The organism is Streptomyces boluensis (genome assembly GCF_009908195.1).
In the GTDB taxonomy this organism is placed as follows: domain Bacteria; phylum Actinomycetota; class Actinomycetes; order Streptomycetales; family Streptomycetaceae; genus Streptomyces; species Streptomyces boluensis.
In genome coordinates, this window is record NZ_JAAAHS010000013.1 from 1 (window position 1) to 47,323 (window position 47,323).

At 69.0% G+C, this 47,323-nt stretch carries 38 protein-coding genes and 6 pseudogenes; 19 read left to right on the forward strand and 25 right to left on the reverse strand.

Annotation, left to right across the window (positions count from 1 at the left end; all coding sequences use genetic code 11):
- The first annotated feature begins 575 nt into the window (after positions 1-575).
- The gene (locus GUY60_RS03350; protein WP_161693556.1) at positions 576-989 is read left to right on the forward strand and encodes a hypothetical protein; all 414 of its coding nucleotides are present in this window, start codon (positions 576-578) and stop codon (positions 987-989) included.
- 204 nt (positions 990-1,193) lie between these two features.
- On the opposite strand, the gene GUY60_RS03355 is transcribed toward GUY60_RS03350, so the two are convergent.
- Entirely contained in the window at positions 1,194-1,973 is a 780-nt protein-coding gene (locus GUY60_RS03355) for an SDR family oxidoreductase (RefSeq protein WP_161693558.1), read from the reverse strand.
- A 99-nt stretch (positions 1,974-2,072) separates the two neighbouring features.
- Here GUY60_RS03355 and GUY60_RS03360 point away from each other — a divergent pair, with 99 nt between their 5' ends.
- From GUY60_RS03360 to GUY60_RS38470, 3 genes and pseudogenes are all read left to right on the forward strand, one after another.
- On the forward strand, positions 2,073-2,969 hold the full coding sequence (locus GUY60_RS03360) for a sigma-70 family RNA polymerase sigma factor (RefSeq protein WP_161693560.1): 897 nt from the start codon (positions 2,073-2,075) through the stop codon (positions 2,967-2,969).
- A gap of 220 nt (positions 2,970-3,189) precedes the next feature.
- A pseudogene (locus GUY60_RS38750) lies at positions 3,190-3,486 on the forward strand (helix-turn-helix domain-containing protein); the annotation flags it as partial.
- A gap of 257 nt (positions 3,487-3,743) precedes the next feature.
- On the forward strand, positions 3,744-4,217 hold the full coding sequence (locus GUY60_RS38470; RefSeq protein ID WP_246234233.1) for a transposase: 474 nt from the start codon (positions 3,744-3,746) through the stop codon (positions 4,215-4,217).
- 498 nt (positions 4,218-4,715) lie between these two features.
- Here the strand turns inward: GUY60_RS38470 and GUY60_RS03370 are convergent, their stop codons facing one another.
- The 3 genes from GUY60_RS03370 to GUY60_RS03380 all read right to left on the reverse strand — a co-directional run bounded on the left by GUY60_RS03370 (position 4,716) and on the right by GUY60_RS03380 (position 5,855).
- On the reverse strand, positions 4,716-4,988 hold the full coding sequence (locus GUY60_RS03370) for a hypothetical protein (RefSeq protein WP_161693562.1): 273 nt from the start codon (positions 4,986-4,988) through the stop codon (positions 4,716-4,718).
- 98 nt (positions 4,989-5,086) lie between these two features.
- On the reverse strand, positions 5,087-5,296 hold the full coding sequence (locus tag GUY60_RS03375) for a hypothetical protein (RefSeq protein ID WP_161693564.1): 210 nt from the start codon (positions 5,294-5,296) through the stop codon (positions 5,087-5,089).
- A 4-nt stretch (positions 5,297-5,300) separates the two neighbouring features.
- Positions 5,301-5,855, reverse strand: coding sequence for a DUF5994 family protein (locus tag GUY60_RS03380; protein ID WP_161693566.1), 555 nt, complete (start codon positions 5,853-5,855; stop codon positions 5,301-5,303).
- Between the two features lie 268 nt (positions 5,856-6,123).
- Here GUY60_RS03380 and GUY60_RS03385 point away from each other — a divergent pair, with 268 nt between their 5' ends.
- Positions 6,124-6,618 carry a DUF5994 family protein gene (locus GUY60_RS03385; RefSeq protein WP_161693568.1) on the forward strand — a complete coding sequence of 165 codons (495 nt, stop codon included), beginning with the start codon at positions 6,124-6,126 and terminating at the stop codon, positions 6,616-6,618.
- A pseudogene (locus tag GUY60_RS03390) lies at positions 6,615-6,982 on the forward strand (PRC-barrel domain containing protein). The gene GUY60_RS03385 and the pseudogene GUY60_RS03390 overlap by 4 nt, the downstream one beginning before the upstream one ends.
- A gap of 855 nt (positions 6,983-7,837) precedes the next feature.
- Here GUY60_RS03390 and GUY60_RS03400 read toward each other — a convergent pair.
- The 3 genes from GUY60_RS03400 to GUY60_RS03410 form a co-directional block, all read right to left on the reverse strand.
- On the reverse strand, positions 7,838-8,413 hold the full coding sequence (locus tag GUY60_RS03400; RefSeq protein WP_161693572.1) for a hypothetical protein: 576 nt from the start codon (positions 8,411-8,413) through the stop codon (positions 7,838-7,840).
- Positions 8,414-8,743: 330 nt separating this feature from the next.
- Entirely contained in the window at positions 8,744-9,958 is a 1,215-nt protein-coding gene (locus GUY60_RS03405; protein WP_161693574.1) for an amino acid deaminase/aldolase, read from the reverse strand.
- A gap of 107 nt (positions 9,959-10,065) precedes the next feature.
- Positions 10,066-11,391: a D-arabinono-1,4-lactone oxidase gene (locus GUY60_RS03410; RefSeq protein WP_161693576.1), complete on the reverse strand. Its 1,326-nt coding sequence runs from the start codon at positions 11,389-11,391 to the stop codon at positions 10,066-10,068.
- Between the two features lie 97 nt (positions 11,392-11,488).
- Here GUY60_RS03410 and GUY60_RS03415 point away from each other — a divergent pair, with 97 nt between their 5' ends.
- The 5 genes and pseudogenes from GUY60_RS03415 to sph all read left to right on the forward strand — a co-directional run bounded on the left by GUY60_RS03415 (position 11,489) and on the right by sph (position 17,826).
- Positions 11,489-12,436 carry a LysR family transcriptional regulator gene (locus tag GUY60_RS03415; RefSeq protein WP_312866168.1) on the forward strand — a complete coding sequence of 316 codons (948 nt, stop codon included), beginning with the start codon at positions 11,489-11,491 and terminating at the stop codon, positions 12,434-12,436.
- A 92-nt stretch (positions 12,437-12,528) separates the two neighbouring features.
- Entirely contained in the window at positions 12,529-13,728 is a 1,200-nt protein-coding gene (locus GUY60_RS03420) for an MFS transporter (protein ID WP_161693580.1), read from the forward strand.
- A 39-nt stretch (positions 13,729-13,767) separates the two neighbouring features.
- Positions 13,768-15,810, forward strand: coding sequence for a neutral/alkaline ceramidase (locus GUY60_RS03425; protein WP_246234225.1), 2,043 nt, complete (start codon positions 13,768-13,770; stop codon positions 15,808-15,810).
- Positions 15,811-16,164: 354 nt separating this feature from the next.
- Positions 16,165-16,881: pseudogene (locus GUY60_RS38755) on the forward strand (SGNH/GDSL hydrolase family protein); the annotation flags it as partial.
- 3 nt (positions 16,882-16,884) lie between these two features.
- Positions 16,885-17,826, forward strand: a complete 942-nt coding sequence (sph, locus tag GUY60_RS38760) for a sphingomyelin phosphodiesterase (protein ID WP_187369920.1) — start codon at positions 16,885-16,887, stop codon at positions 17,824-17,826.
- A 222-nt stretch (positions 17,827-18,048) separates the two neighbouring features.
- On the opposite strand, the gene GUY60_RS03435 is transcribed toward sph, so the two are convergent.
- The 7 genes from GUY60_RS03435 to GUY60_RS03465 form a co-directional block, all read right to left on the reverse strand.
- The gene (locus GUY60_RS03435) at positions 18,049-18,297 is read right to left on the reverse strand and encodes a hypothetical protein (protein ID WP_161693582.1); all 249 of its coding nucleotides are present in this window, start codon (positions 18,295-18,297) and stop codon (positions 18,049-18,051) included.
- Between the two features lie 877 nt (positions 18,298-19,174).
- Complete coding sequence (tgmB, locus tag GUY60_RS03440; RefSeq protein ID WP_161693583.1) at positions 19,175-20,152, reverse strand: ATP-grasp ribosomal peptide maturase; 978 nt, start codon at positions 20,150-20,152, stop codon at positions 19,175-19,177.
- Positions 20,152-20,364 (reverse strand): putative ATP-grasp-modified RiPP, encoded by a 213-nt coding sequence (gene tgmA / locus GUY60_RS03445; protein ID WP_246234227.1) that lies wholly within the window; start codon positions 20,362-20,364, stop codon positions 20,152-20,154. The genes tgmB and tgmA overlap by 1 nt, the downstream gene beginning before the upstream one ends.
- Before the next feature lie 637 nt (positions 20,365-21,001).
- Complete coding sequence (locus tag GUY60_RS03450) at positions 21,002-22,030, reverse strand: LacI family DNA-binding transcriptional regulator (protein WP_161693587.1); 1,029 nt, start codon at positions 22,028-22,030, stop codon at positions 21,002-21,004.
- A 67-nt stretch (positions 22,031-22,097) separates the two neighbouring features.
- Positions 22,098-22,922 carry an ATP-binding cassette domain-containing protein gene (locus GUY60_RS03455; RefSeq protein ID WP_161693589.1) on the reverse strand — a complete coding sequence of 275 codons (825 nt, stop codon included), beginning with the start codon at positions 22,920-22,922 and terminating at the stop codon, positions 22,098-22,100.
- A complete protein-coding gene (locus tag GUY60_RS03460; RefSeq protein WP_161693591.1) occupies positions 22,919-23,935 on the reverse strand; it encodes an ABC transporter permease in 1,017 nt (338 codons plus the stop codon). Before GUY60_RS03460 ends, GUY60_RS03455 begins: the two co-directional genes overlap by 4 nt.
- Positions 23,936-23,988: 53 nt before the next feature.
- Positions 23,989-25,011, reverse strand: coding sequence for a sugar ABC transporter substrate-binding protein (locus GUY60_RS03465; RefSeq protein WP_161693593.1), 1,023 nt, complete (start codon positions 25,009-25,011; stop codon positions 23,989-23,991).
- 536 nt (positions 25,012-25,547) lie between these two features.
- On the opposite strand from GUY60_RS03465, the gene GUY60_RS03470 reads away from it, so the two are divergent.
- Positions 25,548-28,109, forward strand: coding sequence for a glycoside hydrolase family 32 protein (locus GUY60_RS03470; protein WP_161693595.1), 2,562 nt, complete (start codon positions 25,548-25,550; stop codon positions 28,107-28,109).
- Between the two features lie 46 nt (positions 28,110-28,155).
- On the forward strand, positions 28,156-28,458 hold the full coding sequence (locus GUY60_RS03475) for a putative quinol monooxygenase (protein ID WP_161693597.1): 303 nt from the start codon (positions 28,156-28,158) through the stop codon (positions 28,456-28,458).
- A 242-nt stretch (positions 28,459-28,700) separates the two neighbouring features.
- Here GUY60_RS03475 and GUY60_RS03480 read toward each other — a convergent pair whose 3' ends face one another.
- The 6 genes from GUY60_RS03480 to GUY60_RS03505 form a co-directional block, all read right to left on the reverse strand.
- Complete coding sequence (locus GUY60_RS03480) at positions 28,701-29,069, reverse strand: VOC family protein (RefSeq protein ID WP_161693599.1); 369 nt, start codon at positions 29,067-29,069, stop codon at positions 28,701-28,703.
- Positions 29,070-29,248: 179 nt separating this feature from the next.
- Complete coding sequence (locus GUY60_RS03485) at positions 29,249-30,703, reverse strand: glycoside hydrolase family 32 protein (RefSeq protein ID WP_161693601.1); 1,455 nt, start codon at positions 30,701-30,703, stop codon at positions 29,249-29,251.
- Positions 30,704-30,780: 77 nt separating this feature from the next.
- On the reverse strand, positions 30,781-31,665 hold the full coding sequence (locus GUY60_RS03490) for a carbohydrate ABC transporter permease (protein ID WP_161693603.1): 885 nt from the start codon (positions 31,663-31,665) through the stop codon (positions 30,781-30,783).
- Positions 31,662-32,627 (reverse strand): carbohydrate ABC transporter permease, encoded by a 966-nt coding sequence (locus GUY60_RS03495; RefSeq protein ID WP_161693605.1) that lies wholly within the window; start codon positions 32,625-32,627, stop codon positions 31,662-31,664. The genes GUY60_RS03490 and GUY60_RS03495 overlap by 4 nt, the downstream gene beginning before the upstream one ends.
- Positions 32,628-32,724: 97 nt before the next feature.
- Entirely contained in the window at positions 32,725-34,047 is a 1,323-nt protein-coding gene (locus GUY60_RS03500; RefSeq protein ID WP_161693607.1) for an ABC transporter substrate-binding protein, read from the reverse strand.
- 82 nt (positions 34,048-34,129) lie between these two features.
- On the reverse strand, positions 34,130-35,167 hold the full coding sequence (locus GUY60_RS03505; protein WP_187369919.1) for a LacI family DNA-binding transcriptional regulator: 1,038 nt from the start codon (positions 35,165-35,167) through the stop codon (positions 34,130-34,132).
- A 266-nt stretch (positions 35,168-35,433) separates the two neighbouring features.
- On the opposite strand from GUY60_RS03505, the gene GUY60_RS03510 reads away from it, so the two are divergent.
- A complete protein-coding gene (locus GUY60_RS03510) occupies positions 35,434-37,836 on the forward strand; it encodes a GH32 C-terminal domain-containing protein (RefSeq protein ID WP_161693609.1) in 2,403 nt (800 codons plus the stop codon).
- A 209-nt stretch (positions 37,837-38,045) separates the two neighbouring features.
- Here the strand turns inward: GUY60_RS03510 and GUY60_RS03515 are convergent.
- Positions 38,046-38,327: pseudogene (locus GUY60_RS03515) on the reverse strand (potassium-transporting ATPase subunit B); the annotation flags it as partial.
- A 343-nt stretch (positions 38,328-38,670) separates the two neighbouring features.
- On the opposite strand from GUY60_RS03515, the gene GUY60_RS03520 reads away from it, so the two are divergent.
- The 3 genes and pseudogenes from GUY60_RS03520 to GUY60_RS03530 all read left to right on the forward strand — a co-directional run.
- A complete protein-coding gene (locus GUY60_RS03520) occupies positions 38,671-39,042 on the forward strand; it encodes an SAV_915 family protein (protein WP_161693611.1) in 372 nt (123 codons plus the stop codon).
- Positions 39,039-40,373, forward strand: a complete 1,335-nt coding sequence (gene lysA, locus GUY60_RS03525; RefSeq protein ID WP_161693613.1) for a diaminopimelate decarboxylase — start codon at positions 39,039-39,041, stop codon at positions 40,371-40,373. Before GUY60_RS03520 ends, lysA begins: the two co-directional genes overlap by 4 nt.
- Before the next feature lie 84 nt (positions 40,374-40,457).
- Positions 40,458-40,955, forward strand: a pseudogene (locus tag GUY60_RS03530) (amino acid permease); the annotation flags it as partial.
- Between the two features lie 51 nt (positions 40,956-41,006).
- Here the strand turns inward: GUY60_RS03530 and GUY60_RS03535 are convergent.
- The 4 genes from GUY60_RS03535 to GUY60_RS03550 form a co-directional block, all read right to left on the reverse strand.
- Positions 41,007-43,412, reverse strand: a complete 2,406-nt coding sequence (locus GUY60_RS03535; protein WP_312866169.1) for a tetratricopeptide repeat protein — start codon at positions 43,410-43,412, stop codon at positions 41,007-41,009.
- A gap of 119 nt (positions 43,413-43,531) precedes the next feature.
- The gene (locus GUY60_RS03540; RefSeq protein WP_161693617.1) at positions 43,532-43,687 is read right to left on the reverse strand and encodes a hypothetical protein; all 156 of its coding nucleotides are present in this window, start codon (positions 43,685-43,687) and stop codon (positions 43,532-43,534) included.
- Positions 43,688-44,051: 364 nt separating this feature from the next.
- The gene (locus tag GUY60_RS03545) at positions 44,052-44,399 is read right to left on the reverse strand and encodes a hypothetical protein (RefSeq protein WP_161693619.1); all 348 of its coding nucleotides are present in this window, start codon (positions 44,397-44,399) and stop codon (positions 44,052-44,054) included.
- A 205-nt stretch (positions 44,400-44,604) separates the two neighbouring features.
- A complete protein-coding gene (locus GUY60_RS03550) occupies positions 44,605-44,979 on the reverse strand; it encodes a peroxidase family protein (RefSeq protein WP_161693621.1) in 375 nt (124 codons plus the stop codon).
- Between the two features lie 574 nt (positions 44,980-45,553).
- On the opposite strand from GUY60_RS03550, the pseudogene GUY60_RS39890 reads away from it, so the two are divergent.
- Together GUY60_RS39890 and GUY60_RS03560 are read left to right on the forward strand one after the other, a co-directional pair.
- Positions 45,554-45,745 (forward strand): annotated as a pseudogene (locus tag GUY60_RS39890) (cold-shock protein); the annotation flags it as partial.
- Positions 45,742-46,497: an alpha/beta fold hydrolase gene (locus GUY60_RS03560; RefSeq protein WP_161693623.1), complete on the forward strand. Its 756-nt coding sequence runs from the start codon at positions 45,742-45,744 to the stop codon at positions 46,495-46,497. The pseudogene GUY60_RS39890 and the gene GUY60_RS03560, both read left to right, overlap by 4 nt.
- Positions 46,498-47,323 lie beyond the last annotated feature (826 nt).

Below are 47,323 nucleotides of genomic sequence, written 5' to 3' on the forward strand. Positions count from 1 at the left end.
GTCTTCGACCCCCCACTCCGCCCGGACATCGGCCTGAGCTACAACCGGACGCCGCAGGCCAGAGGTGCCACTTGCCGCTTGTATGACATGTTCATGCCTTGACACTCTGCGGCCCGCCCGCCGCGTGTGACCGCGCACCGGTCCTCCGAGCCGGAGAACCTCACCGAGCTGCTCCAGGCCGCTACCGAGGCTGACCGGCCGACCGAGAATCCCCACTGCTGACCGCCCGGTGTCCCGCTGCGGCGGGACACCGGTGCCCTTCCTTCCGTCGGCGATCTGGGCTCCCTGGGCGAGCAACGGCGCGTATCAGCGATCTCCGGCAGTTCCAAATCCCAGAATCTGCGGACTCTGTCCCTGAGTGCCCACTCACCGGGTCCTCGCAGTGCCGCTCGCCTTCGAGCTAGGGGCACCAGCCCGCCCCTCCAGACCCGGGCCCTTGTGCCCAGGAGATCCACGTGCCTGCTCCTTCAGTGCCCGGTCCTCGATCGGGCGTTGATCACGCTGCGACGCTTGCTGGTCTCTGCCGGGACATATCTCAGTCGCCCGCACGGATTCGGCATGAGAGCCTCACGCCCGTGGCTACGGAAACCGAGGTAGGAGAGCTGTTGCACCAGCGCGGCTGGCGGACGGCATTCACCGTCACTGAGATGGTGAACGCGTGGGCCGCGCTGGTGAGTTCCATCGAGCGCGGCTACGGCGACGACATCGACGAGTACACCAACGACCTCTACTGCCGAAACTGGCTGCACGAGGCATGGCTCCTGCTGGACGAACACATCGTCCAGCTCTGGACCCCGCAGATCAAAGGCCTGGACGGCCGATACAAGGCCGCGACCATCGACGACGACGGCCAAGCACTCGACAAGTTCCACAGGTTGCCCGGTCCCGACCTGTGGTGGTGGCGGCGCCACCCCCGCATCCTCACCGGAGACCTCGGACGTTCGCTTCACTCGGCCGGTGCCATCGGCACCGACCCGGACACCGCATGACCCTCACCTCGCGGGATTGCGGGACAACGCTTAGCGGGACAACTCTTAGTGGTCGGCTCCGGAAGTCCTTCGGGTGTTGACCTGAGCGACGAAGACGTTCCGCCGGGTCTCATCCAGGGCGATTTCAGAGTCGGCCGTTGAGGTGGAGGTCAGCGGACGAGGAGCCCCGGCGATCACCGTCGTCGGGGCCCCGCGTCGGTCCGGCTAAGCAACCCGCTCGGCAACCCGCTCGGCCAGAAAGTCCTCCCAGCTCCGCGCGCCCACGGTGGCCCCTTCAAGTACGAGGTTGTCCCCGCCCCGGTAGGCCTTGCCGACCTTCCCGGGCAACCGCACCGGCAGCAGGGGACGCCGCTTGCCGCGGGCCCCGAGGTAGCCGCGGGCCAGCTCGCCCAGCGAGTACACGCCGGGCCCGGCCAGGTCGGGTACTCGGCCGGCCGGTACGGCCAGCGTCAACTCGACCAGGCGGGCGGCCACTTCGCGCGAGTCGACCGGCTGCCAGCGCAGCCCTCCAGGCGACGGCACCACCGGCATCTTGGCCATCTTCTCCACCACCTTCAGCGCCAGGTCGTGGAACTGGGCGGCCCGCAGCGTCGTGAACGGAATGCCCGAGTCCGCGATCGCCTGCTCCGAGTCGAGCTTGGCCTTGAAGTAGCCGAGCGGCACGGTGTCCGAGCCGATCACCGAGATATAGACCAAGTGCCTGACGGTCCCGACCCGTTGGGCGGCCGCCACCAGATTCCGGGTCGCCACGTCGTCGCCCTTGGGCCCGCCCGCCAGGTGCAGCACTGTCTCCACACCCTCAAGCGCGGCGTCGATGCCGTCCCCCTCGAGGAGATCGCAGGCGACGTACTCGACGCCGTTCTTGTTCTCCCGCGGGTTCCGGCTGAGCACCCGCACCGTGCGGCCGGCCTCGACAAGGAGTGGGAGAACGTGGTTGCCGAGTGTTCCGGTACCACCGGTGACCAGGATCGTCGATGTCGTCATGATTGCTCCAGAGTTCGAGCCGGGGGTGCAACTCCCAGCAGGGCCGCTAAATTTTCGTCGTCTGCTCTTACGACCCACCGCGACCGAGGAATGTGACAGATGAACGAGAACGCATCGCTGATCTCGTTTTTTGAGGAGGAACGCCCCCGGCTGCGCGCGGTCGCCTACCGGATGCTCGGCTCGTTGAGCGAGGCCGAAGACGCGGTCCAAGAGGCCTGGATACGCCTCAACCGCTCCGACACGAGCGACGTCGAGAACCTCGGCGCCTGGCTCACCACGGTGCTCTCCCGGCTCTGCCTGAACATGCTGCGCTCGCGCGACAACCGCCGCGAGGATCCCCTCGACTCCTACGTTCCCGACCCGGCCCGCGCCCAGAAGGACGTGGCCGACCCGGAAGAGGAGGCGCTGCTCGCCGACGCGGTGGGCGTGGCCATGCTGGTGGTCCTGGACACGCTGGCCCCACCGGAGCGGCTGGCCTTCGTACTGCACGACATGTTCCAGGTGCCCTTCGACGAGGTCGGCCCGATGCTGGAGCGCACTCCCGCCGCGGTACGCCAACTCGCCAGCCGCGCCCGGCGCCGCGTCAAAGGCAACGCCGCCGCAGTGCCCGCGCCGGACCTGGGTCGCCAGCACAAGGTGGCCGAGGCCTTCCTGGCGGCGACCCGGAGCGGCGACTTCGAGGCCCTGGTCGCGCTGCTCCACCCCGGTGTGGTGCTGCACGCCGACAAGATGGTCGTCCCCACCCCCGAGCCCATCTTCGTCAGCGGGGCCAGCACGGTGGCGCAGGGCGCGATGGCGGCGACGGGACGTGCCCGGTTCACGGGCCTCGCGCTGCTCGACGGGGCGGTGGGGCTTGCGATGGCGCCGCAGGGGCGGCTGCGGCTGGTCCTCGCCTTCACCGTCACCGACGACGACCGGATCGCGAAGATCGAGGTCATCGCGGAGCCGGCGCGGTTGGGCGGACTGGAGGTCGCGGTGCTGGACGGCGCCGCCTGAGCTGTGCGGGCTCGGGTCCCGGGGCCAGGAGCCCCGTTGCGGGCCACGAAGACGGTAAAGACGGTAACGGGGTGCCCCTACATCTTGACGACACAGATAGTGAAGTCGGCCCCGTTACTGCCGTCCACGCCGCCGAGAGATGGGCCGCCCTCCTTCCATGCCCACGTGCTCTGCCGTTCCCGTGGAGCTGACCGCTTCCGAGCGCCACCGGCTCAAGAAGATGGCCTACGGCCACAAGACCCCGCACCAGGCACGCCGGCGGGCGACGATCGTGCTCCTGGCGGCACGGGGCCGCGGCAACGCCCGGATCGCCGCCGAAACCCGCCTACACGTGGACACCGTGCGTAGCTGGCGCTGCCGGTTCGCGGCCGACCGGGTGTCTGCCCTGGCCGACCGCAAGCGGTCGGGGCGGCCGCCGACGTTCCCTTGGCTGCAGATCGCCGAAGTCAAGGCGCTGGCCTGTCAGTTGCCCACCGAGACTGGAACTCCGCTCTCACGCTGGTCATGCCCGGAGCTCGCGCGCGAGGCCCCCCGGCCATCACCGAGACGATCTCCGCCTCCACGGTGCGCCGCTGACTCAAGGACGACGCGCTCAAGCCCTGGCAACACCGCTCCTGGATCTTCATCCGCGACCCGAACTTCCGCGCCACCGCTCAACGGGTCCTGGACCTGTACGCCCGCATCCTCGACGGCGTCCCGCTCGGCGAAGACGAGTACGTCATCTCCGCAGATCAGAAGACCTCCATCCAAGCCCGCTGTCGCTGCCATCCCACCCTGGCCCCGGGCCAGGCCCGCGCGATGCGCGTCAACCACACCTACGGGCGCGGCGGCGCCCTGGCCTACCTGGCCGCCTACGACATCCACCGGGCCGAAGTCTTCGGCCACTGTGAACGGAGCACCGGCATCGTGCCGTTCATGAAACTGGTCGAGCAAGTGACGGCCAGCGAGCCCTACACGAGTGCGAAACGCGTGTTCTGGATCGTTGGCAATGGCTGCTCGCACCGCGGCAAGTCAGCGATACACCGCCTGGCCGCCAGGTTCCCGAACGCCGTCATGGTCCACACTCCTGTCCACGCCTCCTGGCTGAACCAGGTAGAGATCTTCTTCTCCATCGTGCAGCGCAAGGTCGTGACGCCCAACGACTTCACAAACCTCGACGAGGTCCGGGACCGGCTCCGAGCATTCGAACATCGCTACAACGCCACGGCACAGCCGTTCCGGTGGAAGTTCACCGCGGGCCGGTCATAGACCGCGTCCCTGCGGTGTCCGTGGCCCAGGGCGAAGCGGGTCCCGCACACCGGCGGTCATGCGCTATTTCCTCGGGTCGAACGGGACACTGCCCCCGTCGATCCACCGGGGGGAGTCCCCAAGCTGCCCCTCAAGTAGAAGGCGTTCCGCACCAGTCCCGAGGCCCGGTACCCCATACGCTGCTGCGACACCGCCGCCTGAGCCATCGCGACCTGCACGGGCGTCGGCTGCTCGTGGTTGCAGGTGCAGGCCGTCCGTACCGGGGCGTGACCGGGGTATGTGGTCCAGAGGCGCAGGGCTTCCCACCAGCACCGGGCGGCGACATGACATCGAGTGCGCGGGCCTCATGGCGACGGTCGTCACAACGGCCCCAGCGCATTCACTCCGCTGAGGCCGCCCTTCCGGATCTCCGCACGTGAGCGTGCTCGATCCACGTTCCATTCTACGACTGCGGGCCGGACGGGCCGAGAGGGAGAGCGGGCCCGTGGGCAGTCCGGCTCAGCCGCGTTCTTCCTCCTCGGCCTCCATGCGCCGGATTCCCTGGTGGCTGAGGGAGACCATCGCGGGTGTGTTGCCCGGTTCCCAGTCGACGGTGATCAGGTCCTCGCCGGCGAGGTAGGTGCAGGCGGCGGCCAGGTCCTCGTCCGGGATGCGCAGGTCGTTCCGCAGCTTCCGCCCCGGGACTCCGAGGAGACGGTTGCCTTCGGTGGCTTCGTAGAGGGCGGTCAGGACCCGTTCGCGGTAGACCTGTCGCTCGCGGAGTGTCGCCATGACCGAGTCCTTTCATGCGCGAGAGGCCGGAGGGTGGATTGTCCCGGGTGTCGGGTGCCCCACCCGCGGCCTTCTGGAGGAGGAGTGGTCCGGGGGGCTCACGGCCAGGTGCCCGTGAGCCTGCGGCGAGAGGGTTGCGCTGCCGGCGTGTGCCGGCTGTAGCCGGGCGGCCGGGAGGTGGCCGGGAAGGGTTCGCCGTAGTGGTGGGCCGCGATGCGTGCGTCGTGCTGGGCATTGAGCCGGTGGATCAGGCGCGTGCCGAGCGCGATCAGCAGGGCGACTGCCGCAAGCACGATCAGGGTCTCCATGACGTCACCTCCACGGCTTGCTCTGCATCATGATCATCCGTGCTCCGTCGACCGGGTGCCGGAGTGGCGGCAGGGCGGACCCGCCGTCGGCTTCCCAGGCGTCCTCGCTGCTGCGGGCGTCCCGCATACGGCGGCCGGTCGCGGCCTCCTCGGACATCAGGGCACCGGCAGCCAGGACGCTGCCGGGGATGGCGGCGGCGGCCATGAGCCGGGCGGCCGCAGCGGGTTCGGTCTCGGGTGGGATCACCAGCAGGTCGCAGCGGCTGACGGTGTAGGAGAGCAGGATCACCTTGTCGGGATCCTGTTCGGTGAACCAGCCGACGTGCACGGTGTGCCCGGTGACGGGAACCTTGTGCGGGATGACGGGCCAGCGGCTGGGGTTCACCGTGACGCGTGTGATGCGTCCGTACCGCTTCTCCAGCGCGTCGGCCAAGGGCGGAAGTTCGGCGGTGAGGTCACGCGAACGAGGCCACCAGGCGCCATCCAAGAGGCCGGCGAGTGCGGTCTTCGGTGTCAGCGACAGGCGCGCCGAAAGCAGGGGTGCGGCGTTGGTGGTCATGATCGCGGACCCGTCTCTGGGCCGTCCTGCAGGGCGGCCCAGTGCCATGATCGCCGGAAACGACGTCCGCGTGGGAGCGGGTGTTCGAGTTACTCCCGGTACCTTCAGCGTACTCCGGCCGGTGGGCGGACGAGCCGTTCTGACCAGGCGATTTCACCGCCCGGCCGATGGCCGCGGGCATGACCGCAGGCCCGGAGTACCGTGTGACCACGGCGGTATCTCGTCGGCCATGAGGTGTCGGCGGCCCCGCGCAGGCAGGCGGACCACCATGGCCGAATCCGACACTCCCACCCCTCGGAAGCTCCTTCCGGACGAGATCCACCGAGCGGTGAAACCCGGCACGGCCCTGCTCCGGCTGCAGACGACCCACTCCCGCGAAGGCGTCCTCGACGGCGCCTGGTGGCCCCGCTCCCGCGACATCGCGACCGAGCTGCCCGACCTGATCCGGGCGCTCACCGCACACCTCGGCCCCGTCACGCGCGTCGGCCTGGACACGGACGCCTGGGAGGAGGTCCCGACGCGTGTGATCGTCGACGACCGTGTCGTGCGGCTCGATTCCTTCCCGGTCGGCGACGACACCGCCCTCATCACCCGTGGCGACAACGACCACTTCGTCCTCCTGGTGGTGCCGCCGGACACGACACCCGACGCGGCACGTGACGCCATGGCCCGTGCGGTCCGAGCCGACAACGTCACCCAGGCCGCCGAGATCCTTGTCGCCACGCTTCCCGAACCAGCGGCACACCGTCAGGAGTCGACGTGATCCAGATGGCAGACAGCCGTGAGTGGAGAACCCACGACGTGGCGGACGCGCGGGGCCACGGGATCGGTGAGCACTGGAGGCGGTTCACGTCGACACCAGCACCGAGCCGGCCATGGCCACGATCCGCTTCGGCCTGCCCACCCGACACCGTCTGGTGTTCGTCCCCCTAACAGTGCGACCTGACGGTGCGACGGTGGGGCCGGGCTACGTGGAGGTCGCCCATGACAAGGCTCTGGTGAAGCAGTGCCCTTCGATCGGCAGCGACGACGTACTTCCCGCCGAGGACGAGGAGGCGGTCTTCCGGCGCTACGACCTCCCCTACCAGCCAGGGGCGAACGGCGAACGCCAGCCGGCCCGCTGCTGAGCTTCCCAACCGACCGAGGGGGCAGCCCTCATGACGCTCTGCCTGGCCCTGATCATCATCGCGATCGTGCACCGAGGATCGGGGTGGCCGGTGGCGCGGTGGACCTGGCGTACGGCCGTGCGCCCGTAGGGGACGTTCATGCACTCGTCGAGGCTCAGGCCGCGTTCCTCACGGCCGTCGGGACAGGCGATCCCGATCCGGATACGTATCGCCTCGTAGTCGCGTAGGCAGGCGGCCTCGCTACCGGTGGTGCATAGGCAGGCGGCCTCGCTGCCGGTGGTGCATGCGAGTTCGCGGCAGCCGGGCCGGGTGGAGGCGACGGGCCCCCAGGCTCGGCGGGTGGCCCTCACCCCGTCCGCTTCCGGCAACCGCGGGGTGCTGGCCGCTCGCCTCCTGCGCCACCGGCGTCGCCGCCAGCCCCTGGTCGTTCCCGCTGACGCTCCTGGCACCGAGTCGCGGCAGCACCAACCGGCCGATCGCCGGATGCTCATGGGCCACCACTCCCCTTCCAGCCTCCACGCGCCTGCGGCTCACGCCGTCGCCCCGGGGTCGTCCGGCAACGGCAAAAGCCCATGCACATCGATAACGCCCTCATCACCTTCGAGCAGGAGGGACCACGCATCCTCGCGTGGATCAGCGCGACGTCCTTCCCGCCTGCGGACGGTGGTTCCGAACGGGAGCACCGGTACGGCTACCTCACCGCTCCCCTCCGGCAGCGCCGCGCCTGGAGTGCACCGTTCCGATCGGGCAGCCGACCGTCCTGCGGGCTTCGCCGAGTGGCTCGCCAAGCAGGAGTGCACCGACTGCTGGCGTGCCTCCAAAGTGGGCGACGAGCAAGACAAGGACGGCGCCGCGCTATCGGGTCAAGTGATAGCGCAGCAGCCGGGACTGGGCGTCCGCTGCTGACAGGCCAAGAGCCGTCGCGACGGTCTCGTCCGACAGCCCGTCCGCCTCCGTGTAGGCGGCGGCCTGGCGTCCGAAGCGCTTGGTCGCCCGCTCCAGTGCGGCCACAGCCTTGAGGACGGCAAGTGGAGAGTCCTGTACGAGGAGTTCCAAGCGTTCCTCGACCTGCTCCAGCAGCGTGGTCAGCTCGTCGGGCAGCGGGATGGTGCGCGCCTCCACCTCGTCCAGGTGCTGCTCCCAGTCAGTCAACGGTTCGGGTGAGGGGAAGTCCTGCACGAAGGAGCCGATCTGATCCCAGTCGATCGGATACTGCGTCTCGCCCCGCCACCCGCACGAGCACGCGCCACGGACCCTCGCGGCCATGGGCCTGTTCAAGATGCCCCGGTAGGCCCACCACTCGCGCGTCTCATGGAAGTTGGCCCCGCTCCCCGGGTCCAGGTACACCTGCTTCGGTTCGGTTCCGTCCGGGAGAAGGGCGCCCACCCAGCCGTCGTGGGACTTCCCGAACTCCTCCGTGGTCCACGCCATGGCCCCTCCAGTGTCCCGATGGCGATACGGATCCCACGATGCCGGACCCACGGCCGCCGCGTCTCGCCGCGCAGTCGAACCGGTCGCTACAAGGGGGTTGCTGCGGCCGAGTTGACGCTCCGCCGCGATGCCAGGGCCCGTTGGCCGCAACCAGGCCCAGGCGATCGAGTGAGGTCTGCTGGTGAAGTCGGCCGGGGCGCGGTGCCGGTCTTTCGGCCAGTCCGTTTCCCCGGAGCCGCTTCCCGAACCGCTGGTGTCCCAGGCAGGGAGGTGTGGGCCCTGGTCCGGCGGACGAGACAGGCCCCAGTGACTCGCAGGGGCAATTGGGAGTCAGAGGAAGGCCTGGCCCTCACCCCGGTAGGTCGGAACGGATTCGACGATCCGGTCGTCCTCGACCAGATGCAGAAGATTGACGCGCTCGCAGAGTTCGCCGGCCTTGGTGTGGCGGAGCCAGACCCGGTCCCCCACTCCGATGCGGGCGGCGCCGGGGCCGGTCAGCGGGGTCTGCACCTCGCCGGCGCCCTCCATGCGGGTCAGGCGCAGGCCGGTCGGCCACACCGGTGTGGGCAGACGGTCGGACCCCGCCGCTCCCGATGCGACCCAGCCGCCGCCGAGGAGCGTGGCCAGGCCGGGCGTCGGGCGGCGGACGACGGGTTGCACGAAGAACGCGGCCGGGCGGGGGCGGAAGCCGGCATAGATGTCGAACAGGACGGGCCCGTAGAGTCCGGAGCCCGCGCCGAGCTCGGTGACGGCCGGTTCGGCGGAGGTGCTCTCCAGGCTGCCCGTTCCGCCGCCGTTGACGAACTCCAGTGGTGCCACGGAGCGCACGGCCTCGATCGCGGCGGCGCGGCGGCGGGCAAGTTCGTCGCGGGACACACGCTGCAGTGAGCGGATGGCGGCGCGTTGCAGTGCCGGACCTGGAGCGTTGTCGCCGACCCCGGCGATCTGCGCTTCGTACGACATCACGCCGACCAGCCGCAGCCCGGTGCGGGCCTGGACCGCGCGGGCGAGGGCGCGGGCCTGTGCGGGGGCGTGCAGCGGGGAGCGTCGTGTTCCGAAGTGGAAGCGGCCGCCGAACATGCGCAGGGAGGCGTCGAGGTCGAGGCAGACGCGCAGCGGGTGCGCGCCCGCCTCGGCAGCCGTGGCGAGCAGATCCAGGTGCTCTTCGCAGTCCGCCATCAGCGTGATCCGGGAGGCGAGCCGCTCGTCCGCCGCGAGACGGCGCAGGGCCTGGGTGTCCGCAGTCGGGTAGCCGATGAGCACGTCGTCGAACTCGTCGAACTCGTCGGCGAGCCAGAGTGCTTCGGGCAGCGTGAAGGCCAGGATGCCCTGGTAGCCGGGCAGTTCGAGCACCGAGCGGAGCAGGGCGCGGCAGCGTACCGACTTGCTGGCCAGGCGGATGGGCTTGCCGGCGGCGCGGCGCCGCATGCTGGCCGCGTTGTGGCGCAGGGCGCCGAGGTCGACCACGGCAAACGGCGGCTGAAGGTCCTTGGTCGCCCGCTCCAGTGCGGCGAATCCGGCGGGGGTGGTGTGTGCTTCCGGCATCGGCTCAGCCCCTGCCGTGCGGTATGTGGGCGAGGACCTCGCCGGTGGCGGGTCGGTGTGACGCGAGTGCGGGTCGGTGTGACGCGAGTACGGACATGGTCTCTCTCCTAGCCGGCAGAGGGGGCGCCCAGGACGGTGTCCAGGTAGTCGTTGCGGAATACGCCGGTGGGGTCGAGTGCGTCGCGCAGCGCGACGAATGCGTCGAAGCGCGGGTAGCGGGTCCGCAGGCGCGCCGCGTCCAGGCGGTGCATCTTGCCCCAGTGCGGGCGGCCGTCCACGGAGTCGAAGATGTCCTGGACGGCGTCGAAGTACCCCTGGTAGGGCATCCGGTGGTACTGGTGGAACGCGATGTAGGCGCTGGTGCGCCGGTACGTCGGGGCGAGCGGGATGTCGTCGGCGGCGACGAACCGCACTTCGAGGGGGAAGGCGACCTTCTCGTCGTGGGTGTCCACCCAGCGGGCGATCCTGCGGATGACATCGGCGGCGTGCTCCCGGGCGAAGGCGTATTCACCCTCGTGGAAGCGCACATCACGCCGGGAGGCGAAGACGCGGTGCGAGGCGTCGGTGAACTCGCGGCCGGAGAGCGCGCCCGTGACAAGGCGGGTGATGCCGGGGACCGTGCGGGGGTACGCGGTGCCCAGGCGGAGCAGCCCTTCGAAGGCGGTGTTGGTGACGAACTCGTCGTCGAACCAGGCCCGGAGGCGCCCGACGGGCTGGAGCGGAGTGTCCGCGGGGAGGCGGGTCAGACGCCGGGTCAGCGCCGTTCTGGTGTGCGGGAACCAGAAGAACTCGAAGTGGTCGTTGCCGTCCACCAAGTCATCGAGTTCGTCGAGGACTTGGTCCAGTGGCATCGGCTCCTCGACGGCCCGCAGCGCGAAGGCCGGGACGCACTGGAGGGTCACGCTGGTGATCACGCCGAGCGCTCCGAGCCCGACACGGGCGGCGGCGAACAGCTCCGGGCGCTCGTCGGCGGAGCAGTGGACGGTCGAGCCGTCGGCGAGGACCAGGGTCATGGCCCGCAGTTGGGTGGAGATGCTGCCGAAGCCGACGCCGGTGCCGTGCGTTCCCGTGGAGATGGCTCCGGTGATCGTCTGCCGGTCGATGTCGCCCATGTTCTCCAGGGCGAGGCCGTGCTCGGCGAGGAGCGGGTTGAGCCGGTACAGGGGCATTCCGCCCTGCACCGTGACCAGACCGCTCGCACGGTCGACGGAGAGGAGGCCGTCGAGCCGGTCCATGCGCAGCATCACACCTTCGGTCGCGGCGACCGGTGAGAAGGAGTGGCCGGAACCCAGGGGTTTGACGCGCAGGCCGTCGCGGCCGGCGTCCTTGAGCGCGGCGGCCACCTCTTCGGTGCTCGCGGGGGCGACCACACGCGCGGGGCTGCTCCGCACGCTGCCGCTCCAGTTCCGCCATTCCGTGCTGGTCGCGCTCATGCCACTCCTGTCGCCTCGGGTGGTGTTTCCAGCAACGTAGGGGCGCCGTTGCACGGTGAGAAACAGCAAGATGAGCGTGCACTTACACTCCCTGGTTGTGGATGTCTCCAGCCGAAAACTGCGGTACTTCGTCGCCGTGGCGGAGGAGCTGCACTTCAGTCGTGCCGCCAACCGCCTCTACGTCACCCAGCAGGCGCTGAGCAAGCAGATCCGGGAGCTCGAGGGCGACATCGGCGTCCGGCTGCTGCGCCGCACCACGCGCAGCGTGGAGCTCACCCCGGCCGGTGAGGCCCTGCTGACCGCGGCCCGTCAGTCCCTCGCAGCACTCGACGTGGGGGTGGAAGCGGCCCGTGCGGCGGACCGCGGCGAGAGCGGGACGGTGAAGCTCGGCTTTGTGATCGGCGCCGCGCTGGAGCTGACTTCGCTGATCGTGGCCGAGTTCGGGCGTCGTCATCCCGGCATCCGCCTGGACATGCGGGAGTACGGCTTCGCCGACCCTTCCGCCGGTCTTGCCGACGGCTCGTCCGACGTCGCTCTCGTGCGCCTGCCGATCTCCGCGCCGGACATCGAGTCCGAGCCGCTGTTCGTGGAGCCCTTGGTCGCCGCGCTGCCGAGTGGCCACCGGTGGGCCGGACGTACGAGCATCCCCGTCGCCGAGATGGCGGGTGAGCCCCTCGTCGTCGGCCGGACGGAGGATGCCGCCTGGCGGGGTCAGTGGACGCTGGACGCCCATCGCGGCGGGGATGCGGCGCGCGTGGTCACGCTGACCAGTTCCCACACCGAGGAGATGGAGGTGGTCGCGGCCGGCCGGGCCTGTGCCGTCACCGTCGCCGGCGCGGCGCGCTACACGCCGCACGCGGGCGTTCGATATGTCCCGCTCGACGGTGCTTGCGGCTCCACGCTCGCGGTGGCCTGGCGGCGAGGGCACCTCGCTGCGGCGGTGGAGTGGTTCCTGCAGGTGACGCGAGAGGTCGGGGCCGCCGAGACGGCCGTGGTCAGCTCCATCGAGCGGCCGTTCCCGTCCACTCACAACCAGCCCTTGTAGGTCGCTTCCCAAACAGTTGTTTCACCCGCTGCCTTCAGGCTCCCTACGGTTTGCGACCACGGACCTGCAGGAGCCCGGTGGAGGGCAGTGCTTTGGCTGATTCACAGAGTCGCTGGTCGGTCATCGTCTCCTACGCATGTGTCGGGGCCGCGACCCAGATCCTCTGGCTCACCTACGCGGGCGTCACCACGGTGGCCGCGTCGCACTACGGCGTCTCCGAGGCCGCCATCGGCTGGCTCGCCCAGGTCTTCCCGCTCCTGTACGTCGTCCTGGCCATCCCGGCGGGTCTTGTCCTGGACCGCTGGTTCCGCGGCGGTCTGGCCGCCGGAGCCGTTCTCACCGCCGTCGGCGCGGTTCTGCGTCTTGTCGGTGACACCTACCTGTGGCTCCTCGCAGGCCAGATCGTCGTCGCTGTGGCGCAGCCTCTCGTCCTCAACGCCCTTACCGGCCTCACCGGCCGTTACCTCGCCCAACGGCACCGCCCCACCGGCATCGCGGCCGGTACTGCCGCCACCTTCGCCGGAATGGTCATCGCCTTCGTCCTGGCCGCGCTCTTTCCCGGAGCCGACGGGCTCGCCACTCTCACCGCCGGGGGCGCCGCGTTCTCGGCCGTCGCCGCACTCGCCCTCCTGCTCACCCTTGGCCGGCCGGTCGCACATCGGCATGTGGCGCCGTCGGCCGGGCTGAGCGCCCTCCGAGTCGCCTGGTCCGACGGCTTCATCCGCCGTCTGTGCGCCTTCGCCTTCATTCCGTTCGGCGTCTTCATCGCGCTCACCACGTTCGCGCAGGCGCTCCTGGCCCCGGCGGGTGTCAGTGCGGCGACGGCCAGCCTGATCCTGCTGGTCAACGTCGTCGCGGGCGTCGCGGGCTGCGCGGTCGTACCCGTCCTTGCCGCCAGGTTCCGCAAGGAACTCGGCGTACTCGCCGGGGGGTTGCTCGTGACGAGCGCCGCTGTCGCCACGCTCGCGGCCGCACCAGGCGTCGCGGTCGGCTTCCTCTCCCTCACCCTGATCGGTTTCGTCCTGCTTCCGGGCCTCCCGATCGCCCTGGAACTGACCGAACGCCGCACGGGGGAGGCAGCGGGCACCGCCACCGGCCTCATCTGGATGGCAGGCAACGTGGGCGGCCTCGTCATCGCCACCGTCGTCGGCCACCTCGTCCACCGCCCTGCTCCGGCCTTCCTTCTGCTCGCGGTACTCGCTCTGCTCGGCCTGCCGGCCGTCTCGGCGCTCCGTGAGGGCGTCACCGCGGACCGGCAACCGGCCGGCCGCCCCCTGAACCCGATCAGCTGACCGCAACCAGCTCACCTCAACACCGTGGAGACGATCGTCATGGGAACACCCGAGTTCACCCGCAGGCGAGGCCTGCAGATGATGGTCGCGGCCGGGGGTGTGCTGGCACTCGGCAGCGGACAGACCGCTGCGGCCGCAGCGTCCGCGTCCGCCCCGTACCTCGTCGGTCGAGGCATTTCCGACATCACCGGGGCCGCGGCCGAGAGCGGCATGATGGGCTATTCGATGCCCCAGCAGCAGACCACCGGCATCCACCAGCGGCTGCGTGCACGCGCGTTCGTGATCGTCGACCGCACCGGCGGCAACCGCGTCGCCTGGTGCAGCGCCGACCAGGGCATCCTGCCGGTCGCGGTGTTCCAGGCTGTACTGGCGAAGCTCGCCGAGTCGTTCGGCACCACCTACACCGAGCAGAACGTGTCGCTCAGCGCGACCCACACGCACGCCGGCCCCGGCGGGTGCAGTCACGACCTCGCGTACAACCTGTCGATGCTCGGGTTTCAGCGGGAGAACTTCGACGCCGTGGTGTCCGGCATCGTCGAGGCGATCACGGCCGCCCACGCCGACCTCGGACCGGGCACGATCTCCCTCGGCCACGGTGAGTTGACCAACGCGAGCGTCAACCGTTCACGTGCCGCCTTCGACCGGAACCCTCAGTCGGACAAGGACTCCTTCCCGCAGGGCATCGACCCCGCGATGACCGTGCTGCGCTTCCGGCAGGGCGGCGCCGATGTGGGCGCGATCAGCTGGTTTCCCACCCACCCCACGTCCATGACCAACACCAACACGCTGATCAGCGGCGACAACAAGGGTTATGCCGCGTACGCGTGGGAGCACGACGCCGAAGGCGTGCGCTACCTCGACCACTCCCCCGGATTCGTGGCAGCCTTCCCGCAGACGAACTCCGGGGACATGTCGCCGAACCTCAACCTGAAGCCAGGATCAGGACCGACCGAGGACGAGTTCGAGAACACGCGGATCATCGGGACCCGGCAGTTCGCCGCCGCCAAGAAGATCTACGACGGTGCCGACACCGCGATCAGCGGCAGCATCGACTCCCGGATGCGTTACGTCGACATGTCACAGGTCCAGGTCGACGGCCGGTACACCCCGGACAGCAGGAAGCATCACACCAGCTCCGGCGTCATCGGCCTGTCCATGCTGGCGGGCAGCACGGAGGACGGGCCGGGCATCCCGGGCCTGTTCGAGGGCACGCCGTCCCCGCTGGCTCCGCTGATCGACCGGATCAATGACGCGGTTCCGCAGTGGCTCGCCGACGAACAGTCGCCCAAGACGTCCGTCATCCCCGGCGGGTTGCTCGGGGCGACGCCGAACGTGCTCCCTCTGCAGCTCCTCAAGATCGGCCAGCTGTACCTCGTAGGCGGTCCGGCGGAGTACACCATCGTGGCCGGGCTGCGCATTCGCCGCGCCGTCGCGAAGGAGCTCGGCGTGCCGCTGCGGAACGTGCTGATGCAGGGCTACACGAACGGCTACAGCCAGTACGTCGCCACGCCCGAGGAGTACGAGGCCCAGCACTACGAGGGCGCGTCCACGCTTTTCGGCCGGTACACCACGCCCGCCTACCAACAGGAATTCGCCAAGCTGGCCTCGGCGTTGAGCACGGGTGCCTCTCTTCCTCCTGGCCCTCGGCCACCGAAGCCGGCCCTCGGCGAACTGAACCTGCAGCCAGGTGTGGTGCTCGACACCCCCGGCCTTACGCGCAGATTCGGTCAGGTGCTCACGGACGCCGAGGCGGGCTATCGCACGGGGCAGACCGCGACGGTGGTTTTCGTCACCGGACACCCGAAGAACAATCTGCGGGTGGGCAAGACGTTCCTCGAGGTGCAGAGGCTGCAAGACGGCGCCTGGACGCGCTACTTGGACGACGGCGACTGGCAGACCAAGTACCGCTGGAAGCGCACCAACGCGGTGACGGGGGAATCCACGGCAACGATCACCTGGGACATCGCGGCAGGCACACCGTCGGGCACCTACCGGATCGTGCACTCCGGTGACGCCAAGAACGGCCTGACCGGGGCGATTTCCTCGTTCACCGGGACATCGCACCAGTTCACGGTGGACTGAGCCCGGACCAGAGAGCCCCAGTTGGCGCCGGACCTCGACGGGACCTCCTGTCCTTCCGGCATCGATCCATGCCACGGCACCGGCGCAGCAGGCGGCGGTGCCGTGCCGCTGATTGCCGCTGATCCGCCCTTGCTGATCCGCCCTTGCACAGGGCGCGGCAGATCACGCTCAAGTGGGAAGGCAGACATGCCCCAGTATGCACCCGGGCACCGGAACAGACGGCGGCTCGCGGCCGCGGTTTCCGCACTCGCCGCGGCGGTGGCCCTGACCGGCTTCGCCGGGAGCGCCGAGGCCGTGACAGGGAACGAGGACACGGACAAGGCCGTCGAGCCGCAGTCGCAGGAGTACGTCGCCATGGGCGACTCGTTCTCCGCGGGCCCGTTGGTCCTCCCGCAGAGCGAGCTGCTGACATGCGCCCGCTCGTCCGTCAACTACCCGGCGCTGCTTGCCGAACGGCTCAACGTGGACACGGCCCGGTTCCGGGACGTCACCTGCAGCAGCGCCCGGACCGAGGACTTCGCCAACTCCCAGCCCGGCAATGTCTCGGGCACAGCGGCTCCCCAGTACGACGCGCTCAGCAAGGACACCACACTCGTCACCGTGGGTATCGGCGGCAACGACATCGGCCTCGTCGGTCTCGTGCAGGCCTGTACCAACTTCCTGTCCAGTGGCGCGTCTTGCAAGGACAGGTTCACCGAGGGCGGCGTCGACCAGTACGCGAAGAAGATCGACAGCTTCGCCTCCACCTACGGCACGGTCATCGAAAAGATCCGCGAACGCGCTCCCCGAGCACGCATCCTGATGGTCGGTTACCCCACCGGATTCAAGCCGGGCGGCTGCCACCCCTTCGTCCCGATCCTGGGAGAAGACGCCGACTACGTCCAGGCGAACATGGACCGGCTGAATCGCCGGATGGCCGAGCAGGCGGACTCGCACGGCGCCACCTACGTGGACCTGCGCACGCCGAGCATCGGCCATGACGCCTGCCGGCCCGCCTCCACCAAGTGGATCGAGGGCTTGTTCCCCTCCGTCGTCAACAACGGCTTCGCCCCCTTCCACCCCAACGCCGAGGGCATGAGCCAAGCCGTTCCCACCGTCGCCGAGGCCGCGGTCACGACCGCACCCACCGCTCCGGGCGCCGATCCGCCGAACCCGAAGGTGCTCACGTACAACTCGTTCCTCCTCAGCAAGGCGCTCTACCCCAACTGGGGCCAGGACCACCGGGCGAAGGAGATCCCGGCGGCATCCTTCTACCAGGGCAACGACGTCGTGGTTGTCCAGGAGGCCTTCGACAACTCGGCCTCCGAGGCCCTCAAGTCGAACTCCGCGGCGCAGTACCCCTACCAGACGCCCGTGATGGGCCGCAGCACCAGCGGATGGGACGCGACGAGCGGGGCGTACTCGTCCCTCACCCCGGAGGACGGCGGCGTCACCATGCTCAGCAAGTGGCCTGTCCTTCGCCAGGAGCAGTACGTGTACAAGGAGGCCTGCGGCGCCGACTCACAGGCCAACAAGGGCTTCGTGTATGCCGTATTGAGCGTGAACGGCGCCAAGGTGCATGTCGTCGGCACCCATGCGCAGGCCACGGACCCCAGCTGCGCCACCGGCGAGCCCGCCCGGATCCGCAGCACCCAGTTCAAGGAGATGGACGCCTTCTTGGACGGCAAGGACATCCCGGCCGACGAGCAGGTGATCGTCGCGGGTGACTTCAACGTCGACTCGCACAGCGATGAGTACGCCAAGGTCCTGGCGGACGGCGGCTTGGCGGACGCCACCCGCACGGGGCACCCGTACTCCTTCGACACCCAGGACAACTCCATCGCCTCCGAGCGCTACCCCACCGACCCGCGCGAGAACCTCGACCACGTCCTGCACCGGGCGGACCACGCCCGGCCGTCGGCCTGGACCAATGAGGTCGTCAGGCAGCGGAGCGCTCCCTGGTCCGTGACCAGCGGGGGCAAGGTGTACACGTACACCGACCTCTCGGACCACTACCCGGTGGTGGCCGGCCGCTGATCCGACAGCGGGTATGCCGGCCGGACCGCTGTTCACCAGCGCCGATCCTCCGTTTCGGCCCGTGATGCAGAGCCTGCGGTGACGCGTACGAGGAGACATACACGCCTGCGTCCGGACACGCAGGCGCGGGACGGGAGGCCGGGCCACGTGAACAGGCGAGCACAAGCAGCGGCCGAGCTCCGGCCGGCCGGCTGAACGATCAGGGGGTACTCAGGACACTAGCTACGGACGGACCGTGATCCGGTCGACGCCGATCTGCTGTGGATACACCTTGCTGAACTCAGTGAAGGGGTCGGTCTCCGCGTACGTGTTCACAACTACCTCACCGAGGCGCTCTTGGTTGCTGATCGCAGTTACCAGCCCGGCCGCGAAGAGTACGACCTTGAGGGGAAGATTACGTCCGGTCAGCCGGTCGAAGAGTTCCGCGGGGCTGCTCTGGCGCCACCGTCGTTCCCGGTCATCCGATGCCATGACCGGAGATTAGGAGCCCGAATAATCGGTCGGGCGACGACGCTCCGATCTAGCATCCTGAGTCAAAGATCTCCTGGTGGTTCAGCCGGCCGGCCGGAGCTCGCATGTCAGTCGACGCTGCCAAGGTCTCACCACTTGCTCGGCCGGCACCACCTGAGAATCTCTGACTCAGGTCGCTAGAGATCGTCCCGGGCCAGAAGGTCGCGCTCCCGGTACCAGCTACGCAGGTGATCTTCACGTACCTCGGCGAGGTACTCGCGGTCGGGCTTCGAGGCGTAAACGCGCGGGCCGAGCCCTCGCTGGTGGAAGCCGCCGTGGCGACGTCCACCAGCGGGCGCCGGAAGCCGATCGTCCGTCCAACGGCTGGCCGACGCCACAAGGCCGGAAGACTGGACCATCCCAACTCGGCCTGGCACGAGGGGGGTTGCTGTCAGGCATGCTGATCGCGGCGGTGTTCGAGGCGGTGACGGTGCCGTTCTTCGGGCACTGCCGGACCGGGTGGGGCGACGGCCGGTGTTCCTGGCCGCTGCGGGTTTCACGGCGCTGCTCGCGTTCCCGTTCTTCTCGCTGCTCGCCACCGGGCGGACCACCCTCGTCCGGCTGGTCCTGCTGCTCGCCCTGGCGGTCGCGCACGCCGGGACGTACGGGCCGACGGCGGCGCCCTCTACGCGGAGATGTTCAGCGTGGACGTGCGGTACACGGGCACGTCGATCGGCTACCAGCTGGGCGGTGTGGTCGCCGGTTGCGTGCGCCTCTGGCGGCCGGCGCGCTGTTGGGTGCGGCGGGCGGTGCCTCGTGGCCGATCGCGGGCGCGGCCCTGGTCGGCCTGGTGTGCGCCCTGCTCACCCGGGAGACGCGTGGCCGCGATCGGCGGGCGCTACCGGTCGGTGAGGTCGGGCCCGTGCTCGAGCCGGTCGGCGATGGCCTCGGCGATCGCACCGGTGACGGCGTCCGGTTGCCAGGCCCACTGACCGTTGGGGTTGCACTCCAGGAAGTACCAGTCGCCGGTACGCGTGACCGCGAAGTCGAAGGCCCCGAAGGCGAGTTGACACTGGTCGAGGTATGCGGCGACGGCGTGCGCCACCCGGTCGGGGACGGTGATCGGGGTGCACTCCATGAGGGACTGCCGCTGCCGCCAGTCGAGATCGGGGCTGTCGATCCGGACCGCGAACAGCCGCCCGCCGACGGCCGTCACGCGTACGTCGTAGGCCTTGTCCACCCTGGCCTGGAACAGGTGCGGGCAGACGGCCACAGCCGCGTTGATCTCGTACGGGCGCACCTCCCGCACCCACACCTGTTGGGCTTCGCCGTCGGCCTGGTACCGCGTGTTCCACAGGGGTTTGTAGACGGCGCCGCCGGCCTGTGCGGCGGTGAACTCCCGTGCCTGCTCTGGGTCGTTGGTGATGAGCGTGCTCGGCAGCAGGAATCCGCTGCGCCCGGCGGCGGCCAGCTGGGCGGGCTTGTACTCGGCCGCGCGGTTGCGCCAGGGGTGGTTGACGTAGTGGGCGCCGGGGAGCGAGGCGAGGATGCCGCCGACGCCCCAGAAGGACTGCGACGCGGCGAACTCCCTTTCCTGGCCGGAAAGTTCGGGTGGGCCCTCGAAGGGTGAGGGTCTGCGCGTCCAGACGGACCGGACCTGGTCGAGGTCGAGCGCGCGGCTGGGGGTGCGCAGGGTGCCGCTCCGGTCACCTGTGCGGTACCTGGCGGTGAGCGCAGCGCCCTCGTGCGGGTCCCTGCCGGGGTCGAGCCGGACGACGGGGACCCGGCGGTTCGCGAGGATGCGCAGGACCAGGTCGGCGGTCACATCGTCGGGGCCGGTCAGGACCAGCACCGATCCGCCTGGAGCTGCGGCCATCAGTCGTGGTCGTCGTCGTGGGAGTCGTCGGAGTCGTGGCTGTCGCCGCTGCTCGTGCCCGTGTGGCTCGAAGTGCTGCTGCTGGTCTGGTTGTTGTAGTCGTTGAGCTCGACCGAACGGCCGTGTTCGTCGACGACGACGGCGATCTGCGTCTCGGGGTCGATCACCGGCGTACGCCGTGTCACTGTGCCGGTCTCGGCATATGGCGCCATGCGGGTGACGCCCCAAGGGGCACCTGGGGCTCGCGTTTCCATCGTGCTGCCTCCCTGGCTTCGACGGGCTCCCGGCGGGCTTTGCGAAGGGCCGCGAGGGGCCTCCGCAGGCCCGTCCGAGCATCCTGCCCCTGCCGTGTACTGGCCGGAAGTCCACTTCCGGCCCGGTTGGCCGGTCGGGGCGGTTCGCAACGCACCATCCCCGGCCAGCAGTCGGCGTTCGGGCCGATCCGCCGCAGGGTGGCGCCAAGCAGCAACGCCGTCCGCTGCGGGCGCTCGAGGCGTTCACAGACCCGGTCCCCATCCCGATCGAGGTGAGACCGCGGTGCGGTCGAGGTCGACGGCGAAGGTCTTGTCTGGCAATCCCACTCCGTCGCCTGTAACGGGGCCTCACTGGCGCGGTTGGCTCCCCGTACGTCCTGGCTTCCGCCGACGCGTACTCAAATGCTGGGCGGACACGGGACACCGCGGCACCGTCCAACACGCCCCCGTTTCCGATGCCGTCGGCTCAATGAGCTCCCTCCATGAACGCTGAGGCCCCCTGCCCACACTGGACGCCGAAGGCCAAGTACTGGACCCCGGCTGAACCGTTGACGTACGCCAACGACCTCGGTGGTGACCGGGCGTTGGTCAAGCCTCATGCGTTCGTTCCGGGTGCCGGTTGTTCCCCCGAGCCCCGGGCGATCAGCCGGGTGGGGATGGTGATGGTCCGGGCGCGGGTGCGGGTGCCGTCGAGGCGGGTCAGGGCGATGGTCGCCGCTGCTTCGCCGAGTTCTTGCGCGTTCTGGGCTACGACGGTCAGCGCCGGTTCGAGGGCCTCGGCGAGTGCGATGTCGTCGAAGGCGACGACGGCGACGTCCTTGCGCTTGGTGCGGGCGAGTTCGGCGACTATGCCGAGCGCCATGATGTTGTTGCCGGCGAACAGCGCGGTGGGGGGATCGGCCAGGTCGAGGAGTTGGGCGGTAGCGGCCTCGGCGCTTTGCTGGTCGTGGGCGTTGGCGACGAGCGAGCGGTCGTAGGGGATGGTGGCCTCGTCCAGGGCCGAGCGGTAGCCGGCCAGGCGTTCGCGGCGGGTGTACAGCTTCAGGGGCAGGTCGCCGAGGAAGCCGATGCGGCGGTGGCCGTGGGCGATGAGGTGGGCTACGCCGTCGTGGGCGCCCACGCGGTTGGAGCTGACGACGCGGTCGGTGGACAGGCCGACTCCGGGGCGGTCGAGGAAGATCACGGGGAGCCCCGCCTCACGATGGGACTTGAGGTGGGTGTGGTCGGCGCCGACGGACGGCACGACCATCAGGATGCTGACGCGGCGGGCGAGGAACTGGTCCGTCAGGGCGCGTTCGCGGGCGGGATCGTCGGCTGAGGAGCCCATGAGCAGAGTCAGGCCGCGTTCGCGGACGGTGTCCTCGATCGCGCGGGCCACGGCTCCGAAGAAGGGGTTGGCGACGTCGGGGATGACCAGGCCGATGGTTGCGTCCGGGCCGCCGACGCGGATGTTGCGGGCCATGAGGTTCGGCTGGAAGCCGAGCTTGGCGACGGCGGCCAGTACCTGTTCCCTGGTCCGGGCCGAGGCGGGTCCGTCCTCGTTGAGGACACGAGAGACCGTTTTGGCGCTGACGCCGACTTCTCGGGCGACGTCGGCCAGGGTGGGGCGGCGGCTCGCTGCCATGGAGACCATTTCTTGAGGGCCTGTCAGTTCCGGCCGCGGGCAACGGCCGGAACCTCGCAGGCTTACGTCAGTGGGCTTGGACTCCGGCGGCCTTGGCGGCCTGGGAGTCGGCTATGACAGTATCCCCGGTCTCGTCGACGGTGAGTGCGCCGGTCATGATGGCGACGACTTCCGCCATGGTGTGGTCCTGCGGGCGGATCTGGGCCACCCGGCGGCCGAGGCGCTGGACGTGGATGCGGTCGGCGAGTTCGAAGACATGCGGCATGTTGTGGCTGATCAGGACCACCGGCAGGCCACGGTCGCGCACCCGCTTGATCATGTCGAGGACCTGGCCCGACTCCTTGACTCCGAGGGCGGCGGTCGGTTCGTCCATGACGACGACATGCCGGGCCCATGCGACGGCCCGCGCCACCGCCACCCCCTGGCGCTGGCCGCCGGACAGGGTCTCCACGGCCTGGGTGAGTGAGCGGAGGCCGATCTTGAGGTCGGCCATATTGGCGGCCGATTCCTCACGCATGCGCTTCTTGTCGAGCATGCGGAACACGCTGCCGAGCACTCCCGGGCGGCGCACCTCGCGGCCCAGGAACATGTTGGAGGCGATGTCCAGGGAGGCGGCCACCGCCAGATCCTGGTAGACGGTCTCGATGCCGAGACGGCGGGCGTCCAGGGGGCCGCGGAAGCGCACCGGCTGTCCGTCGAGTTCGATGGTGCCCTCGTCCGGCTGGAGTGCGCCGGTGAGTGCCTTGATCAGGCTGGACTTGCCGGCGCCGTTGTCGCCGATCACGGCGAGCACTTCGCCGGGCATGAGGTCGAAGTCGGCTCCGTCCAGGGCGGTGACGTGGCCGTAGCGCTTGACGAGCCCGCGGGCCTTCAGTACGGGTGTCGGTGTCATCGGCTCGCCTTCCTGCGGGAGAACTGGTCGACGGTGACGGCGAGGATCACCAGGCCGCCGGTGATCAGGGTCTGGTAGATGGAGCCGACGCCCATGAGCTGGAGGCCGTTGCGGAACACGCCGACCAGCAGGGCGCCGACGAGCGTGCCGATCACCACGCCGCGCCCGCCGAACAGGGAGGTGCCGCCGATCACGACTGCGGTGATCGCGTCGAGGTTGTCGGTCTGGCCCGCTTTGGGGTCACCAACTCCGGTACGGGAGACCAGAAGCAGGGCCGCGATGCCGTAGATGAGTCCGGCGAGCGTGTAGATGCCCAGGCGCAGTCGGGTCGTTCGGATACCGGTCAGCCGGGCGACGTCGGGGCTGTTGCCGAGGGCGTAGGTGTGCTTGCCCCATGCGGTCTGGCTCAGGGCGTAGGCCAGAACGAGGAAGAGCACGATCGTGAGGACCGAGCCGTACGTGATGTCGGTGCGGCCGAGCGGGAAGGTCTGGCCGAGGGCAGTGAGCGGGCCGGGCAGGTCTGTGATCGTCTGTTCGGCGGAGTAGATATGGGTGAGCGCGAAGGCGATGTTCAGCATGCCGAGGGTCACGATGAACGGCGGCAGTTTGATGTAGGTCACCAGTGCGCCGTTGGCGAGCCCGAACAGGGCGCAGACGCCGATTCCCGCGGCGATCGCGGCATAAGGGGGCAGCGTGCCGTCGGCGGCGAGCTTGGCCATCACGATGGTGCCGAAGGCCATCACCGCACCGCAGGACAGGTCGATGCCGGCTGTGAGGATGATCAGTGTCTGGCCGAGGGCGAGGGTGCCGACGACCATGACCTGCTGGACGACGAGCGAGAGATTCCCACCGGACAGGAACTGGTCGTTCTGCAAGGTGAAGAACAGGCAGGCGACGACGAGTGCGGCGAGCGGGCCGGCTGTGGGATGAGTGGTCAATGCGCGCCAGTCGGGCCGCAGTCCGGCCGGCGGCGGCGCGGCCGCTTCGCGTTCGGGCGCGGTGGTCGTGCTCATGAGGCTTTCGGCTCCTTGGTCGATCAGTGCAATGCGTTTGGCACCGTGGTGGTTCAGCCCCAGCAGTGCTTGAGGCCGTACGCCGAGTCCTTGGCGGTGATGCCGTCGACGCCGCGGTCCGTGACGAGGTTGACCCCGGTGTCCACGTATCCCTTGGGCTTCTTGTCGTCCTTGGCGTACGTCACCACCGCCTCGACGCCCTTGGCGGCCATGACCAGCGGGTACTGCTGCGAAGTGGCGGAGATCCGGCCGGACTTGACGGCCTCGGTGCCGGTGCAGCCACCGTCGACGGAGACGATGAGGACGTCGTCGGCGCGGCCCTTGGCCTTGAGAGCGGTGTACGCGCCGAGGGCCGCCGGTTCGTTGATGGTGTAGACGACGTTGATGCCGGGGGCCTTCTGCAGACAGTTCTCCATCGCCGTCTGGCCCTTGGCCTGGTCGCCGCCGGTGTCCTGGGAGCAGACAACCTCCGGGGCGCCCTTCTTGAGGCCGTAGCCCTTGAGGAAGCCGTCGTGGCGCAGCTGTCCGACGGCGACTCCGGGGGCCAGGTCCAGGGTGGCGATCTTGGCCTCGCGGCCCTTCATGGCGGCCTTGGCGTACCGGCCGATCAGTTCACCGGCCCTGAGGTTGTCGGTGGCGAAGAGGGCGTCCACGGCGTCCTCGGGTTCGGTGGGGGAATCGAGTGCGATGACCAGGACACCCTTGGCGCGGGCCTGCTCGATGGCGGGCACGATGGCTTTGGAGTCGTTCGGGGTGATCAGGATGCCCTTCACACCGGCGGCGACCATGTTCTCGATAGCCGTCACCTGGCCCTCGTTGTCGCCGTCGAACTTCCCTGCGGCGGTGGAGAGTTCGGCGCCGCTCTCCTTGGCGGCCTTCTCCGCGCCCTCCTTCATCTTCACGAAGAACGGGTTGGTGTCGGTCTTGGTGATCAGACCGACCTTGACGCTGCCCGATCCGGAGCTCGCGGTGCCCGATCCGGATCCGCAGGCGGTGAGGGCGAGGGCCGCCACACCCGTGACCGCGGTGGCTTTGAGGAGGGAGAGGGAGGAGGACAGACGAATGCTGCGAGACATGATCGGCTCCTGTGGGATGGGGAGCGGCACAGGGCTGGGATTCAGAGTGTGCCGCCCGGGTGTCATCGTTGACTTATGTCATCGTTGACACTGCCTGGCGAGGATGATGGACTCCGCGCCCCGGCAACGTCAATGCCTTTCACCCGTCACAAATCGGCAACGTCCGTGGCCCTGGCGGGCCCGAATCCGTTCAGCGTCTGCCCGCTACGCGCCCGGGCTGCCCGCGTTCCCAGAAGAGAGCCATGTGTGCGACCGCCGGCCCCAAACCGCCAGGCAGAGGCAGTTGGCGCAGCTCACGTTCCTCGGCGGCGCCTGACGGATCGGTGAGTCGCGCCAAGCGGTTTCTGACCGAAGCGTTGACGCGTCGGCCGGATTGCGCTCATCATCGGGCAACCCGATGTCATCGATGACACATGTCAGCGATGACACCCCTCCAAAGGTGTGGACGACGCCGATGACGAGGGGATCGCTTCCCGGTCCGTCCGCGCCGGGCCCGCCGGCACCGCTGCGCGGACGGCCGCAGCACAGGAGACCCCATGAGATCTGGACGTGTATCCCGGCATGCCCGCATCCGGTTGCTGGCGGCGGTGGCGACCGTGTGCGCCCTGTCCGCCACACCGCTGGCCCCGCCGGCCGTAGCCGCTGACACCCCGCCGTACTCCGAGACTTACCGCCCGCAGTTCCACTTCACTCCCAAGAAGAACTGGATGAACGACCCCAACGGGCTCGTGTACTACAAGGGCGAGTACCACCTCTTCTTCCAGTACAACCCCAACGGCAACTCCTGGGGCGACATGTCGTGGGGCCACGCGGTGAGCAAGGACCTTGTGCACTGGGAGGAGTTGCCGCTCGCCCTGTCGCACGACGACGAGGAGATGGTGTTCTCCGGCAGCGCGGTCGTCGACTGGAACAACACGACAGGCTTCGGTACGAAGGACAACCCGCCCATGGTGGCGGTGTACACGAGTGCGGACAAGGACACGGGCGTACAGGCCCAGTCGCTCGCCTACAGCACGGACCGGGGCCGCACCTGGACGAAGTACCAGGACAACCCCGTCATCGACATTGGCTCCAAGGAATTCCGCGACCCCAAGGTCCAGTGGCACGAGCCCACCAAGAGCTGGCTGATGACGGTGTCGCTGTCCACCGAGCACAAGGTGCGGTTCTACTCGTCCAAGAACCTCAAGGACTGGGACGTGCTCAGCGACTTCGGGCCCGCCGGTGCGACGGGCGGCGTGTGGGAGTGCCCCGACCTGTTCCCCCTCGCGGTCGACGGGGACAAGAACAACATCAAGTGGGTCCTGGTGGTCAACATCAACCCCGGTGGCATCGCCGGAGGTTCGGCCGCCCAGTACTTCGTCGGCGACTTCGACGGCAAGAAGTTCACCGCCGACGACAAGGGCTCCTACACCCCGCCGACCGGCACGGTGGTGCAGGACTTCGAGGGCGCCGACTTCGGTTCGTGGACGACCACGGGCACCGCGTTCGGCGAGGGACCGTCGGCCGGTGCGCTGGACGGGCAGGGGGCCGTCACCGGCTTCGACGGCAAGGGCCTCGCCAACAGTTTCCACACGGGTGACGACGGCACCGGCACCCTGACCTCGCCCTCCTTCACCGTCGACAGCAAATACCTGAACTTCAAGGTCGGCGGCGGCCGGCACCCGCACGTGCCCGGATCTGTCATCGACCAGGGCCCGCCGCCCGAGGGCACGGTCCTCGCCGACTTCGAAGGCGGCAGCTACGGCGACTGGACGAGGACCGGGGACGCCTTCGGCTCGGCACCGGCCACCGGAACCCTCCCCAACCAGCAGGAGGTCTCAGGATTTCTGGGTGACGGCCTGGTCAACAGCTACCTGAACGGCGACTCCCCCACCGGCACCCTCACCTCGCCCGAGTTCACGATCGACAAGGACTACGTCAACTTCCTCGTTGGCGGCGGCAATCACCCCGCCGGCTCCGACAACCCGACCGCCGTCGAACTCCTCGTCGACGGCGAGGTGGTCCGCAGCACCTCAGGCCAGGACGCCGAAGCGCTCAACTGGGCCTCGTGGGACGTCCGCGAGCTGGCGGGCAAGAAGGCGCAGATCAAGATCGTCGACGACAACAGCGGCGGCTGGGGCCACCTCAACGTCGACCACCTCATGCTCTCCGACACCCAGGCCCGGCCGGTTTCCCGGGAGACGGCCGTCAACCTGATCGTCGACGGCAAGGTCGTCCGCAGCGCCACCGGCTCCAACAGCCAGACCTTGGACTGGGCCTCCTTCGACATGCGCCCCTACGCCGGTAGGCAGGCGCAGATCCAGATCGTCGACATGAACACCGCCGGCTGGGGCCAGATCCTCGCCGACGAGTTCACCGCCGCAGACACCGCTGCCAAGTCTGTTGTGCAGCGCGCCGATTGGGCCGACTACGGCAAGGACTACTACGCGGCCGTGTCCTGGGAGAACGCGCCGGACGGCAAGCGGTACATGATCGGCTGGATGAACAACTGGGACTACGCCGGTGCCGTCCCCACCTCGCCCTGGCGTGGTGCAGGGAGTACTCCCCGGGAAATGGCACTGCGAACTGTCGACGGCCGGGCCCAGCTGACCAGCAAGCCGGTCAAGGGCCTGGAGTCGCTCCGGCAGAACCGCCCGGCAACGGCGTCCGGCGTAACGGTCAAGAGCGCCTCGAAGCCTCTGATCGGCCCTGAGGCCCGGGGCAAGGCACTCGACATCGAGGCGACCTTCTCCCTCAAGGACGCCGAACGCTTCGGCCTGAAGGTCCGTACCGGCGCCGAGGGTGAGGAGACGGTCATCGGATACGACGCCACGACCCAGGAGTTGTACGTCGACCGCACCCGCTCCGGCGCCGTCGACTTCAACAGCACCTTCCCCGGCGTTCAGACAGCCCCGCTCAAGGCCAAGAACGGCGAAGTGAAGCTCCGGATCCTTGTCGACTGGTCCTCCGTCGAGGTCTTCGGCGGCAGCGGCGAGGCCGTGATCACCGACCAGATCTTCCCCGATCCCGAAAGCCAGGGGGTGGAGGTCTTCGCCGAGAACGGCTCGGTGATGCTGGACAAGGCCGAGGTCTGGCACCTCGACTCCGCACACGAGTGACGCCGGTGACCAACGCTCCGCACACGACCGACGAGGACACGAGAACGTGAAGAAGACCCTGCTCGCCGAGTTCACCGCCCGAGAGGGAACGGAGGCCGAGGTTGCCCGCCTGATCGGGGATTACGCCATGAAGGTGCGCGAGGAAGAAGGCAATCTCGTCTTCGACGTCTACACCAAGCAAGCCAGCCCGCGCGCGTTCTGGATCTTCGAGGTGTACCGGGACGAGGACGCTTTCCAGGCGCACCTGAACGCCCCGTACGGCGGCCCGTTCAACGCCGCCCTCACCCCGCTGATCGAGGAGGACGCCTCCGTGCTGACGTTCCTTGACCCGCTGGAGGCGCATCCGTAACGAGTCGACGACAGGGCCCTCACCCGGGCGCGGCTTCGTCCCGCACTCCCTTGTCAAAGTGATGGGGCACTGCATGGGCATGCGGTCGATCTCCTCCAGGGGGCGGCCGTGAACGACGTCGTGCCTGGGTGGGGTCACCGCCTGGCGAAACGGTGATGACTGACGCCACAGGGCGGAAAGCTGCTGATCAAGCCAACGGGTGGGCAGGCCGACGCCAGCACATGCCCCCCCCCGGAACAGCGTCACCGGGCCGGGATCGGCTGAGTGAGGTTCAACGGGTTGCCGTCGGGGTCCTGGATGTGGGCGACGCGCTGTCCCCACGGCATGTCGTTGGGGCCGCTGCGGACCGCACCGCCCAGCGCCTCCACCCGGCCGAGCGTCTCGTCGACGTCGTCGACACCGATGCTGAGCAGGATCCGCGGCGCCGCCCCGGTCCCCGGGTTCTCCTTGGCCACCAGCCCGAGGTCGGTGTCGCCGATGCGCAAGCCGAGGTAGAAGGCCGGGCCTTCCGCCGGAACCCGGAAGATCTCCTCAGCGCCGAACAATTTCGTATAGAAGCCGAGCAGAACGTCCTGGTCGGCAGTCACGATCACTGGCTGGATGGTGGACATGGCACTCCTGTCGAGAACGGTCGTGTCGCTCGGCAGACCGTTCGAGGACGGTGAACTCATCGGCAGAACCACCCCGCCGGACGATCTGCAACAGAGTGCGAGGCCGTCGGACCGTACGCACGCGGGCGGCGCGATACGTACGGTCCGACGGCCCCGGACCTGCATGCTGCCGGCGCGCCCTACCCGGCAGTGGCGGCGTCCGGTGTCCGCAGCTCGTGCGCCGTCACGGTCACGTCGACCGCGTCGCTCGCGAGCCCGCGGGACACCAAGGTCCACGACTCGCACTGCGCCGGATAGAAACGAAGGGTCAGCGCTTCACCGGAACCGCTGAAGATCTCAGCGATGGAGTGGTCCAGGATGATCCGCAGCTCGACCTCCCCATCCGGGACGAGCTCCGGTAGCGGCATTCGGTAGGCGCCCACGTGGGCGCGGGCATCGGCTGAGGCGTGCCCGCGGTCGACCGTCAACGCGCCGTCACGGATCTCCAGGTCCAGGTAACCGGCGTCGTCGTGATCGGCGCTTCCCGTTCCGCACATGATCCGCAGCCCCCAGGCTGTGTCCCCGGCGAAGCCGACGCGGACAGTGATGTCGGCTGCGGGACCGACGCTGCCGAGCACGGATGTGGTCCCGCACTGTGCCCGCGTGGCTTTCAGCCATGTGCTCGTCCGCAGACCGTCCAGTTCACGCGCCGGCGCCTGGTGAGGGCTTCCGTCGGCGCGCAGGGTGAGTTCCCGGGGGACGGTCAGGACCCCCGCCCAGCCCGCCTCCTTGGCGCAGGATTCGTCCCGCGCCTCCCAGGACCAGCCCCAGAGCAGCCATCTCCCTCCAGGGGCGCGCATCAGGGCGGGGGCGTAGAAGTCGGGTCCGTGGTCGAAACGGGTCGCGGTCCCGAACCGGAAGTCGCCGCTGTCCCGGTGGCCGTTCCAGGCCACGACGTGTGACGGGCCCGTGCGCTGGTACCAGGCGCTCGTGAGCAGCAGGGCTCGTCCGTCCTCGTAGACAGCGAGTTGGGGACACTCCCATGCCTCTCCTGTGCGGATCCCGGAGTCGCTCGGCGCTGCGTCCGCCCGGCGGTGCAGGGGGCCGTCGTACGTCCATTCGGCGAGGTCCTGTGAGGTGTACGAGAGTGCGGCGCCGTCACCGTCGGCGCAGCCGGCGCCGACGAGCATGCGCCAGCGGTCGCCGTCCCGCCATACGTACGGATCGCGGAACGTCGTCACGCCCGACGGCGGGTCCGCCACGAGGAGTTGGGGCCGTTTGACGAACGTGCTCCCGTCCGGGCCGGAGTCGGCCGCGGCGACGGGCTGCCAGGGATGGCCGACTCGGTGTGCCGAATAGAAGGCGGTGATCCTGCCCTCGTGCGAGACGGCGTTGCCGGAGAAGCAGCCGTCTTCGTCGGGGCGCCCGAGCTCCGGTGTGAGCGCGAGTGGTTGAGGTTCCCAGCGCAGCAGGTCCCGGCTGCGGTAGTGGCCCCAGTGAACGCGGTCGTGCGTGGGCGCCTGCGGGTTGTGCTGGAAGAAGACGTGGTACCAACCGTCGTGGTGGACCAGGCCGTTGGGGTCGTTGATCCAGTTCGCCGGCGGCCGGAGGTGCACCTCCGGGAGGTGCGGGTCTCGTATGTGGTCGTCGGCCATGGGCCGCCTTTCGATGTGAGAAGGAGCGTGCGACGGCACGCCGTTCGGTACTGCGGACGTCGGCTGTGCGTGTGCGGTCACTCCTTGACCGCCTGCGCCGCCACGCCCTGAACGAAGGCGCGCTGGAAGATCAGGAAGACCACGAGGGTGGGGACGGTCATCATCGCGGCGAACGCCATGATGTCTCCCCACTGCAGGGGCGGCAGCGTCTGGAAGACGGACATGCCAACCGGCAGCGGCCGTACGTCCTCGCTCCGCGTGGCCATGACCGGCCACAGGAGCTGCCCCCACGTCATCAGGAAGCTCAGAATCGCCACCGACGCGTACGCGGGCTTCGACAGCGGCACGATGATGCTGCGGAAGGTCCGCCAGGGACCGGCTCCGTCCACCCGGGCGGCCTCCTCCAGCTCCCGGGGAAGCGCGAGGAAGAACGAGTAGAAGAGGTAGATGAAGAACGGGTTGGCGATGAAGGGCACGATCTGCGCCTGGTACGTGTCCAGCCAGCCCAGCTCCGTCATCATCAGCAGCAGGGGGATGGCGAGCGCCTCGAACGGGATGATGATGAGCGCGACCACGGCTGCGAGGACGACGTTGCGTCCGGTCCAGCGGAGACGGGCGAGCGCGTAGCCGAACATGCTGTTGACGACGAGGCCGAGCCCGACCGTGGCGCCGCACACCACAAGGGAGTTGAGCAGCAGTCGGCCGAAGTTCGAGCGTTCCCACGCACTGATGAAGTTGTCGAGCGTCGGGTGCAGCGGGATCAGCGCGCGCCAACTGCCGCCGTCAGCGAGGACGTCCGCGTTGGGTTTGAGGGCGCCGGCGAACATGAAAACGATCGGGAGCAGCATCACCACTGCGATGAGTCCGCAGATGAGGTAATGCAGCAGAAGGTTGTGAGTGTGGCGGGGGCGTCCCGCGGCCGACCTTGCGGAGCGGCGTCCGGAGGCGGTGAAGAGACTCATCGGACGGTGCGCTCCTCACGGCCGAGCCGACGCTGGACCAGCGTGACGGCGAGAACGAACAGGAAGAAGACGACGGCGATGGCGGACGCCTGGCCGATCATGCGCCGGGTGTACCCGGTCTGCAGCAGCTGCAGCATCATCGTGCGGGTGGCATCCGTGGGCCCGCCGGGGAACTGCGGCATCAGGTAGACCTGGTCGAACAGGCGGAACGCGAAGATCGCCGTCACATTGATCACGAACACCAGGGTGTTGCGCAGACCCGGGAGCGTGACGTGGCGGAACTGCTGCCACGCGTTGGCGCCGTCGACCCGCGCCGCTTCGTAGAGCGAGGCGGGGATGGCCTGGAGGCCGGCGAGGAAGATCACCATCTGGAACCCGACGCCCTGCCAGACCGAGGTCAGCACGATCGCCGGCATCGCCCAGCTCGTGCTGGACAGCCAGCCGGGCTGAAGATTTCCGAAGGACAGTGTGCCCAACACCCCGTTGACGAGGCCGGAGTCGGGGAGCAGCAGCACCTTCCACACCACCGAGGCGACGGCCATCACCGTCACGGTGGGCAGGAAGTAGACCGTGCGGAAGAAGAGGCGCATCCGCAGCTGTCGGTTGACCAGGACGGCCAGGGCCAGAGCGGCGGCTGTCTGCACGGGTACGACGATCGCCGCGAACAGCGTGTTGTTGCCGAACGAGCGCCAGAACTGCCCGTCGGTGAAGATGCGTTGATAGTTCTCAAGCCCCGTGAACTCCACCGGGAGAGGCGAGGCGAGCCGCTGGTTGGTGAACGACAGGACGATGGCGGAGACGAACGGGAAGATCAGGAAGACGGCCAGCAGGGCCAGGGCCGGGGCGGAGAACAGGATCGCGACGACGCGGCCTCGGCTGCTCGCCCCGGACACTGCGCGGCGCCGGGCCACGGGGGCCGACGGCGGCGCCGGGGCGGGTTTGTCGAGGGTGGTGTGGGACATGGTGGGTCACCTCAAGGCACAGGACGTGGTGCGGTGGTGGAGCGTGAAGTGCCCGGTGCGGCGCGGGTCGGGGAGGTCTCCGCCGCACCGGGCGGTCTCACTGGACGGGGTAGCCGTCGTTGTCCTTGATGTCCTGGTCGATCGTGTCGACCGCCTTCTTCAGGGCGCCGGGAACGTCCTTGCCGAGACTGATGTCATCGACGGCCTGCGAGAACGCCTGCGTGATCGTGGGGTAGGCGGGGGTCTGAGGACGAGGCACCGCCACATCGGGCGCCTGATTGAGGCTGTCGGTCACCAGGCTCATCGGGCCGTCGGGGGCATAGATGTCGGTTTCCTTGAGCGCCCTCTCGGTCGAAGGCGGCGCACCCACCGCGTCGTACATGGAGAGCTGACTCTTCTTCGTGAGCAGGTACTCAAGGAACGCCGCCGCGGCGTCGGGGTCCTCGGCCTTGCGTGTGATGCCGAACTGCCAGGACCCCATGCCGGTCTTCGAGCCGGTGCCGAAATCAGGGAGGGGGATGACCGCAAGGTCGTCGCCGGCCGCCTTCTTGTAGCCGTTCTTGTAGGCCCACATGCCGTTCCACGCGATCGGGCTCTGCTTCTTGAGGAACGGGGTGTCGTCCTGGGCCTCGGTGTTGACGTATTTCTTCGTGTACCAGGACTGGAAGGTCTTCATCGCCTTGACGACCTCGGGCTTGTCCAGCGCTCCCGCCGCCGACCTGTACCCGTCCCGGTCTATCAGGTCGCCGCCCGCGGACTGAACAATGGGGCTGAAGGCGTAGGAGAACCACTCCCCCTGACGCCCGTACCACATATGCATGTCGAGGGGCCGCTCGTAGCCCGCCTTCTTCAACTTGCCGAGGGTGTCGGTGAATTCGGCGGCGGTCCAGGCGTCGTCGACGCCGGTGGGGACGCGGGCGCCGACCTTCTTGAGGGCGGACTTGTACGCGTACAGGACGACGCCTGAGTCGAACGCGCCGACGCCGTACAACTTCTCGTCGTAGGTGCCCTGTTGGGTGATCGAGGGGAGCAACTCCGCTTGCGTGCGCACGTTGATGCAGTCGTCGAGCGGGATCAGGTCGCCGTTCCAGGCGTAGTTGTAGAGGTTGGGTCCGTCGAAGTCGAGGACGTCCGGCAACTTGTCGGATGCGGAGGCGGCCTGTACGGAGTCGTTGTACGTGCCCTCGGGGACGCTCTGCACCTTCACGGTGACCTGGTCCTGGCTCTTGTTGAAGCTGTCGACCACGTTGAGGAACGTCTTCTTCTCTTCACCTCCACCGTGGTAGAAGGTGCTGATCGTTCGCTTTCCGTCGATCTTTCCGTCACAGGATGAGCCTCCCGAGGCATCTCCCGTTCCGGAGCAACCGCCGGCTGTCAGCCCCAGGGCGGCGCAGGCTGCGATTACGATGGTTCTGCGCATTGAGGTTCGTCCGTTCTTGATTGAAGGGCACGGATGGACTGCGGTGGGGTCGGGTGGCACCCCGGCCCCACCGGATGTGATGTCAGCCCGTGGGCCGGGCGGGCCCGATGGAGTCGCGTTCCCGCAGGGGCATGGGAACGCGGTGGGTCTCTGCACGCAGGGGACCGTCTCCGAGAATCAACTCGACGGCCTTGCGGCCGAGTTCGTGGTGGGGCAGGGCGACCGTGGTGAGCGCCGGCTTGAGCCAGCCGGCGATGTCCTGGTCGTCGAAGGAGACGACCGAGACGTCCTGCGGGACGGACAGGCCGGCCTCGGCCAGAGCCTGGTAGGCGCCGAAGGACACCCTGTCGGTGGAGCACACCAGTGCGCGGGGGCGGTGACCTTCGGCGAGCAGGCGGCTCACTTCGCGGTAGCCGTCCTCCGCATTCCAGTCGCTCTCGACCACGCCGTCGAGTCGGGCTCCGGCCTCTCGCAGGACCTCCTGCAGGCCACGCATGCGCTCGAGCCCGGCGAAGACGCCGTCCGGCGTCGCGGGGATCGCTTGATGGCCGCCGATGGCCCAGATCCCCGCGGTGTGTCCCGCGGCCAACAGTGCGCGTCCCGCCGTCCGGCCGGCCTCGATCTCGTCGGGGATCACCGACGGCGCGTCGAAGCCGGGGGCCAGACAGTTGAGCAGAAGCACGCGACGGCCGTGCAACTCCGGGGGCGGACTGACGTAGTGGGTGTACATCGCGGCATAGATGACTGCGTCGACCTGCCGGTCGAGGAGGCCATTGACGAGGCCGGATTCCACCGCCCGGTCGCCGCCCGTCTCCGTGATGAAGAGCAGGTGATCCTTGGCTCTCGCCGCGCCCAGGGCCCCGCGAATCACCTCGCCCGCGAAGGGCGTGGTGGTGATGGTGTCGGAGACGAAGCCGAGGGTCTGACTCGACTTCGTCCGCAGGCTGCGCGCCGTGGCGTTGGGGCGGTACCCCAGTTCGGCCGCCGCTGCCAGAACCTTGCTGCGGGCCGCCTCCGAGATCCGCATGTCGGTACGGCCGGACAGCGCGAAGGACGCTGTCGTCGGGGACACCCCCGCCCGCCGGGCGACGTCGGCCATGGTCACGCGGTTCCCGGACATTGACTCCTCGATCTCCGCTAAATCGGATTAGCAAGTGCCTGACGCAGGATGCTGCTCACGCCACACCGTGTCAACGCCTCGGACATGCGCAGTCAACAGAAGTGACCCTTGTGTACTGCTACTTCCGATTCTGAGGCGCCCTGATGCCACCAGATCTGCGTCAGCTCGTGCGTTAGCTCTTGCGTTAGCAGCTTCAGCCGCCCAACCATGCCTGCTGTCCGGAGAGTTAAATCGATTTTGCACGACCGTCCACTCAGGAGCCGCTCGTGAAGAGAAGGAACGTCCTCCGCGTCCTGTCCGCCGCCGCCGTCGGGGGCGCGCTCGTCCCGCTCACCTCCCCCACCAGGAGCTCGGCAGCCACCAACGGGCCGCGCGCCGCGGACCTCACCGCCCACTGGGACTTCCCTGAAGGGGCCGGTGTGACCACGCGGGAAAAGGTCACGCAGTCCACGAATCCGATCAACTACGTCTTCAACGACGCCGTCTACAAGCCGGACAGTGCCCCGCTGTGGTCCCCGAAGCAGGAAGCGGACGGAGTCCTCTCCGGCGCCCTGCTGTTCGACGGCTACTCCACCTGGATCGCGCGCGGGGCCGCGGAGACCACGCTTCCCACGGACGGGCTGACCGTCGAGGGATGGGTCGCGCCGCGAGCCTTCGAGTGGGGGGACGAGGGCAATCCGTCCGTCATCATCAACCAGCAGGACAAGGGCGCCCGGCGCGGGTTCAGCCTGGGCGTCGGCAGGCATGGCGTCTGGAAGTTCGAGATCGGCACGGGAGACGCCTGGTACGAGGTGGCCGCACCGCAGTCCGCCGCTCTGACCGCGGGCAAGTGGGCGCATGTAGCCGCCGTGTTCTCCCCTGCCGACGGTCAGATCAGGCTGTATCTCAACGGGGAATCGGTCGCCCAGGCGACGGTCCCGACGTCCGCCCGGCTGAGCAAGGCGGACGTTCCACTGCTCATCGGCCGGCACAACCAACCCGTCGTCATCAACGGCACGTTCGCGGTGAACATGTTCAACGGCCTGATCGACGAACTGAAACTGCACGGCGGCGCCCTGAGCGGCGCCGAAGTCGCCGCCGGCCACCAGGCGGACCTGAACACCTTCACCGGCGGCACGATCCCCGACGCCGCCATGGAGATGGACCGCTCACGGTACGAAGGCGACCGCTACCGTCCCGCCTTCCACTTCACCGCGCCCAACCACTGGATGAACGAACCCCACGCACCCATCCAGGTCGGCGGCAAGTACCACCTCTTCTACCAGCACAACGAGCACGGCCCGTACTGGCACAACATCTGCTGGGGACACGCGGTCAGCGAGGACCTGGTGCACTGGCGCGACCTGCCCGTCGCACTCGTACCGACGGCCGACAGCGTGGCTCCCGACGGCGTCTGGTCCGGGGCCTCGACGCTCGACGCGAACGGTGTCCCGGCCCTGCTGTTCACCGCCGGCAACGACTCCATACGCCCCAACCAGGCAGTCGGCCTCGCCCGACCCGCCGACCCGGACGACTCCGACTTCGCGGAGTGGAAGATGCACCCCACACTCGTGATCAGCCAGAAGGCCGATCTCGACGTCGGTGCGGACCGCAAGATCCGCTTCGGGGACTTCCGGGACCCGTTCGTCTGGCAGGAGGGCGGCACCTGGTTCCAGCTTGTGGGCTCGGGCGTCCAGACCTCGTCGGGCACCGACATCGGCGGCACGGCGCTTCTCTACACCTCCACGAACCTCACCGACTGGACTTACGCGGGGCCGTTGATGGTCGGCGACGTGGCAGCCCACCCGAAGACGGGTCAGGTGTGGGAGCTGCCGACCTTCCTGCCGATCGGGAAGGACGCGCAGGGCCGCGAGCGCCGCGCACTGCTCATCAACCCGGCCTTCCCCGCCGGTCCCGGCGAGTACAGCAGCAAGTACGTCTTCTACTGGGTCGGTGTCTGGGACGGCAGCTCCCGCAAGTGGACACCCGACAGCACCGAGCCGCGACTGCTCGACTACGGCGACCATTTCACCGGCCCGAGCGGCTTGGTCGACGACAAGGGGCGCTCCCTGGTCTTCACCATCGCCCAGGACCGCCGCTCCGAACAGGGCCACCACGACTCCGGCTGGGCACACAACGCCGGCCTGCCGATCGTGCTGTCCCAGCGGGAGGACGGCGACCTCGCCTTCGAGCCCGTGGCCGAGGTCGCGGGCCTCCACGACGGCGCGGCCCTTGTGAACATCGACAGTCCGACCTCCGTCTCCGACGCGAACGCCGCCCTCGGCTCAGTCAAGGGAGACCTGCTCCACATCAAGCTGACGATGGAAGCGGGCAGCGCCGCCCAGTTCGGCCTCGACGTACTGCGCAGCCCGGGTGACGAGGAACGCACCCGCCTCTTCTACGACACGTCGGCCACGGAGCTCGGAGTGGACCGGACCCGGTCCGGAAACGTCTCCAGCGCCGTGCCGGACCTCGGCATCCAGAAGGGTCCACTCGCCCTCGTCGGCGGCAAGCTGACCCTGGAGGTGCTCGTCGACCGCTCGATCATCGAGGCGTACGCGAACGCACACCGCTCCATCACCACCCGCGCGTACCCCTCCCGCACGGACTCCCTCGGCGTACACCTCTTCGGCGAGGGCAGCACCGTCACGTCCTTGACGGTCTGGAAGATGGGAGGCATGGCGGTCTGACGCCGCGGTCCGGCCCAGAGCGCTCCGAAGCAGCGCCCTGGGCCGTAGGCATGGAGGGCGGGCATAGGTCTTCCTGGCGAAGTCGGGCCCAGGATCCCGATGATCAAGACGTCGGATGGGCTCTCGTCCGGTCCGCGAAGTAGTTGAGCGGGGTGCCGAGCGCGCGGGCAACCTCAGGGCGCCGCGGCGACGACGTACGGACGTGCCCGTACCGAGCGGCCCTCGGGTGTCTCGTCCGCGAGCGAGGAGAGCTGGGCGGCGTCCGCGAGCCGGAACTCGTCGATGCCGGGGAGGGGCACGAACGCGGCGGCCTCGCGGTTGCCGAGGGTGATGGTGCCGGTCTTGTCGAGGAGCAGGGTGTCGACGTCGCCCGCGGCTTCAACTGCCCTTCCGGACATGGCGAGCACATTGCGCTGGACGAGGCGGTCCATGCCGGCGATGCCGATCGCGGAGAGCAGCGCGCCGATCGTCGTCGGGATGAGGGCGACGACACGGCAGCGCGCGGACGCGGCGGATGACGACGGGAGGCCGCCGCGTGACGGCTCACCGGAGGAGCACTCCGCTGAGTGCGTGGCCTCCGGCGGCCGAAGGGAATCTATGCCGCCGGACGGACTCAAACACCAGCCACTACACGGAATTTGCGCCTCTCTTACGGCGAACTCCCGGGCGTGCGTCAGGGCCCCGTAAGCGTCCGGCGCGGCGGCGTCAGCATCGCGTCATGGGACGTCGGAACACGGCCGGCCATGGGCATAGCGTCCTCAGCGGCGCCCCGGACCGCCTCCCCGCGCCGGGGTCCTCTGTTCACCTCTCTCAGTGTCTCCGAGGAGGAGCACCATGGCAGATGCCCTGCCGTCCGACAGTCCCGAACCTCTCGAACGAGGCCCGGCCGGACCGTTGTTCGTTCCCGTCCGGCCGGGCCCCTCGGGATGTGCGGCCCGTCTCTTCCGTACGCCGCCCGGCGCCCGTACCGCCGTCGGCTTCACCACCGAGCGCCGCCTGGTCGGAACGTTGGGGCCGCGCCAACAGTGGGTCCGGCTGTCCGAAGCGGCGCTGCGCCGGCTCGTCGAGCCCGTCGGTGTCACGACTCTCACCGTGGACCCGCAGTTCGCGGCTCCCTCCGTCCGCAGCACCCCAATGAGCCCCGAATACGGGGCAGTTGCGCGTACGCCGGTTCGCGCTCTCACCCAGAAGGGGCTGGCCTCATGACCACGACGCATGTTCCCGTCCCTGCGCCCACGGACGTCGACGACCTGTCCGTCTGGCCCGCCTCGACCACCCGCACGCACGCTGGCACGGCAGTCGGCGGCGTACCGCTGGCGGAGTTGGCCGACCGCTTCGGCACCCCCGTGTACGTACTCGACGAGAGCGAGGTGCGAGCCCGCTGCCGCAGCTACCGGCACACCTTCCCGGACGCCGAAGTGCTCTACGCGGCCAAAGCGTTCCTGTGCCGCGCGATGGCGCACTGGGTCGAGGAAGAAGGGCTGGGCCTCGACGTGTGCTCGGCCGGTGAGCTGGAGTTGGCCGTGACCACCGGGTTTCCGCCCGAACGGATCCTGCTGCACGGCAATGCCAAGTCGCCGCAGGACCTGGAGGCGGCGCTGCGGCTCGGTGTCGGCCGGATCGTGATCGACAGCCCGTCGGAGATCGCCCGGATCGCGGCCGCCGTCGGCCCCGACGGCCGGCAGAAGGTCATGGTGCGGGTGGTCCCCGGCATCAGCGCGGGTGGGCACGAGAAGATCCGCACCGGGGCGGAGGGACAGAAGTTCGGCCTGTCGCTCAACGACGGCACCGCGCAGCACGCCATCACCCGCGTACTCGCCCAGCCTGGTCTCCAACTCGTCGGCCTGCACTGCCACTTGGGCTCGCAGATCACCGCCGTGAAGCCGTATCTCACCGCGGTGCGCCGCCTGGTGGGACTCATGGCACGCATCCGGAAGGCCCATGGCATGGTCCTGCCCGAGCTCGATCTGGGTGGCGGCCACGGCGTCGCCTACCGTCCCGGCGACGCGGCCCTCGATGTCTCCGCCCTCGCCGACCGAGTGCGGGCCGAGCTGGAGCAGAGCTGTGCGGCGGCCGGGCTCCCCGTACCCCGGCTGCTCATCGAGCCGGGCCGTGCCGTCGTGGGTCCGGCCGGGGTCGCCCTGTACCGCGTGCTCGCCGTGAAACGGACCGGTGACCGGGTCTTCGTGGCCGTGGACGGCGGCATGAGCGACAACCCTCGACCCGCGCTGTACGGGGTGCGGTACGCCCCGCTGCTGGTCGGGCGACGGTCAACTGCCCTGCCCTGTACGGCAGATGTGGTCGGCCGGCACTGCGAGGCGGGCGATGTGCTCGCCGCCGGGGTGCCCCTGCCCGGGGATGTACGGCCCGGGGATCTGCTCGCCGTCCCGGTCGCCGGGGCCTACCAGCTGTCCATGGCCTCCGGCTACAACCTGGTCGGCCGCCCGCCGGTGGTCGCCGTGGCCGATGGCAGGGCCCGGCTGCTCGTGCGGCGCGAATCCCTCGACGACGTCCGTGGTCGCGACGTCGGTCTGTAGTCGGCCTGCCGGGCGGGCGGTGGACGCCACACCCCCGCCCGGCAGCGCCACGCAGACCACATTCCAGCAGGTCATCCCCGTATCAGGACCCACCTGGGCCACCGCACCAGCCTGGTCGCCGCGGCATCCCTGGTACTCGACTACGTCCTGAACGTGGCCGTCGCCACCACGGCCGGGGTCGCGGCGCTCACGTCCGCGTTCCCCGCCCTGTACGACGACCGGCTCTGGCTGTGTCTGGTCGTCCTCGTGCTCATCACGGCCGTGAACCTGCGCGGCATCGTCGACTCCGCCAAGGCGTTCATCGCCCCGACCGTGGTCTTCGTCGTATCGATCCTGGTGATGATCGCGGTCGGTCTCTTCCGTGACGCTCCCGCCCCCACGGCGACGGCCGCCGGGCATGCCTCGGCGCTCGCGGACAACGCCACCAACGTCGGCGCGCTGCTCCTGCTGAAGGCGTTCGCCTCCGGCTCCTCCGCCCTCACCGGTGTCGAGGCGATAGCGAACGCGGTGCCGTCCTTCCGTGCCCCGCGCGCCCGCCGCGCCAAGGACGCCGAGGTCGCCCTCGGCGTGATCCTGGGTGTGGCTGGCGGCTGAACGGCGTTGCCTCTCGCCCCGGGCGCCGCCCGAGACACGCTACTGACCGCGCTGCCAGGCTAAGAGGCCCCAGAGGTAGTGGCGGGCGCGGGCAGTCTCGTGATGTTCGCTGCCAAGGAGACGCTCCCGGTCGGCCAGGACGCCTTCCGCCAGAGTGATGGCCTCCGTGATGCGCCCCGCGTCCGCGTAGGAGGTTGCGAGGTTGGCACGGACGTGGAGGGTGTCGAGGTGCGTGGGGCCGAGGAACCGTTCGCAGTCGGCCAGAACGCTTTCCTCCAGCGTGATGGCGTCCGCAGTACGCCCAGCCTGGTCGTAGTAGAGGGCGAGCTGATTGCGGGTGCGGAGGGTTTCGACGTGTGTGGGGCCGAGGAACCCTTCTCGTTCGGCCAGGACGTTTTCTGTCAGCGCGATGGCCTCCGTGATGCGCCCCACCTGGCTGTAGGCGGAGGCGAGGGTGGCTCGGCTGAGGAGGGTGTCGTGATGTGTGGGGCCGAGGAAGCGTTCTCGGTCGGCCAGAACGTTTTCCGTCAGAGTGATGGCCTCCGCGGTGCGCCCCGCGTCCCCGTAGGCGGCTGCGAGGTTGGCACGGACGCGGAGGGTGTCGGGGTGTGTGGGGCCAAGTAGCCGTTCTCGTGCAGCCAGGACGTTTTCCGTCAGAGTGATGGCCTTCGTGATGCGCCCCGCCTGGCTGTAGGCGAATCCCAGGCTTTCACGGGCGGTGAGAGTGTCGGGGTGCGTGGGGCCGAGGCGCCGTCTGCGGACGGCCAGGATGCTTTTCGCCAGGGTGACGGCCTCCGTGATGCGCCCCGTGTCCGCGTAACGGGTGACGAGGTCCGCGCGGAACCTGAGAGTGTCGTGGTGTTCGGGGCCGAGAAGTCGTTCGCAGTCGGCTACGACGCGTTCCGTCAGGGTGATGGCCTCCGTGCTGCCCCTGTAGAGATTGGCGAGGTTGGCGCAGGCGCGGAGGGTGCCGGAGTGCTCCGGACCGAGAATTGCGCGGCTGGTGACCGAAAGGCGCTTCCAGTATGCGATGGCCGTCGCCATCAGGCCGGTGCAGACCCAGCTGCTTCCGGCATGGAACAGAATCTCGTGGGCTTCCGGCCGCCAGAGGTGTTCACCGGTGTTCTGGTGGAGCTGGTCGATGTTGCTGCGCAGGGCGGAGGCCAGGGCGGGGTGGAGGTGATCAGGGTCGGGCCAGATGTCCAGGAGCGCATCGGCAGCCGCCTGTGCAAGGGCGCGAAGGGCGTCGTCCCCGAGGGGCTCGCGGGTGGCGCGGGCGGTGAGTGCGTGGACGCGTACGGCGTGGGGGGCTTGGCGCCGGTCGATGCCGATCAGCGCGTACCGGTGCAGGACACGCAGCACCGCCTCGGCCTGTTCGGCGGTGACGGGTTCGGACCGATGCGCGCCGTCCGGAGCGGGGGCCCGTTGTTCCGTGAGGTAGGTCAGGACGGCCGGGGTCTTCCACAGGACGTGGGGGTGTCCAGCGGGGTCCAGGAGTGCGGCGAGGCGGAGGGCGGGTCGGGCGAGGCCGACGGGCTCGGTGTGCTGGGCGACGTCGAGGGAGAGCAGCAAGGTGGTGGCGATTTGGCGTCCGTAACCCTCGGCATCGGCCTCTTCGGGGAGGAGCTGTTCGAGGGGACGGGTGCTGTCGTTGAAGAGGGCCAGGTACCGCGCGCAGGTGAGGTCCTGGTTGAGCATGTAGGCGGCGGCGTGCCCGAGCGCCAGCGGCAGACACCCGAGAGCGGCGGCCAAGTCGTCGAGGCCGTCGTCAAGAAGATGCTCGGCGCCGTCTTCGGTCAGGCGGGTACGGAGGTAGGCGGCGGCCTCGTCCGGCGTGTAGACGTCGACCTGGATACGGCGTCGCCCGTTACCCGTTAGGCGTGCGTCGTGGATGCGGGTGGTGGCCAGCACCCATCCGGTACCTGTCCGGCTGGACGGCCACCAGTCCTTCATGCCCGCCGGGTCGGTGACGTCGTCGAGGACCACGAGCCACCGGCGGTCCGTGGTGGCAAGCCACGACAGCAACGCACGCGCGTCCCGCTCGGGATCCTCGCCGGTCGCGCCCGGCGCGGAGACGAGAGCGGCTGCCTGTGCGTAGAGCGCGACGACCTGCTGCACCTCGCCCGCGTTCGCCCACACCACCAGGTCCGTGCCCGCGCGGATCGCCTCGTCGGCGTAGGAGGCGGCAAGCTGGGACTTGCCCACCCCGCCACCACCGGACAGGACCTGCGTCAGCACCGCCGCAGCCCTCTGCCCACGCGCGGCGTCGATCTGCTCCCGTAGTGCCGCACGTGGCTGGAACGCCGTGGCGAGGCCGGGGACGATGCCGATTTCGAGCGGCCACGTCACCTCACGGGCGGTCAGGTGGACGTGCGTCTGCCGGTAGACGTTCACCTGGCTGTCGGGGCCTATCGCGTTGTAGGACGCGTCCCCGCCCGCCGCCACACCACCGTCCCCGGCCACTATCCGCTCAGGCCCCCCGGAGGCTTGCCGGGCGGCGAGAGCCGGCCCCTCCGTGGTTCCAGAGGTCGCCTCGTCGCCCCGGCGCCGCCGCCAACGGGGGCTCATCGGCGTTCGCTGCCGTCGCCGAGGGCGTTGTCCCTCACGTCCCCGGCGGCGGCGATCCCGTCCCGCCCGGCCACGATCAATCCCACCGAGGCCCGTCCCGCCACGACGGCGACGATCCACGCGGTGGCGCGCGCAGCCCCCGAAACAGCCATAGCCCGATCCTTCCCCCAAACCCCGCTAGCAATCGAGTAGTTGACGATAACGCTAGACATGGCCCGCAGGCGGAAACCTTGCCAAGCGCCGCCAAAGGACGCACCAGCGCGCGAGCCCGCGCAAGCTTCAGGTGGCCACGCGCTCGCCGGTACGGGCGACACCCAACATGCGCCCCAAAGGACAGGGAGAGAAGTTCCGAGGAGGCCGTCCGCGCGGAATGCCAAGCCCTTCAACAACTGGCGGAGACGGTGCCCCGGAAATGACTGGCGTACGACTCGCGCGCGGCATGGGTACCGTCTTCAAAAGGTGCGCATGCCCCCGCCAGGCGAGATGCCCGCACAACTGCACCGTCCGCTACCGGGATCAGACCGGTCGGCAACGCGAGGAAAGCGGATACACCACCCAACAGACCGTCCGAGATCGGACCTCGGCGGGTACCTCGAAGGTCTGGTTCTGCCGGCTGCGCACCTGGAGTTGGTTGGTCTTCGTCGTGAACCGCAGGCGCTTCTTGTGCATCGTCACCTCCCCCTGGAGGTTCTTCATGCCGAAGTACAGGGTGTCAACGTCCCGGCCGTCGAGGGTCCAATCGTGCTTGGTGGGGGCGTGCTCTCCTTTGAAGGTCTGGGGATCGGCGGCCTGGGCCGGAATGGCGGTCAGCGGGACAAGGACAGCGAGAGCGGCGGCGAGGCCGCCCCTGATGTTCTTGATCACCTGTCGGTGAACCTCAAGATCTGCTGAGCGTTGTAGGACGTTGCGCGCGGAATCCCTCGATCGGCAGCAACTCCCTGAACAGGAACGAAAGTGCCGCCAGCACGCGCACCGAACTCCGCTGGGCCCGCCCCGGAGCACCGTCCGGCGAGGTGCATTGCCGGGCATCGGGGCCCAGGCGGGAAACTCGACAAAGGCCCCAGTCGACTCACCCGTGGGTTGCGAGAGCGTAGAAAGGCGCGTGCCCGTCTGCGGTGAACACCGCGGCCTTGGGCTGCATCATCACTTCGCCCCGAAGGTCCTTTGCGCTGGAGTGCAGCCGATCCGGGTCCGTGTCCGACGCCTCGCGATCGGTCAGCAGGATCGAGCCATCGCAACCCTGAACGAAGCAGTCATGGAAGTGCAGTCGAGACGTGGGCCCCTTCGGGGTGGCACACGTGAGGATGATGTCGCCGTCAGTCGTCGTCCCGAACGTCGCGCAGCTCAACGGCGGCTCATCCTGGGCTTGGGCAGGCGTAGCAAGGAGCCCGCCAAGGATCGCCGCGGCGCTCACGGCCGCCACACGGAAGGTCATCGTGTTCATGCAGTGATGATCAAGAGCATTGGTACGCGTTGTGGCCGACACACTCCGGCTTTGCCCATACGGCCGAGTTCGTCAGCCGACCTGCCCCACGTCGAGGACGCGAGCAGCCCGCTGAGCAGCACGTACACCGCCCACGGTGATGTCCTTGGCCGTCCTTGAAACCGCCTTCGATGCCCGCGAGGGCTCCTCTCGGTGAGGCGCCGGCCCACGGCTGGGCCCGCGCAGTCGTCCTCCAACGTCCCGAACGCTCTGGCCCGGCATCGGAGCAGCACTCGGTGCGCGGCGACCGAGCGAGCGCAACAGTGCTGTTCGCAGTGGAGCCCGGACCAGCTCGGCGAACCCGCTGCGGGCGGTCCTGGATCCGGCTCCTGGGTTGCCACAGCAGCGGCTCCGGTTCGCAACTCCCGCCAGGGGAAAGGATCAGGAGCCGGGGCCGCGGGCCACGGCCGGCGCACGCGTGCGCACCACGGCATGAACAAGAGACGAGTACGCACGGCGCAGGACACCGTGAAGCGGTTCGAGGGCGAGAAGGGCTTCGGCTTCAACTCCCCCGGACGAGGGAGGCGCCTACGACTTCGTCCACTCCTCCACGGTCGTCGGCAGCGGCTTCAGCAACCTGGAGGGGAACCAGCGGGTCGAGTTCGAGATCCCTCAGCGTGCCCGTGAGCCGCAGGCGGACCAGGTCCGCGCCTTGCAGCAGGAGGGACCAGACGTCCCTCGTACGCACACCTCAAACGCCACCACTACTGGAGGAACCGCACCATGAGCATTCCGCACCGCCTGATCGGATCCGGCGACCACAAGGTCCTGGTGCTCCACGACTGGTTCGGCACCAGTGCAGGCTGGGGCTCCTTCCTGGACTACCTGGACGGCGACACCTTCAGCTACGCCTTCCTGGACTACCGCGGCTACGGCAACCGCACGGACATCACCGGCAGTTACACGCTCGCCGAGATCGCAGACGACACCCTCGCCCTGGCCGACGAGCTCGGCTGGGAGCGGTTCTCCCTCGTCGGCCACTCCATGGGCGGCAAGGCCATCCAGCAGGTCCTGGCCGAGGCCCCCGACCGGGTGCGCAAGATGGTCGGTCTCGCGCCCGTCCCCGCCGGGGCATACCCGCTGGACACCGACGGCGAGGCGCTCTTCTACGGCGCCGCCCAGGACCGCGACAAGCGACTGGCCATCATTGACCTGGTCACCGGGCAGCGGGCGAGCCGGGTATGGGTCGACCTGATGGTCGACCGCTCCCTTGAACTGTCGACGCGTGAGGCGTTCGGCGGCTATGTCAAGGACTGGGTCACCGCCGACCTCACCGACCGGATCGCCGGCAACCCGGTCCCGGTCAAGGTCATCGTCGGCGAGCACGATCTCGCCCTCACGGCCGACGTGATGCGCGGAACCTGGCTCGCCCACTATCCGAACGCGGATCTGGAGGAGATCGCCAACAGCGGCCACTACCCGATGCACGAGACCCCGGTGGCGCTGGCAACCTCGCTCGAAATGTTCCTGCGCACCTGAACCCGGCTGATCAGCGGGCCAGTTCAGGACATGCCCGATCCGTCGGCACGGCGGCGGCCTACCCGGCCGTCGAGTCAACGCGTCAGGCCAGGAGTGGAGCCGCTGAGCGGAGCCGATGACCGGTGGTGTGGCGGCCGGGGTGTCGTGGCCGAGGTTCAGGACCGCACGGCGGGGTTCCCTGACGGTTAAGCGGCGTGACGCGATGGGCGGTGACATCACGGCCGTTGGTGGACGTACATACCGGATTGAGGGAGGGAGACGTCGCCACGACATCACCAGGCCCACCGCCGGCTGACGAAGTGACAGGCCACGTCTGACCTGCCGCCGCCTGAAGCCCCTCGTATCCGCACCGCACACAGGCACCGGCCGCACGGCGAGCTCGTGAACCATGGAACGACGAGGGCTTCGACGGCAAAGTCGTCGGAGCCCTCGTTTCCATGTCCGGGCGCCGCGGAGAATGCGATGTGGGTCGAGGCCGAGAAGGCCGACACCGCAATCGAAGCGAACTACGCGAGGGAAGGTACATCGATCCGACTGCAGGCAAGTAGGCCCTCAGGACGTTCGCGGCTGGCCTTAAAGCTGACGCACCCGCCCTGGGACAGCGGCGAGGCCGCTGTCCCAGGCTCCTTTGCGGTGCGACGCCGACATACTGAGTGCGATTTACAACCAGCTGCCCGAACACGGGTAGCCGCCGCACGTCGATCGGGACTGCTGGATAAGTTGCTCGCCCTGCAAGATGAGCTGCTCTCCGGTGTCCTCAAGCTTCTGACCGGCTTCCCTTTCTTCCTCGGACACGGTCTGGCCACTGCCGGGGTTGGGCGGGGTG

What these genes read in the sequence shown, in the direction of transcription:
- GUY60_RS03460 (WP_161693591.1), bottom strand. Translation starts at nt 23,935, where the DNA reads ATGAGCACGACCACCGCGCCCGAACGCGAAGCGGCCGCGCCGCCGCCG.
- GUY60_RS03540 (WP_161693617.1), bottom strand. Translation starts at nt 43,687, where the DNA reads ATGGCTGTTTCGGGGGCTGCGCGCGCCACCGCGTGGATCGTCGCCGTC.
- GUY60_RS03400 (WP_161693572.1), bottom strand. Translation starts at nt 8,413, where the DNA reads ATGGCGTGGACCACGGAGGAGTTCGGGAAGTCCCACGACGGCTGGGTG.
- GUY60_RS03410 (WP_161693576.1), bottom strand. Translation starts at nt 11,391, where the DNA reads ATGAGCGCGACCAGCACGGAATGGCGGAACTGGAGCGGCAGCGTGCGG.
- GUY60_RS03495 (WP_161693605.1), bottom strand. Translation starts at nt 32,627, where the DNA reads ATGTCCCACACCACCCTCGACAAACCCGCCCCGGCGCCGCCGTCGGCC.
- lysA (WP_161693613.1), top strand. Translation starts at nt 39,039, where the DNA reads ATGACCACGACGCATGTTCCCGTCCCTGCGCCCACGGACGTCGACGAC.
- GUY60_RS03500 (WP_161693607.1), bottom strand. Translation starts at nt 34,047, where the DNA reads ATGCGCAGAACCATCGTAATCGCAGCCTGCGCCGCCCTGGGGCTGACA.
- GUY60_RS03450 (WP_161693587.1), bottom strand. Translation starts at nt 22,030, where the DNA reads ATGGCAGCGAGCCGCCGCCCCACCCTGGCCGACGTCGCCCGAGAAGTC.
- GUY60_RS03520 (WP_161693611.1), top strand. Translation starts at nt 38,671, where the DNA reads ATGGCAGATGCCCTGCCGTCCGACAGTCCCGAACCTCTCGAACGAGGC.
- GUY60_RS03385 (WP_161693568.1), top strand. Translation starts at nt 6,124, where the DNA reads ATGGCCGAATCCGACACTCCCACCCCTCGGAAGCTCCTTCCGGACGAG.
- GUY60_RS03480 (WP_161693599.1), bottom strand. Translation starts at nt 29,069, where the DNA reads ATGTCCACCATCCAGCCAGTGATCGTGACTGCCGACCAGGACGTTCTG.
- GUY60_RS03435 (WP_161693582.1), bottom strand. Translation starts at nt 18,297, where the DNA reads ATGGCATCGGATGACCGGGAACGACGGTGGCGCCAGAGCAGCCCCGCG.
- GUY60_RS03360 (WP_161693560.1), top strand. Translation starts at nt 2,073, where the DNA reads ATGAACGAGAACGCATCGCTGATCTCGTTTTTTGAGGAGGAACGCCCC.
- GUY60_RS03505 (WP_187369919.1), bottom strand. Translation starts at nt 35,167, where the DNA reads ATGTCCGGGAACCGCGTGACCATGGCCGACGTCGCCCGGCGGGCGGGG.
- GUY60_RS03425 (WP_246234225.1), top strand. Translation starts at nt 13,768, where the DNA reads ATGGGAACACCCGAGTTCACCCGCAGGCGAGGCCTGCAGATGATGGTC.
- GUY60_RS03465 (WP_161693593.1), bottom strand. Translation starts at nt 25,011, where the DNA reads ATGTCTCGCAGCATTCGTCTGTCCTCCTCCCTCTCCCTCCTCAAAGCC.
- GUY60_RS03560 (WP_161693623.1), top strand. Translation starts at nt 45,742, where the DNA reads ATGAGCATTCCGCACCGCCTGATCGGATCCGGCGACCACAAGGTCCTG.
- tgmA (WP_246234227.1), bottom strand. Translation starts at nt 20,364, where the DNA reads ATGGCGCCATATGCCGAGACCGGCACAGTGACACGGCGTACGCCGGTG.
- GUY60_RS03355 (WP_161693558.1), bottom strand. Translation starts at nt 1,973, where the DNA reads ATGACGACATCGACGATCCTGGTCACCGGTGGTACCGGAACACTCGGC.
- sph (WP_187369920.1), top strand. Translation starts at nt 16,885, where the DNA reads ATGAGCCAAGCCGTTCCCACCGTCGCCGAGGCCGCGGTCACGACCGCA.
- GUY60_RS03380 (WP_161693566.1), bottom strand. Translation starts at nt 5,855, where the DNA reads ATGACCACCAACGCCGCACCCCTGCTTTCGGCGCGCCTGTCGCTGACA.
- GUY60_RS03490 (WP_161693603.1), bottom strand. Translation starts at nt 31,665, where the DNA reads ATGAGTCTCTTCACCGCCTCCGGACGCCGCTCCGCAAGGTCGGCCGCG.
- GUY60_RS03485 (WP_161693601.1), bottom strand. Translation starts at nt 30,703, where the DNA reads ATGGCCGACGACCACATACGAGACCCGCACCTCCCGGAGGTGCACCTC.
- GUY60_RS03370 (WP_161693562.1), bottom strand. Translation starts at nt 4,988, where the DNA reads ATGGCGACACTCCGCGAGCGACAGGTCTACCGCGAACGGGTCCTGACC.
- GUY60_RS03375 (WP_161693564.1), bottom strand. Translation starts at nt 5,296, where the DNA reads ATGGAGACCCTGATCGTGCTTGCGGCAGTCGCCCTGCTGATCGCGCTC.
- GUY60_RS03405 (WP_161693574.1), bottom strand. Translation starts at nt 9,958, where the DNA reads ATGCCGGAAGCACACACCACCCCCGCCGGATTCGCCGCACTGGAGCGG.
- GUY60_RS03455 (WP_161693589.1), bottom strand. Translation starts at nt 22,922, where the DNA reads ATGACACCGACACCCGTACTGAAGGCCCGCGGGCTCGTCAAGCGCTAC.
- GUY60_RS03550 (WP_161693621.1), bottom strand. Translation starts at nt 44,979, where the DNA reads ATGAACACGATGACCTTCCGTGTGGCGGCCGTGAGCGCCGCGGCGATC.
- tgmB (WP_161693583.1), bottom strand. Translation starts at nt 20,152, where the DNA reads ATGGCCGCAGCTCCAGGCGGATCGGTGCTGGTCCTGACCGGCCCCGAC.
- GUY60_RS03470 (WP_161693595.1), top strand. Translation starts at nt 25,548, where the DNA reads ATGAGATCTGGACGTGTATCCCGGCATGCCCGCATCCGGTTGCTGGCG.